This window comes from Streptomyces sp. A012304 (assembly GCF_026008495.1).
Classification (GTDB): domain Bacteria; phylum Actinomycetota; class Actinomycetes; order Streptomycetales; family Streptomycetaceae; genus Streptomyces.
The window spans coordinates 90,717-148,387 of record NZ_BQUN01000034.1 but is presented as its reverse complement, the minus strand read 5'-3'; the positions used below and the strand labels follow the sequence as shown (position 1 = coordinate 148,387).

50 protein-coding genes (1 of these 50 only partly in view) are annotated in these 57,671 nt (G+C 74.1%); 24 read left to right on the top strand and 26 right to left on the bottom strand.

The genetic code is table 11. The features are described 5' to 3' along the window. Positions 1–262, bottom strand: the 5' end (the start) of a protein-coding gene (locus ALMP_RS07715; protein WP_264925485.1) for a MarR family winged helix-turn-helix transcriptional regulator. 311 nt of this gene lie to the left of the window's left edge; only the first 262 of its 573 coding nucleotides appear in the window; its start codon is at positions 260–262; its stop codon lies off the left edge, out of view. A gap of 199 nt (positions 263–461) precedes the next feature. Here ALMP_RS07715 and ALMP_RS07710 point away from each other — a divergent pair, with 199 nt between their 5' ends. After that, on the top strand, positions 462–1,280 hold the full coding sequence (locus ALMP_RS07710; protein ID WP_264925484.1) for a peptidoglycan-binding protein: 819 nt from the start codon (positions 462–464) through the stop codon (positions 1,278–1,280). Between the two features lie 13 nt (positions 1,281–1,293). Here the strand turns inward: ALMP_RS07710 and ALMP_RS07705 are convergent, their stop codons facing one another. The 5 genes from ALMP_RS07705 to ALMP_RS07685 form a co-directional block, all read right to left on the bottom strand. Then, entirely contained in the window at positions 1,294–3,633 is a 2,340-nt protein-coding gene (locus ALMP_RS07705) for a SpoIIE family protein phosphatase (protein ID WP_264925565.1), read from the bottom strand. 149 nt (positions 3,634–3,782) lie between these two features. Further along, entirely contained in the window at positions 3,783–4,163 is a 381-nt protein-coding gene (locus ALMP_RS07700; protein WP_264925483.1) for a hypothetical protein, read from the bottom strand. Between the two features lie 304 nt (positions 4,164–4,467). Further along, entirely contained in the window at positions 4,468–5,391 is a 924-nt protein-coding gene (locus ALMP_RS07695; protein WP_264925482.1) for a MurR/RpiR family transcriptional regulator, read from the bottom strand. Between the two features lie 496 nt (positions 5,392–5,887). Next, positions 5,888–7,804, bottom strand: a complete 1,917-nt coding sequence (locus ALMP_RS07690; protein WP_264925481.1) for a phosphatase PAP2 family protein — start codon at positions 7,802–7,804, stop codon at positions 5,888–5,890. A gap of 235 nt (positions 7,805–8,039) precedes the next feature. After that, entirely contained in the window at positions 8,040–8,939 is a 900-nt protein-coding gene (locus tag ALMP_RS07685) for an N-acetylglucosamine kinase (protein ID WP_264925480.1), read from the bottom strand. Between the two features lie 315 nt (positions 8,940–9,254). Here ALMP_RS07685 and ALMP_RS07680 point away from each other — a divergent pair, with 315 nt between their 5' ends. The 5 genes from ALMP_RS07680 to ALMP_RS07660 all read left to right on the top strand — a co-directional run bounded on the left by ALMP_RS07680 (position 9,255) and on the right by ALMP_RS07660 (position 15,761). Further along, positions 9,255–10,388, top strand: coding sequence for an ROK family protein (locus ALMP_RS07680; RefSeq protein WP_264925479.1), 1,134 nt, complete (start codon positions 9,255–9,257; stop codon positions 10,386–10,388). Between the two features lie 275 nt (positions 10,389–10,663). Beyond that, complete coding sequence (locus tag ALMP_RS07675; RefSeq protein WP_264925478.1) at positions 10,664–11,995, top strand: ABC transporter substrate-binding protein; 1,332 nt, start codon at positions 10,664–10,666, stop codon at positions 11,993–11,995. Between the two features lie 46 nt (positions 11,996–12,041). Further along, on the top strand, positions 12,042–13,019 hold the full coding sequence (locus tag ALMP_RS07670; protein ID WP_264925477.1) for a carbohydrate ABC transporter permease: 978 nt from the start codon (positions 12,042–12,044) through the stop codon (positions 13,017–13,019). 24 nt (positions 13,020–13,043) lie between these two features. Further along, positions 13,044–13,922 carry a carbohydrate ABC transporter permease gene (locus ALMP_RS07665; protein ID WP_264925476.1) on the top strand — a complete coding sequence of 293 codons (879 nt, stop codon included), beginning with the start codon at positions 13,044–13,046 and terminating at the stop codon, positions 13,920–13,922. 6 nt (positions 13,923–13,928) lie between these two features. Further along, complete coding sequence (locus ALMP_RS07660; protein ID WP_264925475.1) at positions 13,929–15,761, top strand: hypothetical protein; 1,833 nt, start codon at positions 13,929–13,931, stop codon at positions 15,759–15,761. On the opposite strand, the gene ALMP_RS07655 is transcribed toward ALMP_RS07660, so the two are convergent. Genes ALMP_RS07655 through ALMP_RS07645 form a run of 3 tightly spaced genes read right to left on the bottom strand, consistent with a single transcriptional unit; the run spans position 15,751 to position 17,674 of the window. Then, positions 15,751–16,386: a DUF6461 domain-containing protein gene (locus ALMP_RS07655; protein WP_264925474.1), complete on the bottom strand. Its 636-nt coding sequence runs from the start codon at positions 16,384–16,386 to the stop codon at positions 15,751–15,753. The two genes, ALMP_RS07660 and ALMP_RS07655, sit on opposite strands and share 11 nt — an antisense overlap. A 45-nt stretch (positions 16,387–16,431) precedes the next feature. Continuing rightward, positions 16,432–17,028, bottom strand: a complete 597-nt coding sequence (locus ALMP_RS07650; RefSeq protein ID WP_264925473.1) for a hypothetical protein — start codon at positions 17,026–17,028, stop codon at positions 16,432–16,434. Next, complete coding sequence (locus ALMP_RS07645) at positions 16,964–17,674, bottom strand: nucleoside/nucleotide kinase family protein (RefSeq protein WP_264925472.1); 711 nt, start codon at positions 17,672–17,674, stop codon at positions 16,964–16,966. The genes ALMP_RS07650 and ALMP_RS07645 overlap by 65 nt, the downstream gene beginning before the upstream one ends. A 55-nt stretch (positions 17,675–17,729) precedes the next feature. Here ALMP_RS07645 and ALMP_RS07640 point away from each other — a divergent pair, with 55 nt between their 5' ends. The 7 genes from ALMP_RS07640 to ALMP_RS07610 all read left to right on the top strand — a co-directional run bounded on the left by ALMP_RS07640 (position 17,730) and on the right by ALMP_RS07610 (position 26,046). Continuing rightward, a complete protein-coding gene (locus tag ALMP_RS07640; RefSeq protein WP_264925471.1) occupies positions 17,730–18,125 on the top strand; it encodes an SgcJ/EcaC family oxidoreductase in 396 nt (131 codons plus the stop codon). Positions 18,126–18,188: 63 nt separating this feature from the next. Next, complete coding sequence (locus ALMP_RS07635) at positions 18,189–18,932, top strand: HAD family phosphatase (RefSeq protein WP_264925470.1); 744 nt, start codon at positions 18,189–18,191, stop codon at positions 18,930–18,932. Then, positions 18,929–21,271, top strand: coding sequence for a glycoside hydrolase family 65 protein (locus tag ALMP_RS07630; RefSeq protein WP_264925469.1), 2,343 nt, complete (start codon positions 18,929–18,931; stop codon positions 21,269–21,271). Before ALMP_RS07635 ends, ALMP_RS07630 begins: the two co-directional genes overlap by 4 nt. Positions 21,272–21,397: 126 nt before the next feature. After that, positions 21,398–22,894, top strand: a complete 1,497-nt coding sequence (locus ALMP_RS07625) for a hypothetical protein (RefSeq protein ID WP_264925468.1) — start codon at positions 21,398–21,400, stop codon at positions 22,892–22,894. Then, the gene (locus ALMP_RS07620) at positions 22,891–23,832 is read left to right on the top strand and encodes a lysylphosphatidylglycerol synthase domain-containing protein (protein ID WP_264925467.1); all 942 of its coding nucleotides are present in this window, start codon (positions 22,891–22,893) and stop codon (positions 23,830–23,832) included. Before ALMP_RS07625 ends, ALMP_RS07620 begins: the two co-directional genes overlap by 4 nt. A 74-nt stretch (positions 23,833–23,906) precedes the next feature. Then, positions 23,907–24,761: a proteasome subunit beta gene (prcB, locus tag ALMP_RS07615; RefSeq protein ID WP_264925466.1), complete on the top strand. Its 855-nt coding sequence runs from the start codon at positions 23,907–23,909 to the stop codon at positions 24,759–24,761. Between the two features lie 127 nt (positions 24,762–24,888). Next, entirely contained in the window at positions 24,889–26,046 is a 1,158-nt protein-coding gene (locus tag ALMP_RS07610) for a HoxN/HupN/NixA family nickel/cobalt transporter (RefSeq protein ID WP_264925465.1), read from the top strand. A gap of 10 nt (positions 26,047–26,056) precedes the next feature. On the opposite strand, the gene ALMP_RS07605 is transcribed toward ALMP_RS07610, so the two are convergent. Continuing rightward, complete coding sequence (locus tag ALMP_RS07605) at positions 26,057–27,013, bottom strand: hypothetical protein (RefSeq protein ID WP_264925464.1); 957 nt, start codon at positions 27,011–27,013, stop codon at positions 26,057–26,059. Positions 27,014–27,025: 12 nt separating this feature from the next. After that, entirely contained in the window at positions 27,026–28,495 is a 1,470-nt protein-coding gene (locus ALMP_RS07600) for an APC family permease (RefSeq protein ID WP_264925463.1), read from the bottom strand. 333 nt (positions 28,496–28,828) lie between these two features. Here ALMP_RS07600 and ALMP_RS07595 point away from each other — a divergent pair, with 333 nt between their 5' ends. Next, positions 28,829–29,302 (top strand): DUF5709 domain-containing protein, encoded by a 474-nt coding sequence (locus ALMP_RS07595; RefSeq protein ID WP_264925462.1) that lies wholly within the window; start codon positions 28,829–28,831, stop codon positions 29,300–29,302. A 9-nt stretch (positions 29,303–29,311) separates the two neighbouring features. Here ALMP_RS07595 and sthA read toward each other — a convergent pair whose 3' ends face one another. Both sthA and ALMP_RS07585 read right to left on the bottom strand, forming a co-directional pair. Continuing rightward, positions 29,312–30,715, bottom strand: a complete 1,404-nt coding sequence (sthA, locus tag ALMP_RS07590) for a Si-specific NAD(P)(+) transhydrogenase (protein ID WP_264925461.1) — start codon at positions 30,713–30,715, stop codon at positions 29,312–29,314. Between the two features lie 66 nt (positions 30,716–30,781). Continuing rightward, on the bottom strand, positions 30,782–30,988 hold the full coding sequence (locus ALMP_RS07585; protein WP_264925460.1) for a hypothetical protein: 207 nt from the start codon (positions 30,986–30,988) through the stop codon (positions 30,782–30,784). A 245-nt stretch (positions 30,989–31,233) separates the two neighbouring features. On the opposite strand from ALMP_RS07585, the gene ALMP_RS07580 reads away from it, so the two are divergent. From ALMP_RS07580 to ALMP_RS07570, 3 genes are all read left to right on the top strand, one after another. Further along, positions 31,234–33,522, top strand: a complete 2,289-nt coding sequence (locus tag ALMP_RS07580; RefSeq protein WP_264925459.1) for an MMPL family transporter — start codon at positions 31,234–31,236, stop codon at positions 33,520–33,522. Between the two features lie 146 nt (positions 33,523–33,668). Then, positions 33,669–34,556 (top strand): GNAT family N-acetyltransferase, encoded by an 888-nt coding sequence (locus tag ALMP_RS07575; RefSeq protein ID WP_264925458.1) that lies wholly within the window; start codon positions 33,669–33,671, stop codon positions 34,554–34,556. Between the two features lie 181 nt (positions 34,557–34,737). Then, positions 34,738–35,022, top strand: a complete 285-nt coding sequence (locus ALMP_RS07570; protein ID WP_264925457.1) for a GlsB/YeaQ/YmgE family stress response membrane protein — start codon at positions 34,738–34,740, stop codon at positions 35,020–35,022. 18 nt (positions 35,023–35,040) lie between these two features. Here ALMP_RS07570 and ALMP_RS07565 read toward each other — a convergent pair whose 3' ends face one another. From ALMP_RS07565 to ALMP_RS07550, 4 genes are all read right to left on the bottom strand, one after another. Next, entirely contained in the window at positions 35,041–35,931 is an 891-nt protein-coding gene (locus tag ALMP_RS07565; RefSeq protein ID WP_264925456.1) for a Gfo/Idh/MocA family protein, read from the bottom strand. 108 nt (positions 35,932–36,039) lie between these two features. Then, positions 36,040–36,246 (bottom strand): hypothetical protein, encoded by a 207-nt coding sequence (locus ALMP_RS07560; protein WP_264925455.1) that lies wholly within the window; start codon positions 36,244–36,246, stop codon positions 36,040–36,042. 70 nt (positions 36,247–36,316) lie between these two features. Then, a complete protein-coding gene (locus tag ALMP_RS07555) occupies positions 36,317–37,675 on the bottom strand; it encodes a diaminopimelate decarboxylase (protein WP_264925454.1) in 1,359 nt (452 codons plus the stop codon). Positions 37,676–37,832: 157 nt separating this feature from the next. Next, positions 37,833–39,482 (bottom strand): CdaR family transcriptional regulator, encoded by a 1,650-nt coding sequence (locus ALMP_RS07550; RefSeq protein WP_264925453.1) that lies wholly within the window; start codon positions 39,480–39,482, stop codon positions 37,833–37,835. Between the two features lie 603 nt (positions 39,483–40,085). Between ALMP_RS07550 and ALMP_RS07545 the strand changes: the two genes are divergently transcribed. From ALMP_RS07545 to ALMP_RS07525, 5 genes are all read left to right on the top strand, one after another. After that, positions 40,086–41,018: an alpha/beta hydrolase gene (locus ALMP_RS07545; protein WP_375803456.1), complete on the top strand. Its 933-nt coding sequence runs from the start codon at positions 40,086–40,088 to the stop codon at positions 41,016–41,018. Between the two features lie 179 nt (positions 41,019–41,197). Then, positions 41,198–43,936 (top strand): LuxR C-terminal-related transcriptional regulator, encoded by a 2,739-nt coding sequence (locus ALMP_RS07540; protein WP_264925452.1) that lies wholly within the window; start codon positions 41,198–41,200, stop codon positions 43,934–43,936. Between the two features lie 139 nt (positions 43,937–44,075). Continuing rightward, the gene (locus ALMP_RS07535; RefSeq protein WP_264925451.1) at positions 44,076–45,413 is read left to right on the top strand and encodes a CdaR family transcriptional regulator; all 1,338 of its coding nucleotides are present in this window, start codon (positions 44,076–44,078) and stop codon (positions 45,411–45,413) included. A gap of 165 nt (positions 45,414–45,578) precedes the next feature. Beyond that, a complete protein-coding gene (locus tag ALMP_RS07530) occupies positions 45,579–46,436 on the top strand; it encodes an aldo/keto reductase (RefSeq protein ID WP_264925450.1) in 858 nt (285 codons plus the stop codon). Positions 46,437–46,551: 115 nt separating this feature from the next. Beyond that, complete coding sequence (locus ALMP_RS07525) at positions 46,552–46,872, top strand: DUF5133 domain-containing protein (protein WP_264925449.1); 321 nt, start codon at positions 46,552–46,554, stop codon at positions 46,870–46,872. 33 nt (positions 46,873–46,905) lie between these two features. Here ALMP_RS07525 and tgmB read toward each other — a convergent pair whose 3' ends face one another. The 6 genes from tgmB to ALMP_RS07495 all read right to left on the bottom strand — a co-directional run bounded on the left by tgmB (position 46,906) and on the right by ALMP_RS07495 (position 52,517). After that, positions 46,906–47,901: an ATP-grasp ribosomal peptide maturase gene (gene tgmB / locus ALMP_RS07520; RefSeq protein WP_264925448.1), complete on the bottom strand. Its 996-nt coding sequence runs from the start codon at positions 47,899–47,901 to the stop codon at positions 46,906–46,908. A gap of 17 nt (positions 47,902–47,918) precedes the next feature. Next, positions 47,919–48,110 carry a putative ATP-grasp-modified RiPP gene (gene tgmA / locus ALMP_RS07515; protein ID WP_264925447.1) on the bottom strand — a complete coding sequence of 64 codons (192 nt, stop codon included), beginning with the start codon at positions 48,108–48,110 and terminating at the stop codon, positions 47,919–47,921. A 258-nt stretch (positions 48,111–48,368) separates the two neighbouring features. Beyond that, positions 48,369–48,650, bottom strand: coding sequence for a DUF1232 domain-containing protein (locus tag ALMP_RS07510; protein WP_264925446.1), 282 nt, complete (start codon positions 48,648–48,650; stop codon positions 48,369–48,371). 230 nt (positions 48,651–48,880) lie between these two features. Beyond that, entirely contained in the window at positions 48,881–50,998 is a 2,118-nt protein-coding gene (locus tag ALMP_RS07505; RefSeq protein ID WP_264925445.1) for a xanthine dehydrogenase family protein molybdopterin-binding subunit, read from the bottom strand. Next, entirely contained in the window at positions 50,995–51,990 is a 996-nt protein-coding gene (locus tag ALMP_RS07500; RefSeq protein ID WP_264925444.1) for a xanthine dehydrogenase family protein subunit M, read from the bottom strand. The genes ALMP_RS07505 and ALMP_RS07500 overlap by 4 nt, the downstream gene beginning before the upstream one ends. Then, complete coding sequence (locus ALMP_RS07495) at positions 51,987–52,517, bottom strand: (2Fe-2S)-binding protein (RefSeq protein WP_264925442.1); 531 nt, start codon at positions 52,515–52,517, stop codon at positions 51,987–51,989. Before ALMP_RS07495 ends, ALMP_RS07500 begins: the two co-directional genes overlap by 4 nt. 104 nt (positions 52,518–52,621) lie before the next feature. On the opposite strand from ALMP_RS07495, the gene ALMP_RS07490 reads away from it, so the two are divergent. Beyond that, positions 52,622–53,317, top strand: coding sequence for a maleylpyruvate isomerase N-terminal domain-containing protein (locus tag ALMP_RS07490; RefSeq protein WP_264925441.1), 696 nt, complete (start codon positions 52,622–52,624; stop codon positions 53,315–53,317). A gap of 15 nt (positions 53,318–53,332) precedes the next feature. On the opposite strand, the gene ALMP_RS07485 is transcribed toward ALMP_RS07490, so the two are convergent. Beyond that, the gene (locus ALMP_RS07485) at positions 53,333–54,547 is read right to left on the bottom strand and encodes a hypothetical protein (protein ID WP_264925440.1); all 1,215 of its coding nucleotides are present in this window, start codon (positions 54,545–54,547) and stop codon (positions 53,333–53,335) included. A gap of 280 nt (positions 54,548–54,827) precedes the next feature. Here ALMP_RS07485 and ALMP_RS07480 point away from each other — a divergent pair, with 280 nt between their 5' ends. After that, positions 54,828–55,622 carry an SDR family NAD(P)-dependent oxidoreductase gene (locus ALMP_RS07480; protein WP_264925439.1) on the top strand — a complete coding sequence of 265 codons (795 nt, stop codon included), beginning with the start codon at positions 54,828–54,830 and terminating at the stop codon, positions 55,620–55,622. Positions 55,623–55,909: 287 nt separating this feature from the next. On the opposite strand, the gene ALMP_RS07475 is transcribed toward ALMP_RS07480, so the two are convergent. Further along, positions 55,910–56,521 (bottom strand): hypothetical protein, encoded by a 612-nt coding sequence (locus ALMP_RS07475; RefSeq protein ID WP_375803455.1) that lies wholly within the window; start codon positions 56,519–56,521, stop codon positions 55,910–55,912. A 212-nt stretch (positions 56,522–56,733) separates the two neighbouring features. Continuing rightward, positions 56,734–57,671 (bottom strand): DUF1152 domain-containing protein (locus tag ALMP_RS07470; RefSeq protein ID WP_264925437.1); only part of this gene is annotated, 938 nt, incomplete at its 5' end.

The following is a 57,671-nucleotide window of genomic DNA, read 5'->3' as shown; positions in this document are numbered from 1 at the left end:
GCGTGCCCTTGGAGATGCCGGCCTCCTCCGCCACGTGCCGTGTCTCCGACTCGCCCCACACCCAGACGACCCACAGCACGACGAACGCCGTCCAGGTCAGGTCCGAGCCGCGCAGGACGGAGTTCTCCACGTGCTGGCGCACCGCCGACGCGGCGCGGTGGATGTTCGCCACGGCCGCCATCTGCTCCCGGCGGATCGGAGTCCCGCCGAGCTTCGCCGAGGCGAGCCTCTCGGCTTCGGTGATGGAACGCTGGCCGGGCACGGGCGGCTCCTTCGTCTGGCTTCCCCGGGAGCCGTCGTCCGGGCCCCCACGGTCGTTCGGCCTCAAATTGTACGAAGCGCCGACACCTGGGCGGCGCCCGGACGACCTCCGGGACGTCTTCCACCTCCTCGCCGGCTGAACCCCGCCGCCCCCGCGCGCGTATCTCTTCGCGGGGACCACGGGACGGAGGGAGACACGCGTGCCGACACCGGCCGAACCAGGGCAGCCGCACGACCGACCGGTACTGGAGCCCATCCGGGTCCTCAGGCCGCGCAACACCGACGCCCTCGCGGAGCTGTTCCGCGAGATGACCGAGGACACCGGACCGTACGACGCCGTCCGGCTGCCGGACCGACGGACCGACGGCGAGACGCGCACCGGCGGCGGGCCGAGGGCCGGCGGTGGGCCGAGGGCCGGCGGTGAGGCGCGCACCGGCGGTGGTGCGAGGACCGGCGCTGGTGCGAGGGCCGGCGGTGAGGCGAGGACCGAGCGGCTGCCGCCGGCGGCGAGACGCGAACCGGCCCGGGAGACCGGGGCGCGGACCCGGCGTCCGGCGCCCACGGCGGGACGCCGGCCGCCCCGGGAGACCGGCGGAGGACCGCACCGCGTCGCCGTCGCCTCGGTCGCCGTCCTCACGGCGGCGCTCGTCGGCTTCGCCTGCGCCCTGCTGCTGCCCGGCCGCGGCCAGCAGACGGCCGCCGGGACACCCCCGGCCACACCCGCCCCGGCCACCTCCGCGCCGGCCGCCGCCGCCCCCGCGACCACCCCACCCGCCGCCACCGATCCCGACGGCGCCGGCACCCTGCGCGAGGGGGACACCGGCCCCGAGGTCACCGACCTCCAGCAGCGCCTGCGACGCGTCCCGAACGTCTACGACAACGGCCCCACCGACGGCCGCTACGACCCCGTCCTCACCGAGGCCGTGGCCCGCTTCCAGCTCTGGTACGGCATCCGCGGCGACGAGAGCGGCGTCTACGGCGACGACACCCGCCGCGACCTGGAGTCCCGCACCGGCTGACCCCGACGCGCCCCTACCGGTGCTCCGGCTCCTCGTCGTCGCCCGGAACCCGGATGTCGAGCACGCACACGTCGTCCCGCCGTTCGGGTTCCAGCAGCGCGCCGAGCAACTGGTCCAGCGGCGCCGGGCCGGAGGGGCCGCGCTGGGCGGCGGCGCGGGCGAGCCGTTCCAGGCCCCGGTCGATGCTCTCCGAGGGCCGCTCCACCAGGCCGTCGGTGTACAGCACCAGCCGGTCGCCGGGTTCCAGGCGGCACTCCGCCTCCGCATAGGACGGGGTGTCGCTCGCGCCGAGCAGCATCCCGAGGGGCCGCGTGAGATAGCGGGCCTCGCCGTCGCGCAGCAGAAGCGGCGGGGGATGGCCGGCCTGCGCCCACTTCAGCCGCCGTTCGCCGGGGGAGTAGCGGGCGAGGATCATGGTGGCGGTGCCGTGCGGGTCGCGCGAGTGCAGCAGCAGGGCGTTGAGCCGGGTGAGCGCGCCGGTCAGCGACGAGCCGGTGATGATCATGCCCTTGGCGGTGAAGCGCAGCAGGGCCATCGCGGCGACGGCGTCCATGCCGTGCCCGGCCACGTCGCCCACCACGAACAGGGCGTCGCCCTCGGGGAGTTGGATGGCGCTGAACCAGTCGCCGCCGACGTTCAGCCCCGACTGGGCGGGCAGATAGGCGATGTCGACGCGCAGCCCGGCCAGCCGGACCGGCTGCTTCGGCAGGGGCAGCAGCGCCTCCTGGAGCCGGTTGGCCACCGTGCGCTCGGCCTGGAGCACGCCGTGCTGGGTGAGGATGGCACGCTCGGTGGCGACGAGGGCGAGTTCGGCACTGCGCTGCGCGGTGAGGTCCTGGACGAAGCCGTGCACCTCGACGGGCGTGCCGTGGGCGTCCGGCACCGCCTCGGCGACCGCCCGCAGATGCCGTACCCCCTGGCGGGTGACGATCCGGAAGGGCACGTCGCACGGCAGGCCGTGGCGGACCAGCGCGCCCATGGCCCGGGCCAGCGTCGGCATGTCCTCCGGCAGAGCCAGGCCCGGCAGCCGGGCGAGGGAGACGGCGCCCTGCGCGGGGTCGCGGTCGAGGATGGTGAAGACCTGGGAGGACCAGTTCACCTCGCCCGTGACCAGGTTCCAGTTGGCCCAGCCGAGGTTGCCCAGCCGCTGCACGTCCGCCAGCCGCTGCTCCTGCCGGTCGGAGGGGTCGTGCCGGACCCAGCTGACGACCAGTCCGTCGCCCAGCCGCGCCACCCGCGCCGAGTAGGTGGACAGCTCGCTCACCCCGGCCACGACCTGCTGACGGGCGAACGGCTCGCTCTCGTACGGATGTCCCTCGGCCAGCGCGGCCAGGCAGCCCTGCCACAGGGGGTCCCCGGCCGCGGCCGGCCAGCACTCCAGGAAGCGCAGGCCGATCAGTTCGCGGCCGCTGCGGCCGACCGCGTCGGAGGTGCCGGCGGTCGCGGCGTCGATACGGAAGTCCTCGACGTGGCCCGCCGCTCCGCGTATCGGGGTGAGCAGGACGGCGGCGACGGGAAGCCGGTCGAAGACGGTCTGCACGGCGTCGGCGGCCTCGCCGACGGCGGGGTCGTCCTGCCGGGGGCCGAAGGTGCGCAGCGGACCCGCGCACAACCGGGCGACGGCCAGCAGCAGTTCACGCTCCCGGGCGGAGAAGCGGCCCGCCCGGTGGCGGAATATGCCGATGGCGACGTCGGTCGACTGCCCGGTGGCCACCGGCAGCCAGGCACAACTCGGCCACCGCTCGGGCGGATCCCCGATCAGCAGGTACCGCTTGCGGTCCCGGGCCGGGTCCTCCAGCCAGCGCGGTTGTCCGGCGTCGAGGGTGTCCAGCGCGGCGATCCCGGTGAGCGGGGGGACCCGGTGCCACTGGCCGGCGAGGGTGTCGTCGATGCCGGCGTGCCCGACGAGTTCGAGTCCGCCGGTGGGGAGCCGTACGAAGATCATGACCGCGTCGGCGCCGACGTCCGGCGCGAGACGCTCCAGCAGGCACCGGGCGAGGTCCTGCGGGCCGCCGACGCGGAGCAGGGCCTGGGCGAGGCGGCCGAGGGCCTCGGCGTCGGCCGGGGGTGTGGACGGCGCGCGGTCCGGGGCGGTGTCGGCGGGCACCGACCGGGAGCCCGTACCGCCCGGCGCGGCCAGGGCGCCGAGGGTGAGCCAGCACTGCTCCAGCACCGTCCGCCGCCCGGCCTTCGCCCGGCGTTGCAGCTCCTCCTGAGCGGCCTCCGGGGAGCACCCGGTCTGCGCCATCACGGCGCCTTTGGCCCGCTCCAGCACGGCCGAGGCGGCCGCCAGGTCCTGCAACCGGTCCAGCTCGGCGCGCTGGCGCGCCACGACCCTGGTCAGGGCGGCCATGTCGGGCGCGGCACCGGACTCGGCGGGCCGGGCTGGTTCGCTCGTCACGGCACGAGCATGGCACACCCGGCGGCTTTCGATCGTGGTCTTGTGGCAACCCTCTTGCCAGCGACGATGCCCATGGCGGGCGGCGGAGCGGAACGTACCGCTCAGCGTCCCGCGCCGCGGTCGACGAGTGCGTCGGTGACGGCGCGGACGCTGCGGGCGATGTGCTGGAGCTGCAGGACCTCGGCGGCGTACAGCTTGATCGTGTGCTCGATGACGGATTCGGGCATCCCGAGACGTGGCAGGTCGGCGCGCGCGGTCTGCAGGGCGGTGCGGGCCACCCGTATCTCGTGCTGGACCTGGATCTGCGCATGGCGGGCGAGCAGCACCGGGTGGCGCAGTAGCGCCGGGTAGCTGGCGTAGCGCGCGGGCACCAGCTCACGCAGCCACTTGGCCGCGGAGCGCTCCCAGTCGTAGGTGCCGGGGGTCTTGACCTGGCACGGCCAGTCCGGGCTGATGCGCGTCGTCGTCAGGGGCATGATCATCGCTTCCGGGTATGTGGCGTCGTGACGGGTGGTCCGACGTTGTGGGGCGGCCCCGGTCTAGGGGATGACCGGGGCCGCCACGGGCGCTCGCTCCGGCGAGGCCCCGAGCACCGTGGGCGCCGACGCGGGTAGGGGACGGCGGTTTCCGGTGCTCGTTCTGGTGCCCTTGGCGGGCGGGTGCGGCCGTGAGCAGTATTTATATATGCCGTCGCCTTTGCAAGGCGTATGAAAACATTCATGCGCGATTTGCCCGGAATGATCCGCTTGCGTATTTCTGTACCGGGGGGGGCTCTGGGGGAAGGGTTCAGTCCCGGAGGAAGAACTGATGCTGCTCGGCGATCTGCTCGTACTCCTCCAGCCGCGCCTGGGTGCGTTCGGGACCCGCGTCCGTCATGGCCTGGAGCAGCGCGGCGGCCATCATCCCCGGGGCGGCGTAGGAGTCGAAGACCAGGCGGGAGCCGGTCCCGGTGGCGAAGGTGACGTCGGCCTCGTCGGCCACCGGCCCCAACGCCAGGTCGGTGACCAGCGCGACCTGGAGGCCCGCGCTGCGCGCGACACGCACCGCGGTGAGCGTCTCCTGCGCGTGCCGTGGCATGGAGAACGCCAGCACCCAGGTGCCCCCCGCCTCCCGGGACTGCAACAGCGCGTCGTAGGCGACGCTGCCGCCCCGGGTCACCAGCCGCACGTCCGGATGGATGCGGCGGGCGGCGTAGGCGAAGTACTCGGCGAGCGAGGCCGAGATGCGCAGGCCCAGGATGGTCAGCGGCGTCGACGCCGACAGCTGCCGGCCCACGTCGATGACCTGGTCCGGGTCGGCGAAGTCGCGCCGCAGGTTCTCCAGGTTCTCGATCTCCGCGTCGACCGCCGCCTGGAGCTCGTTGCTCCGGTTCACCTCGGCCGCGGCGGGACCGCCGGCCAGGGCGCCCAGCGCGATCGACTGGAGTTTCTCCCGCAGCGCCGGGTAACCGCTGAAACCCACCGCGGCCGCGAACCGGGTCACCGAGGGCTGGCTGACGCCGACGCGGTCGGCGAGATCGGTGATCGACAGGAACGCCGCCTCGGTGATGTTCTCGATCAGGTACTGGGCGATGCGCCGCTGGCCCGGGGACAGATGGGGTCCGTCGAACAGGGCCCTGAGCCGGGAGGTGGGGGACACCTCCGCCTCCGGAGCGGTTTTGCCCGAGGTGATCGTGGTCGCCTGTGCGCGTGCCTGCTGAGGCGATGGCACCGGTCCTCCTCCTTTGTCTCCCACGGGGCTCAACATAGCCCACGGCCTGCTCCGGCCCCCCGGAGCACGAGCACCGGGCACGGACGCGACACGCGAGCACCTACGAAGTGGGATACGACCAGCCGCGCAGGGCTGGCGGGCGGGGGGTGCGCCTCAGGGGCGCGGGGAACTGCGCGACCAGCCACGACGGGCCCGCGGGCGGCGATGGCGGGTGCCCCGCAGGGCCCCGGCCGGGGTTTCGGGCGGTGCAGCGGGGCGCCGCCGTGTGGGCTGGTGCGCTTTAGACGGCGTCTTAGGGGCGCGAGGAACTGCGCGACCAGCCACGACGAGCCCGAGGGCGGCGGTGGCGGGTGCCCCGCAGGGCCCCGGCCGGGCCCGGGTGGATCGACGGGACGGGGAAACCGAGCCCACCGTCATCCACCCAGCACCCGGGCAGAGCCCTGCGGCGTAGCCAGAGGCGGCCCCGAGACGGAGCCGACGCCCCCGAAACGGAGTGCTACCGCTTGACGATGCGTACCGACAGACCGTCCGCCGTGTACACCGGCACCGCCCGCAGCGTGTCGGAGGCCAGCTCCACGCGGTCGAACCGCCCGCGCAGCGCCTGCGCGCCGATCACCGGGACGACACCGCCCACGACCGGCGGCCGCTCGCCGTCCAGCCGCAGCGACAGCACGCTGCCCTGGGCGAGGACCACCCGCCCGGCCACCGACAGGACGGCGCCGTGGTTCTTGCGCAGCGTCAGGTCCAGCACCGTCCCGGACTCCTGGGCGTACAGCCCGCGCACCCGCACCGGACCGATCGCCCGCAGCGTGCCGCCCTGGACCCGGACCTCCCCGTGGCCCAGCGCCTTCGCCGAGCCGGCGACCAGCGTGCCCGCCTCGACCACGGTGCCGCCCTGGTAGTGGTTGGCGCCGGTCAGCGTGAGCGTGCCCGAGCCGCGCTTGGTCAGACCGCCCCGGCCGTCGATGTCGTTGCGCCAGGCGTCGGCCGCGTGGAAGCCGCCCGCGGCCGCGTCCAGGGTGACCGTGACGTCGGAGTCGAAGGCGCCGTAGCCGTCGGCCGCGGCGAACAGGTTGAGCCGGCCCCACTGCTCGAAGCCGTCCAGCAGCACGTACCCGGCGCGCAGCGCGGTCGTACGCAGCACCTCGCGGCGCTGGGCCGCGTCCAGGTACGGCAGCCGCGTCTCCAGCAGCACCTCCGCGCCCTTCGGCACGGTCAGGTCCCGGTCGCGGCCCTCCCGGGTGAGCACGTAGGTCAGCTTGGGCTCGACCAGACGGGCGTTGGCGCGCCGGTCGGCGTAGCGGTCACCGGCGTCCGAGTGGGCGTACGCGAACAGGGTGTCGGCGGTCGTGCCCGTCTTCTCGGTGAAGTAGGCGAGGGCCTGCGCGCGGGCGGCGGCCTTGAGCGCGGCGTTCGCCGGATCGGCCAGCGCGGCCGCGGCGAGGGCGGTGGCCATGACGCGCCCGCCGATGACGTCGACGGTGGAGTGCATGCCGGAGACGATCCTGGTGTGGCTCAGCTCGAAGGCGCGGGTCACCAGCTCCTGGAACCGTTCCGGCACCGCGTACGCGAAGGCCAGGGCGGCCAGGTGGATGGCGTTGGTGTGCCCGCTGGGGTAGCCGCCGTCATCGGCGGGGGAGGTGCCGCGCTGGCGCAGCAGCTGCGGGGCGACGATCACCTGGGAGTCGTAGACCGGGAAGCCGAACGCGTCGGTCTTCCCGGTGTCGACGACCTGGCTGTCCTCGTTCAAGCGCCACGGACGCGGGTACTGGTAGGCGAACTTGCCGGGGTTGCTGGAGGCGAAGGGGCCGCGCACGGTGTCGACCAGCTTGGCGACCTGCCCGAGGTCCGAGGTGTGCGAACCGGCGCCGACCGCGGAACCGGCCGGGGCGTCGGCGGGCACGGCGTCGCTGATCGTGGTCGGGGGCGTGGTGTCCGGGGCGCTGGTGATCGACGTGACCGCCTTGGCGCCCGCCTTGTACAGCTCCGCGAGCGGACCGAGGCCGCCGATCACCGAGTAGCTCTGGTGCTGGCGGTCGTAGACGAACGCCTCCTTGGCCTGCTCCGGTGTGCGGGTGGCGGTGACACGGGCGCAGTAGCGCATGTTGGCACGGAGCACCTCGGGCCGCAGCGCCGTCCCGGTGTTCCAGGCCGAGCCGGTCTTCCAGACCTCGGCCATGCCGCCGAGGATCCGCACCACGGCGTTGGTCTCGGGCGTGAAGTTCGTCAGGACGTTGGTCTTGTAGTCGTCGACGAACGCGGCGGGCGCCGTGGCGGCCTTGGCGTCGGCGGCGCCCAGCCAGGAGACGAGCGTGGGCGCGGCGACCAGGGCGGCCGAGCCGCCCAGCGAGGCCTTCAGGAAGCCTCGTCTGTTCACGGCCGAAGGTGCGCGGTGCCCGGCGGTTGACGGCATGGATGTGCCTCTCTGCAGTTCTTCGGCCGTGCGGCCGGGGGAAAGGACGTGCGATCAGGAGCGACTCTGTCGGATTTTGACGGACCGTGAGTCGAAGATGTGCGTACGCGCGAAGATCTACGGCCGAGTTGTGTCCCCTCGGGGAGCCCCCGGCGACCGTGGCATGTCCTTCGGGTGAACGCGGCCGACCGGCATCCGGGGCTCCTCATGACCCGTCGTCACCGTCGCGCCGCGCTCACAGCAGCGCCCGTGCCAGCGCCACCGCCCCGGTCACGGGGGCGACGCGCAACGGCCGGGCCCGTGCCCCGGGCACGGCCCCGGCGAGCGCGGCGGTGAACGCCTCGTACAGCGCGGGCTGGGCGAGCACGGTGCCGCCCGCGACGACGACGTCGTCCACCGGCACCCCACGGACGGCGAGCCGGGCGACGAGCGCGGCCAGCGCCTCGCCCGCCTCCGCGATCACGGCCCGGGCGAGCGGCGAGCCCTCGGCGGCGGCCGCGAAGACGGCGGGGGCGTGCCGGCCCCACTCGGCGGAGACGTCCGAGGCGCTCTCCAGGGCCGCGCCGAGCGCCGGCACCTCGGACACACCGAGCGAGCCGATCAGTCCGCGCGCGAGGGCGTCGGGCTCCTCCCCGCGGTCGTGCGCGGCCCACACGGCGCGTGCCGCCTCCCGGACCAGACCGGCGGCGCCGCCCTCGTCGCCGAGGACCGCGCCCCAGCCGCCCACCTGGACCGGGGTGCCGTCGGGCAGCCGGCCCACGGCCACCGAGCCGGTGCCGGCGACCAGGCCGACCCCCTTGTCCAGTCCGGCGGCGGGCACGAGGAGTTCGGCGTCGCCGACGACCAGCGCGGGGGTGTCGAAGTGGAGTCGCAGCGCGGTGCGCAGTTGCGCGCACTGGCGCGGGGTCTCGCAGGCGTGGCCGCCCACGGCCACCGCGGACGGGCGGGCGCGCGCCGGGAGGGCGTCGGAGACCAGGGTGGCCAGCCACGAGGCGGCGGCCACCGGGTCGTGCGGCCGCCAGCCGCTGCTCGTGCGGACGTGGTCGGCCACCGGGGTGTCACCCGCGAGCGCGCGCAGATGCGTCTTGGTGCCGCCCACGTCGATACCGACCACGAGGGGCGCGGAGTCCTGCACAGGTCCTCTTTCGTCGTTGCGTGTGCCGCGACGGCGGGCGAACCGTGCTGGTGGGAGGGGCGATCGAGGAACTAGGGAAGCCCCGGGACGGGCTTCTGGCGGAGTACGGCAGGCGAGTACCGTGATGTTCGTTAGGAAGTTAACTAACGAAGTACAGTGCGTCAAGAGTCGTCGCGCACTCGACCACCGGGGGCCCATCCGGGCCGCCGCGGGGCGGGGACGCGTGAGCCGTGCATCCCATCGCCGCATTCCGCAGAGACGATCGCCTCGGGGAGTGCGGTCCGTGACCTTGAGTGGGGAACCGTGGAACACGTCGTGGCAAGAGCCCCCCGCCTGACCGAGAGCGCGAGTGCGGTGTTCGCCGTGCTGGCCGGCGCCGGCAGTGCGACCCGGCCGCAGCTGGCGAGCCTGGCGGGCCTGTCCAAACCGACGGTGTCCTCAGCCGTCGCGGAACTGGAGAGCGTCCGGCTCGCCGCCCACTCCGGCACCGCCTCCAGCGGCACGGGCCGCTCCGCCGCCGTCTACCGGCTCGGGCCGGCCGCCGGGGCGGTGCTCGCCGTCGATCTCGGGCCCGCCCTCACCCGGGTGCGCGGCTGCGCGCTGGACGGCACGCTGCTGGCCGAGGCCACCGGCTCCCGGGCGGACGCCGCCGACGTGGTGCGCGAGGCGCTCGCCGCGCTGCCCCCCGATGCCCCGCTGTGGACCATCGTGGTCGCCGTCGGTGACGTCACCGCGCCGGACGCGGGGGAGGGCGGCATGCGTCCGGCGACCGCCAAGGCCGGTCCGGTCTTCGACGCCGTGGCCGTCGCACTGCCCCCGGGCGTCCCCGTCCACCTCGAGAACAACGTCAACTGCGCCGCGCTGGCGGAGCTGCACGAGGGCGCGGCGCGCGGCCGGCACACCTTCGGCTACCTGCGGATCGGCGTGGGCATCGGTCTGGGCATCGTGGTCGGCGGACAGGTACTGCGCGGGGCGAACGGCGCGGCCGGCGAGCTGGCCCGGCTGCCCTACCCGTGGGCCGACGACCAACGGCCCCGGCACGAGGCGCTGGAGGAGTACATCGGCGCCCGCTCCCTGCTGCGCCGGGCCGCCGAGGCCTGGCAGGACACCGACGGCCCGTGCCCGCGCACCATGGAGCGGCTGCTCGACCTCGCCGGGGAGGGCCGGGCCGCGGCGCGCACCGTCGTGGACCGCCACGCCGCGGACGTGGGGCGGCTCGCCGCCGCCGTGACCGCCGTACTGGACCCGGGGCTGATCGTGCTGGGGGGCAGCACCGGCGCGGACCCGCGGCTGCTGCCCGGGGTGCGGGCCGAGGTGGAGCGGCTGAGCTGGCCCACCGAGGTGGTCAGCAGTACGGTCGGGGACTTCGGCACCGTCGTGGGCGCCGCCCGGCTGGCCGTGGCCCGGGGAGTCCAAACCGTGACCCAGGCGGCGCGGACGAAGGATTGACGCCCTCCGACTTGGTCTGCCAATGTCCGGACAAGCGCTTTCTAAGCCGGTCGGGACACCGGCTTGGGGTGGGCGTCCCGCCCGTACCCGAGGTACGGCAGCCACGCGAGGGCGTGCTCGCGTGACGACGGCCATGGCGGCCGGGGATCCGCACCCGTCAGGATGGGCGAGGCCGGGCGAGGCCGCAGCCCCGGAAGGCGCCTTCCGAGCAAGAACCAACCCGTGCCGCCAGCGACCGGCCGGGAAATCCGTCACGCACATCCAGGGAGGACCCGGTGGGTCACGAGATCTCGCGCAGAAGCCTGTTCCGCGCCGCGAGCGGCGTCACCGTCGCGGCGGCACTGGGCACTTCGCTCAGCGCCTGTGCCGGCGGCACCGGCGCCGGCACCACCAACGACAAGCTGACGATGATCTGGTGGGGCAGCGACCAGCGTCACGCCGCGTACAAGAAAGCGCTTGCCACCTTCCAGAAGGACAACCCGAAGATCAAGATCCAGGAGACCTACTCCGGATACGACGGGTACTTCGACAAGTTCAACACCAACGTCGCCGGCGGCAGCGCCCCCGACCTGATGCAGATGGACACCGCGCTGGTCGCCCAGTACGCCCGCAAGGGTGTCCTCGCCCCGCTCGACGCCTATGTCGGCAAGACCCTCGACCTGACCGGCTTCTCCAAGACGCTCCTGGCCGCCGGCACCGTCGACGGCAAGCTCTACGGTGTCCCCTCCGGCATCGGCGTCAACCAGCTCACCGTTAACCGCAGCGGCCTGGAGAAGCTCGGCCTGAAGCTGCCGGACCGCGAGTGGACCTGGACCGACCTGAAGAAGGTCTCCCAGGACGTCTACAAGAAGAGCGGCGGCAAGATCCACGGCGTCGACGACGGCGGCGGCTCCACCCTTCAGTGCTTCGAGATCTTCGCCCGTGAGAAGGGCCAGACCTTCTTCTCCGAGGACGGCAAGAAGCTCGGCTTCACCGCCGACACCCTCCAGGAGTGGTGGGAGTACTGGGCCGAGATGCGCAAGACCAACGCCTCCCCGCCGCCGGCCATCACCTCCGCCGCCCACAACGACCTCACCAAGAACGCGGTCGTCATCGGCAAGGCGCTGTTCACCTTCGACTCCGGCGTCTACGGCGCGGGCGGCTCCGTCACCGACGCCCAGCTGGACTTCCTGCCCACCCCGCAGGGCGACTGGTCGGGCGCCCGCGAGGGCAACTTCGTCAACGGCGGTGTGCTGCTCAGCGCCACCAAGGCGAGCAAGAAGGTCCCCGACTCGGTCAAGATCATGTCGTTCTTCGCGCAGAACGAGACGGCGATCAAGACCATGCAGCTCTTCCGTGGCATCCCGCCGACCGAGAAGGCCCGCAACCTGATCGCCTCCGGTCTGAGCGAGACCGACAAGCTGAACATGGCGAACGCCGACTACATCTCCCAGCGCGTCTCCAAGGCGACCAACGCCCTGCCCGCCCCGGTGCCGCCGCCGCAGGGCGCCGACCGGATCTGGGACCTGCTGTTCCAGTCGAACCTCGCCATCGCCTTCGGCAAGGCGACGATCAAGGCCCAGCTCGGCAAGTTCTTCGACCAGGCCGCCGGAATCCTCGCCGAGTAACGCGCGCCGCACGTCCGACCACCGGGAGAGGTCCAGGGAGATGAGTATGACCACCGCCAAGACCGACGAGGTCGTGAAGGAGCCGCCGGCTCCGGCGACCCCGTCCGACCAGCGGGAGCGCGATCGTATGCGCCGCCGCCTCGCCAGACGGCGGGGTGGCGGGTGGTGGCCGTACGTCTTCCTGGCCCCCTGGTTCGTCGGCCTGTTCGGGCTGACGATCTACCCGATGCTCGACTCGCTGTACCTGTCCTTCACCAAGTTCGACCTGCTGACGCCCCCGGAGTGGGTCGGTGGCGCGAACTACGACCGGATGTTCACCGAGGACCCGGTCTTCTGGGACTCGGTGCACGCCACCCTCCTGTACGTCCTGGTCTCCGTCCCGCTGAAGCTCGGGCTCGCGCTCGGCGTGGCGATGCTGCTCAACCGCGACCTCAAGGGCATCGGCCTGTACCGGGCCGCCTTCTACCTGCCGTCGCTGCTCGGCGGCGCGGTGGCCGTGGCGATCGTGTGGCGGCAGGTCTTCGGCGGCGACGGCCTGTTCAACGACTTCCTGAGCTGGTTCGGCATCAAGGGCCAGGACTGGATCTCCAGCCCCGACACCGCGATCTACACCCTCGTGCTGCTGGCCGTCTGGCAGTTCGGCACCCCGATGGTCATCTTCCTCGCCGGCCTCAAGCAGCTGCCGAAGGACGTCTACGAGGCCGCCGCCCTCGACGGCGCCAGCGCCTTCACCCGCTTCTTCAAGATCACCCTGCCGCTGCTGACCCCGATCGTCTTCTTCAACGTCGTCCTGCAGATCATCGACGCGTTCAAGACGTTCACCCCCGCCTTCGTCGTCAGCAACGGCACCGGCGGACCGCTCAACTCGACGATGCTGTACTCCCTCTACCTGTACAAGAAGGGCTTCACCGACCTCCAGATGGGATACGCCTCCGCGCTGGCGTGGGTGCTGTTCCTGGTCATCGCAGGCTTCACGGCGGTCAACTTCATCGCCAGCCGTTACTGGGTCCACTACGACGACTGACGTCTGAGCGAGGAGTCCTTCACCATGTCCGCCATCACCCCGTCGCCGTCGCCGCTGCGGAAGCTGCGCTCGCTCACCGGCAGCCGCCGCATCTTCGTGCACACCCTGCTCATCGGCGTCGCGATCGTCATGCTCTACCCGCTGCTGTGGATGCTCAGCAGCTCCCTGAAGCCCGACACCGAGATCTTCACCCACCCCGGGCTCATCCCGAACGCGCTGCACCCGGAGAACTACTCCACGGGCTGGAACGGCTCCGGCAACTCCTTCTCCCTCTACATCACCAACTCGCTGATCGTCTCGATCGGCGCGGTCGTCGGCAACGTCATCTCCTGCTCGCTGGCCGCCTACGCCTTCGCGCGCTTCGAGTTCCGCGGCAAGAAGATCTGGTTCGGCGTCATGCTCGGCACGCTGATGCTGCCGATGCAGGCCACCCTCATCCCGCAGTACACGATCTTCTACAACCTGACCTGGATCAACACCTTCCTGCCCCTGATCGTGCCGAAGTTCCTGGCCACGGACGCCTTCTTCATCTTCCTGATGGTCCAGTTCATCCGCTCCATACCGCGCGAGCTGGACCAGGCGGCCATGATGGACGGCGCCAACCCCTGGCAGATCTACTGGAAGATCATCCTGCCGCTGATGCGGCCCGCCCTGATCACCACCACGATCTTCTCGTTCATCTGGACCTACGACGACTTCCTCAGCCAGCTCGTCTACCTCCAGCAGAACGACCGCTTCACCGTGCCCCTCGGCCTGACCCTGTTCCTGGACAAGACCAGCGGCTCCTCCTACGGCGCGATGTTCGCCATGTCGACCCTCGCCCTGCTGCCGACGCTCATCTGCTTCCTCATCTTCCAGAAGCGGCTGGTCGAAGGTCTGGCGACCTCCGGCATGAAGGGCTGATCCCCGGTGCACCTCCTCCACCAGCGCGGCCCCCTGCACGACCTCCCGGACACTCCGGAGGCGTACGACGCCGTCCTCGCCGACATCGTCGAGCAGGCCCTCGCCCGGCTGACCCCCGAGGGCAGCCTCGAACACCCCGACTGCGTCGACGACATCGGAGACACCTCCCTCGGTGTCACCTCCCTGCTGGCCCTGGCCTGGCAGCGCACCAAGGACCCGCGGCTGCCGGGGGCGGTGCGCCGCAGCCTCGGCTTCCATCTGCGCGAGCGGGTCTACCGGGAGGACAACCCCGGCTACCCCAACCTCCGGGTCCGTAACTCCGGCCTGCCGTACGCCCGTTACGTCCTGGAGGCCGGCGCCCACCCCATCGGTGACTGGCCGAGCACGGTGTGGGCGCTGCTCCAGGCGGTGAACGTCCTCGACACGGCCGACGGCCTGGTCGTGGACGAGCAGCGCGCGGAGCTGCTGGAGGTGGCGCGCGGTTACTGGTGCTGGCTGACCGAGGCGACGTACTTCAACCCGCAGGAGGCGGGCAACCAGGCGATCGGCTGTGTGGTCGGCGGACTGATGCTGGCCCGCCATCTGCCGCCCGCCGAGGCGAAGCCGGTGCGCGTGAAGGCGCTGAAGCTGTACGCCGACGAGATCCGCGCCCACCGGGTCCGCGACCGCGGCGCGCTGCTGCCGCCCGAGCACGGCGGCGCCTACGACAACAACTACGGCCCGATCTCCCTGTCCTTCCTCGCCCAGGCCCACCGGGTCAGCGGCGAGGAGGTCTTCGCGCAGGACGGCGACGCTCTCGCCCGCTACATCGACGCCCGCCTGACCGGCGGCGGCTTCGACAACGGCGGCCCCCGCTACAGCGAGCAGCACTCCGGCTTCGAGTCGGTCCTCGGACTGCGCTACTTCAGCCGCCGCGTCGGCTCCGACCTCGGCCGCTACCGGGGCGACAGCCGCTGGGGCCGGCACGCGGTGAAGGCGGACGGCGGGATCGACGGCCACTTCGCGTGGATGCTGGTGTGGCAGATCCAGGACGCCACCCGCTGGCACCGGGAGCCCTCGGCCGTCCCCGCCCGCCACCAACTGCGCGCCGGGACCGTCTCGGTGGCCTTCGACGACCGCATGACCCCCTCCCTGGTGGAGGCCGGCGGCACCTACTACCTGCCCGCCGCCGTCGGCCGGCAGCACGGCTTCGGCCCGGTCACCGACGGGTTCCTGCTGTGCCGCCCCATGGGCGAGGTCCGCGTCCGCGACGTCCGCGCCGACGGCCTGAGCGCCAAGCTGGTCACCAAGCCGGTCGTCGGCCGCGACCACGTCCTGCGGCATGTGCGGTCCCTCTACGTCACCGACGGCACCAGCCTGTGGACGACCGTCGCCGTGGAACGCCTCGACGGTGAGCCGTACCTGCTGGCCGGCCTGCCCTACGCCGAGGACGACGGCGACCGGGTGCGGCGCACGGCCGAGGGGGCGGTGGCCTCCGCGGGCACGCTGCGGCTGACGCACCCCGAGGCCGAGGGCGCGGACCACTTCGACGCCCGGGCGGAGATCACCCAGGAACAGGCCGCCTTCGCCCTCGCCGCCGACCCGCGCGGCTACGGCAACCCCGACGAGGGCTGGCGGCACCTGGTCAGCTCCACCGCCCTGGAAGCGGGCCCCGTCCCGGACGCCCCCGACGACCTGCACGTCTTCGCCGTCCGCTACGGCTCCCGGGAGCCGTTCACGGTGGCCGTGGAGCGGGGCGAGGAGGGGCTGACCGTACGGACGGCCGCCTTCACCGCCGTGCTCGGCGCGGACGACGTGCACGGCGAGCCGCAGCTGACCCTGTCCGCCGTCACCGTCTGAGCGTCATCCGCGGGGTGCCGCGCACCGCGTAGGCGGGCAGCCGGGCGTCGTCCAGCACGGCGGGGGAGAGGGACAGCCCGAACCTCCGCTCGACGGCGCCCAGCGTGCGCCGGTAAGCCGTCTTGTAGTCCCCGTCCTCCGGCGGGAGGTACGTCTTCCCGTCGGGGGTGAGGACACCGGCGGCGACGAGGTCGGGCAGCAGCAGATCGGGCTCCTGCCCCCAGCGCCAGATCTCCTCCGCCAGCCCGAACCCGCACAGGAACACGCCGTCGCGGGCGTAGTCCACCATGGCGGGCGGATGCTCCTGCATCGGCACGTACCGCACGACCTCCACCCCGTCCCGGGAGATCTCCTCCAGCAGGTCACCGCCCGTGGCGTCCCCGTACTCCACGGCGAAGGACCAGATGCCGCTCGTGCCGACCCGCACCACTCCGTCCCCGTCGGCGTCCGGGCGCCACCACTCGACCCCGAGGTCGTGCACCTCCCGGTCGGTGACCGGCTCCGTCGCTCCGTCCGAGGCGCCTCCCATGCGCACGGCGAGTTCCTCCGGGGAGACACCGCGCGCGAACACGACGCTGGACATCCAGCCCTCGAGATCGACCAGCCACACGATTCCGTCAGTCATGCCGCGAAGGTAACGGACGCCACCGACAACGCCGGCCGGCGGACGTCACAGGGGCAGCCCGAGCAGGCCCCAGCCTCGCCGTGCCGTCTCGTCGACGGCCACGGCCCATTCACGCACCAGCGCGGAGAAGGCGTCGAAGTCCGCGATCCAGCCGCCGGGGCGCGCCGCGTGCCGGTCGTACTCCTCGCGCAGCCCCTGCAACAGGGGCTCCGCGCGGGCCCAGTGGGCGGCGACGGCGGACACGACGGAGGGCGGGCAGACGAGCAGGAGACGCGGCCGCCAGGGCGTGGCGTCCGCCGGGAAGAGACCCGACTCCGGTACGGCGTCCTCCTCCCCCAGCAGAGGAAGGAGGAAGCCGTCCAGGGACCGCCGCAGCGCCGGAGCGGCGAACTCCCGCGCGGTGTCCCAGCCCTCGTACGCCCAGAAGTGCGGTTTGTAGGACCCGGTGGTGCCGCGGAACTCGTAGCGGCCGCACCACGGCACCCTCGGTGACGCGGGGAACACCCAGCCCGTCAGGGGTTCCGCGTCCCAGTCGGTGTCGTCCGGGCAGACCGCCTCGTACAGCAGGCCCATCCGCTCACTCGGCGCGGTCCGCTCCAACTCGGCCCAGTCCAGCCCCAGCACGGTGATGTCCAGCCCCACGCGGCCACCCTACGACGCCCCGCACCACCAGGTCCGCGCGCTCCCGGGTCGTCGCGACGAGGTCCGCGTTGCGCTGGTCGGTGCCCCGCGCCCAGGCCACCGCCTCCCGGTGCGCCTTGCCGAACTCCTCGTGCCGGGCGACCAGTCGGCGCACCCGCTCGTCCTCGTCCACCTCGCAGAACCACACCTCGTCCAGCGCGGGACGCACCCGCGCCCACGGGCCCGTGTCCAGCAGCAGGTAGTTGCCCTCCGTCACCACCAGCCGGGCCGACCGCGGTACCGGGATCGCGCCCGCGAGCGGCTGCTCCAGGACCCGTTCGAAGCCGGGCGCGTACACGGTGTCGGGACCGTCCGCCTCCTCCCGCAGCCGCCGCAGCAGCGCCGCGTACCCGGCCGCGTCGAACGTGTCCGGCGCGCCCTTGCGGTCGCGGCGCCCGAGCCGGTCGAGTTCGACGTCGGCGAGGTGGAAGCCGTCCATCGGGACGTGCGCGACCCACGGCTCACCGCCCGCGTTCAGCTCCCGGACCAGGTGCTCGGCGAGGGTCGTCTTGCCGGCGCCGGGACCGCCGGCGACGCCGAGGAGCGCGCGGCGGCCGTCGCGGACGAGGGAACGGGCACGCGCCAGCAGGTCGTCGAAAGTCAGCACACAGCAGAGTGTCGCAGTCTGGAAGGGAGCCCGGAGCGACGGGGAGGAGGAGAACGTGTCGGAGGACGAGAGGCGGATCCGCGCCCTGATCACCCGCTGGGCCGACGCCGTCCACCGCGGCGACCTCGGCGCCGTGCTCGCCGAGCACGCCGAGGACCTGGTGATGTACAACGTGCCGCCGCCCCACGCGGGCATCCGGGGCCTGGCCGCCTACCGGGCGATCTGGCCGCCGTTCTTCGCCTGGCAGGCGCAAGGGGGCCTGTTCGAGATCGACTCCCTCGACGTCACCGCCGGCCACGACGTGGCCTACGCCCACGCCCTGGTGCGCTGCGCCACGCCCGGGGAGCTGGCCGCGCGCCCCGCCGACCGGCTGCGGCTGACGTTCGGCCTGCGCAAGGAGTCCGGCCGGTGGGTGATCGCGCACGAGCACCACTCGTTCCCCCACCACTGACCGCCGCCCCGGTGTGGCGTGCGCCACTCGGTGGGCGGGCCCGGAACGGGGAACGGGACCCTTATGACGACGACGCTCGGACTCCCGGACACCATCCAGGCCTGCCTCTTCGACCTCGACGGGGTCGTCACCCGGACGGCCGTGGTGCACGCGGCGGCCTGGAAGGAGACGTTCGACGCGTTCCTGCGCGAGCGGGACGGCGAGGGCTTCCGGCCGTTCGACCCGGCCGACGACTACGACGAGTACGTCGACGGACGCCCACGCGCCGACGGCGTGCGCACCTTCCTCGCCTCGCGCGGCATCCGGCTGCCCGAGGGCGAGCCCGACGACCCACCGGACGCGCCGACCGTGCACGGGCTCGGCAACCGCAAGAACGAGCTGCTGCTGGAGAAGATCCGCACCCAGGGCGTCCAGGCCTACGACGGCACCCTGCGCTACCTCCAGGCCGTCCGCGCGCACGGCCTGCGCACGGCCATCGTCTCCTCCAGCGCCAACACCCGCGACGTGCTGCGCTCGATCGACGCCGAGGACCTCTTCGAGGTGCGCATCGACGGGGTGGTCGCCGCCGAGCGGAAGCTGCCGGGCAAACCACGCCCCGACACCTTCCTCGCCGCCGCCCGCGACCTCGGCGTCGAGCCGTCCCGGGCCGCCGTCTTCGAGGACGCGCTGGCCGGCATGGACGCGGGCCGCGCCGGGCACTTCGGATACGTCGTCGGTGTCGACCGGGTGGGACAGACCGACGCCCTGTACGCGCACGGCGCGGACGTCGTCGTGACGGACCTCGCCGAACTCGGAGGGAGCGCGTGATCACCGACCGGTCCTACGCCGTCGAGCCCTGGTGCGTGCGCGAGACCCGCCTCGACCTCGACGTCCTCGCCCAGAGCGAGTCCGTGTTCGCCCTGTCCAACGGGCACGTCGGCTGGCGCGGCAACCTCGACGAGGGCGAACCCCACGGCCTTCCCGGCTCCTACCTCAACGGCGTCCACGAACTGCACCCGCTGCCCTACGCCGAGGCCGGCTACGGCTACCCCGAGTCCGGGCAGACCGTCATCAACGTCACCAACGGCAAGATCCTGCGGCTGCTCGTCGACGACGAGCCGTTCGACCTGCGCTACGGGCGGCTCGTCTCCCACGAACGCGCCCTGGACCTGCGCCGGGGCGTGCTGGAGCGCACCTGCGAGTGGACCTCGCCGGCCGGCTCCACGGTCCGGGTGCGCTCCACCCGGCTGGTCTCCCTCACCCAGCGGGCCGTCGCCGCCGTCGCCTACGAGGTGGAGGCCGTCGGCAGCCGCTCACGGGTCGTCATCCAGTCCGAGCTGGTCGCCAACGAGAGCCTGCCCGAACCCAATGGCGACCCGCGCGCGGCCCGGGCCCTGAAGTCGCCGCTGGAACCGGAGGAGGACGTCGCCGTCGGCCGTCGGCTGCGCCTGGTGCACCGTACGAAACGCAGCGGTCTGCGCGTCGCCGTCGCCGCCGACCACGACGTCACCGGGCCCGAACGCACCACCGTCAGCAGCGAGAGCAACGTCGACGTGGCCCGGCTGACCGTCACCTCCGTGCTGGAGCCCGGCGAGACGCTGCGCGTGGAGAAACTCGTCGCGCACGGCTGGTCCGGCGCCCGCTCCCGGCCCGCGATGAGCGACCAGGTGGAGGCGGCCCTCGCGGCGGCCGGGCACAGCGGCTGGCAGGGCCTGCTCGACGACCAGAAGGCCTACCTCGACGACTTCTGGGCGCGCGCCGACGTCGAGGTCGACGGCGACGAGGAGATCCAGCAGGCCGTCCGCTTCGCCCTGTTCCACGTGTTGCAGGCCGGTGCCCGCGCGGAGGGCCGGGCGATCCCCGCCAAGGGCCTGACCGGCTCGGGCTACGACGGCCACGCCTTCTGGGACACCGAGACCTTCGTGCTGCCGCTGCTCACCTACACCGCGCCCGAGGCCGTCTGTGAGGCGCTGCGCTGGCGACAGAACACCCTGCCCGCCGCCCGCGAGCGCGCCGCCCAGCTCGGACTGAGCGGCGCCGCTTTCCCCTGGCGCACCATCGAGGGCTCGGAGGGCTCCGCGTACTGGCCGGCCGGCACCGCCGCCTTCCACGTCAACGCCGACATAGCCGACGCGGTGGTGCGGTACGTCGAGGCGACCGGGGACGGCGACTTCGAACGCGACACCGGGGTGGAGCTGCTGGTGGAGACCGCCCGTCTGTGGCGCTCGCTCGGCCACCACGACGCGCACGGCGTCTTCCACATCGACGGCGTCACCGGCCCCGACGAGTACAGCGCGGTCGCCGACGACAACACGTACACCAATCTCATGGCCCGGGCGAACCTGCTGGCCGCCGCCGACGTCGTCGAACGGCATCCCGGACAGGCCGCCGCGCTGGGCGTCGACGCGGAGGAGAGCGCGTCCTGGCGGGACGCCGCCCAGGCCGTGCACATCCCGTACAACGACGAACTCGGCGTCCACGAGCAGCACGCGGGCTTCACCCGCTACCAGCGCTGGGACTTCGAGGCCACCCGCCCCGACCAGTACCCGCTGCTGCTGCACTTCCCCTACTTCGACCTGTACCGCAAACAGGTCGTCAAACAGGCGGACGTGGTGCTGGCGATGTACACCTGCGGCAGCTTCTTCGACGAGGAGCAGGTCGCCCGCAACTTCGCCTACTACGAGCCGCTGACCGTGCGGGACTCCTCGCTGTCGGCGTGCTGCCAGGCCGTCGTCGCCGCCCAGGCTGGCCACCCGGGCCTGGCCTACGACTACACGGCCGAGGCCGCGCTGATGGACCTCGCGGACCTGGAGCACAACACCCGCGACGGGCTGCACATCGCGTCCCTGGCCGGCACCTGGACGGCCCTGGTCGCCGGCTTCGGCGGGCTGCGCCGTGACGCCGACAGCCTGCGCTTCGCGCCCCGACTGCCGGAGAAGTTCAGCCGTCTGGCCTTCTCCCTCCAGTTCCGCGGCCGGCGGCTGCACGTCGAGGTCGGCCCCGACAAGGCCACCTACACCCTGCTGTCCGGACCGCCCCTGACCATCCGCCACCACGACACGCCGATGACCCTGAACGGTGACGGTCCGGCCGTACGGATCATTCCCCCGGCGCCCGTCCGCCCCACCCCGCAGCAGCCCGCGCACCGCGCCCCCCACGGCCGCTGAACGGGCCCCCTCACCGGAACACCGGAAGAACACCGGTCGCGCACTTGGCCGTATCCCACCCTGCCCGCCCGGGCGATACGGGTTACTTTGGGGATGTTTTTCCGATCATCGGTGAGGGGTGAAGCGATGGCGCACGGCACGAACGCCCTGCTCGTCGGGGCGCGACGCGGCACACCGGCGGCCGTGCCGGGCGGGTCCTGGCACCCGCGCGGCGCGTGGCTGCTCGCGGCCGTGGCCGGCGCCTTCACCCTGGCACAGCTCCTCCTCGTCCGCCCCGGCCTGGGCATCGGCTGGGACGAGGCCGTGTACATCAGCCAGAACAGCGCCCAGGCGCCCCCGGCCTTCTTCAGCGCGCCACGCGCCCGGGGCGTCTCGCTGCTCGTGGCGCCGATCACCACCTGGTCGACCTCCGGCGAGCTGCTGCGGGTCTACCTCGCGCTGCTGTCCGGTCTCGCCCTGTACCTGGCCCTGCGCGTGTGGCGCGGACTCTTCCCCGCCCGGGTCCTGGCCGCCGCCGGCGCCCTTTTCGCCACCCTGTGGATCACCCTCTTCTACGGCCCGGCGGCCATGCCCAACTACTGGGTCGCGATCGGCGCCCTGACCTGCGTCGGCTGCTGCCTGCGGGCCTACGCCGACCACCGCGACCGGGCCGCCCTGTGGGGCGTGGCGGCGGGCGGCGCGCTCATGGCCTGGATGCGGCCGACCGACGCCGTGTGGACGAGCCTGCCGCTGCTCGTCCTGGTGGCGGCGGGCCGACGGCTGCGCCTCGCGCTCGTGTTCCTGGCCGGGCTCGCCACCGGCATCGGGCAGTGGGTGATCGAAGCCTTCCTCTCCCACGGCGGCCCGCTGGAGCGGCTGGCCGAGGGCTCCCGCATCCAGGGCGGCCTCGGCTGGCACTTCGCCGTCGACGACCAGCTGCGCAGCCTCGCCGGCCGGGGCCTGTGCCGCCCGTGCACCGGCTCACTGCCCCATCCGGCCGTCATGACCTGGTGGTTCGTCCTCCCGGTGCTCGCCGCCGTCGGCCTGGTGATCGCGATCCGGGCCGGGCGCACCCTCCCGACCCTGCTCCTGCTCGCCTGTGCCACGACGGCGGCCCTGCCCTACCTGTTCCTGATCGGCTACGCGGCGCCCCGCTTCCTCCAGCCCGCCTACCTCCTGCTCGCCATCCCCGTCGCCGACGCCCTCTTCCACCTGGTGACCGGGACGAACGGCCGATGGCGTCCGGCCGCCGCCGCGCTCGTCGCGCTGGGCCTGGCCGGGCATCTGGCGGTGCAGTACGCCGTCCTGGACCGGCTGGTGGACCGCACCGCCGCCGGCCGCGGCGACTGGAGCCGCGTCGCCGCGGACCTGCACCGGCAGGGCGTCCGCCCACCCTGCCGGCTCACCGGGGTCGACGCCGTCCCCATCGCCTTCTACACCGGCTGCCGCTCCGTCAACCCGCGTGGCCACAACGCCAACACCACCGTCGAGGGCATCGTGGACACCGCCCGCCGGATCCCGACCGCGGTGCTGACCCGGCCGGGCGTCGCCCCGCCCGCGTACGCCCGCGGCTGGGAGCGCCACCCGTCCGCGCGCCTCGATCTGCATGTCGCGCCCCTGGCCCCCGGGAACGGGCCGGCATGACGTCCGAGCGGGTCGCCGTCGCGGCGGCACGCAGAGGCGCCTACTGGCAGACCGTCCTCACCCTGGCCGTCCTGGTGGCCGCCGGGTACCTGGCCCACCGGCACTGGCCGGTGCTGGAGACCGGCGCCCTGCGGCTCGCGGTCGCCCACCAGGGCTGGCTGCTGGCGGCCGCGGCGGCCGCGGCCGGGACCTGGCTGTGCGCGTCCCTCGCCCAGCAGGGCGCCGTACTGCGGCGGCTGCCGCCGGGGCGGCTCGTGGCCGCGCAGTTCGCCGCCTGCGCCGCCAACCACGTACTGCCCGCCGGGCTCGGCGCGGGCGCCGTGAACCTCCGCTTCCTCATGCGCTGCGGACTGCCGGCCGGCCGGGCGGCGACCGCCGTCGCGGTCAAGGCCACCGCGGGCGGCGCGGCGCGCGGCGCCCTGATCGTCGCCCTCGCCGCCGCCTGCCCGGGGGTGCTGCGGACGCCGCCCGACTCCGGGGCATGGGCGGCCGTGGTCGTCGTGGCGGTCGGCGGGACCGTCCTGCTGGGCCGGCGGCTGTGGCCGCGCTGCCGACGGGTGCTGGCCGCCGTGGTCGCGGACGTGCGGGCCGTCCACGCCTGCCCGCGCCGCGCGGCCGCCCTGTGGGGCGGTTCGGCGGGGTTCGCCCTGCTGCACGCGCTCGTGCTGGTCGCCGTCAGCCGGGCGGTCGCCCTGCCGCTGGCACCGGTCCGGGTGGCGCTGCTCTACCTCGCGGCGAGCAGCGCCGCCGCGCTGCTGCCCACCCCGGGCGGTCTCGGCTCCCTGGACGCCGCCCTCGGACTCGCCCTCGCCGTGGCCGGCGCACCGGCCGCCGCGGCCGCCTCCGCCGTGCTCGGCTACCGCCTGCTGACCGTGTGGCTGCCGCTGCTGCCGGGCCTGCTGGTGCTGGGGCTGCTCGTGCGGCGCGGGGCACTGTGAGTCCTGCCCGCGTTTCCCGGCGGTCCGCCTCTGGTAGGAGTCCGTTGGCCGGACCGGAGACGAGGGGGAGCACGATGACGTGGAACGAGAACGGCGGGCGGCTGGGGGAGGAGTTCTTCACTCCGGGCAGTTCGTCCTTCACCGAGTTCCTGGCGGCGCACCGCCCGGAACTGCTCAGCACCCGCCGGATCCTCCCGGACGGCGTGCGGGCCGCGGACGACCAGGTGCCGCACGGCACCACCGTGCTGGCCCTCACCTACCGCGACGGCGTGCTGATCGCCGGCGACCGCAGGGCCACCATGGGCAACCTGATCGCCCAGCGCGACCTGGAGAAGGTGCACCCCGCGGACGATTACACGGCCGTCGCCTTCGCCGGGACCGTCGGCCTCGCCGTGGACATGGTGAAGCTCTACCAGGTGGAGCTGGCGCACTTCGAGAAGATCGAGGGCACCGCCATGACGCTCGACGGGAAGGCGCGACGCCTGGCCACCATGCTTCGGCAGAACCTCGGCCAGGCCATGCAGGGCCTCGCCGTCGTGCCGCTGCTCACCGGCTACGACCCGTCGGCGCCCGAGGGCGGCCGCGGCCGCATCTTCAGCTTCGACGTCGTCGGCGGCCTGTACGAGAAGACGGACTTCCACGCCGAGGGCTCCGGATCGCCGTACGCCCGGGGCGCGTTGAAGAAGCTGTTCCGCACGGGCATGGACCGGCGGGAGGCCGCCCTCGCGGCGTTGCAGGCCTTGTACGACGCGGCGGACGACGACTCCGCGACCGGCGGCCCGGACCTCCACCGCCGGATCTATCCCATCGTGTCGGTCATCACCGAGGACGGTTTCGAGCGGCTGCCGGAGCCGGAGACGGAGCGGCTGAGCCGCGAGATGGTCGAACAGCGCCGCGCCAGGCCGGACGGACCGAACGCGGCGCCCTAGCCGGGACTTTCCGCAGTCGTGGTGAAGACCTGTCACGGGCTTTACTGCACATGACTTGCAGGTGCTGGAGGATGGCGCGAGGCTGCTGAACGCGGCCGTTCGTCCCGCCGGAAGGATCCTCCCGCCCATGACGGCCGCCCCTGACTCCGCTCCACCCCTCCTCCCCGCCACCACGGCGTGGCGCCGCGTCCGAGGCTCCCTGACGCGGCAGGAGTGGATCAGGGTGGGCGGGATGGCCGCCGTGGTCGTGGGGCTGCACGTGATCGGCTGGGTCACGCTCGTCGCGGTCGTCGTGCCGCACCACTACGCCATCGGTGAGAAGACCTTCGGCATCGGCATCGGCGTGACCGCGTACACGCTCGGCCTGCGGCACGCCTTCGACGCCGACCACATCGCGGCGATCGACAACACCACCCGCAAGCTGATGGGGGAGGGCGAGCGCCCGCTGTCGGTCGGGTTCTGGTTCTCCCTCGGCCACTCCAGCGTCGTCTTCGCGCTGGCCCTGCTGCTCTCGCTCGGCGTGAAGTCCCTCGCCGGACCGGTCCGCGACGACGGCTCCCGCCTCCACGACGCCGGCCTGATCGGTACGACGGTCTCCGGGGCGTTCCTCTACCTCATCGCGGCGATCAACCTGGTCGTCCTGGCGGGCATCTGGAAGGTCTTCCGGCAGATGCGCTCGGGCCGCTACGACGAGGCCGCGCTGGAGGAACAGCTCAACAACCGCGGCTTCCTCAACCGCCTCCTCGGCCGGGTCATGGCCTCGGTGACCAGGCCGGCGCAGATGTACCCGCTCGGACTGCTGTTCGGCCTGGGCTTCGACACCGCCACCGAGGTCGCCCTGCTGGTCCTGGCCGGTTCGGGGGCCGCCTCCGGGCTGCCCTGGTACGCGATCCTGTGCCTGCCCGTCCTCTTCGCCGCCGGCATGTCCCTCCTGGACACCGTCGACGGCACCTTCATGAACTTCGCCTACGGCTGGGCCTTCTCCCGGCCGGTCCGCAAGGTCTACTACAACCTCACCGTCACCGGCCTGTCCGTCGCCGTCGCCCTGCTCATCGGCACCGTCGAACTCCTCGGCCTGCTCGCGGAAGAGCTCGACCTGCGCGGCCCGTTCTGGGACTGGATCAGCGCGCTCGACCTGAACACCCTCGGCTTCGTCATCGTCGGCCTGTTCGGCGTCACCTGGATCGCCGCCCTGGTGGTGTGGCGGAGGGCCCGCGTGGAGGAGAAGTGGACGGCGGGCCCGGCCCGCCCGCGGCCGGGCGGACCAGGCGAGGAGGGCCCGTGACCGCGGCGCCTCAGGCGCGTACCTCCCACTCCTTGCGCCACCGCTGGATCTGCTGGACGGGATCGCCGGTGTAGGACCACGGGGTCCGGGTGGCGCGACGGCCGAGCAGCCGGAGCAGGGGGGCCGCGAGGTCCGCCGCGCCCGCCGAACAGGCCGCGTGGGTGAGGTGGTTGAGGTCGCGCAGTTCGGCGGGGGCGATCTCGTCGGAGGTGCGGCCCATGATCCAGCGGTCCCAGGTGCGGCGGACGTCGCCCACGGCGCCGTCGTTGGACCAGTGCTGGGCGAGGCCCACCGCCGTCCGGCCCCGCGCCACGTCGAGGGCGTAGCGGTACTCCTCGACGCGGGCGTACTGCACCAGCACCGGCAGCGGACAGCCCGGCGGGGCCACGCCGGCCGCGTCCCGCGCGAAGTCGTACATCAGGCCGTGCGTGCCGTGCCAGCGCGCCGAGTAGTAGTGCAGCACCTGGAGGTGGCCCTCCATGCTGTACGGATCCCGGCGGTGCAACTCGTCCCACCAGCGCGCCAGTTCACGCCGACGCACCCCGGACGGGTACAGCCGGGCGACCGAGATCAGCGAGATCCACGGCGTCGGGTCCTCGGGGTAGGCGTCGGCCGCCGTGAGGCAGGCCAGCACCGCCGAGTCGACGCGGTTCCGGTCGATCGGCACGCCCCGGCCCGCGGCGATCGCCAGGTTGAACGCCCGGGTGGTCTCCGTGGCCGCCCGCAGCACCAGCGCGTCGGCGCTGTGCGGCTCGGCCGCGAGCCACGTCTCCACCGTCGAACTGCCCGCGCAGTCCTGGGCGAGCAGCCGGATCCGGTGGCCCCGGGCGCCCCAGTCCTCGCCGGTCGCCCGCAGCAGCTCCCTCGGCCCCTGCCAGCGGCCGATGACGATGTCGTGGCGGACCAGGGAGAGCGCGGTGTCCCCGCAGTCCACGTCGAAGTCGGGAACGAAACGGCCCCGAGCCATCCGGTTCCCTCTCTAGAAGTCGGTGGGGAGACCCTCGTGGGCGGGAGACAGCGCCGGCGCGCGCCCCTCGGGCACATAGGCGGCGGTCACGGTCCGCGAGGCGTCGAGCCGGGCCGGCCGGTAGTAGTCGCTGCCCTGCCGCCAGTACCAGACCATCGGCACCAGCCCCACCGCGAGCCCGCCCAGACCGATCGCGACGGCCGCGGAACTCAGCCGGCCCAGCGACTCCGCGAACACCCAGAACATGAACAGGGCACCGCCCAGCGGCCACACCCCGCCCAGCAGGAAGTGCCCCGGGGACCTGAACAGCATCCGGCGGTAGGCGACGACCGCCGCGAGACCCGCGAGCCCGTAGTACACGGCGATCTGCAGACCGATCGCCGAGATCGCCTCGCTGAGGATGTCACCCACCGAGCCCAGCGCGTTGGCGGCGACGAGCATCACCAGCGCCACCGCGCCGACCGCGCCGACGGCGACGTACGGCGTGTTCCACGTGCGGTGCACCCGGCCCAGCGCCGACGGCATCGTGCGGTCGCGGCCCATCGCGAACAGCGAGCGGCTGACCTGGACGAGAGTCGTCTCCAGCGTGGCGACGGTGGACAGCAGCACGGCGACGATCAGCAGCTTCCCGCCCCAGCCCGGCCACACCTCCTCGCCGAGCACGGCCAGCACGTTCGCGCCGTTCTCCTGGATCTGCCGCCCGCTGAGGACGATGTTCACCGCGATGGTGAAGACCTCGAAGAGCAGGAAGACGACGACCACGCCGAGCACACCGGCGAGCCCGGTCGTACGGCGGCTGTTCCGGGTCTCCTCGCTGAGGTTGCTGGTGACGTCCCAGCCCCAGTAGTAGAACGCCGCGACCAGCGCTCCCGCCGCGAACCCGGACACCCCGTCGAACTGGTCGAAGCCCAGCCAGGACCAGTCGAACACCCGGGCGTTGTCCGTGTGCAGGAACGCCAGCACCGCGAACAGCGCCAGCACGGCCAGCTCCACGCCCGTCATCACGATCTGCGCCCGCACGGTGAGCCGGGCGCCGCCCAGCACCACCCCCAGCATCACCAGGAACCAGGCGGCGCCCACCAGGGTCGACAGCGCCGTGTCGTCGGCCAGGCCCTCGTCGAACAGGGCGAGCGTCATCGACCCGGCCGGCAGCGAACCCGCCACCATGAAGATCGTCGTCGACACCACCAGCGCCCAGCCGCTGACGAACCCCAGGAACGGATGGAGCGTCCGCCCCACCCACGAGTAGCTCGCGCCCGCGTTGACGTCGATCCGGCTCAGCCGGCTGAACGCCACCGCGATGCCCAGCATCGGGATCGCGCAGTACAGCAGCGCCGCCGGGCCGGCCAGGCCCACCGCGCCCGCGAGGACGGCGGTGGTGGCGGCGATCGAGTACGCGGGCGCGCTGCCCGCGACGGCCATCACCACCGTGTCGAACGTGCCGAGGGCGTTCGACCGCAGCCCTCTGCTGTTGTTGCCCATGGTCGCGCTGCTTTCCGTCGTGCACACCGCCGGGGCAGGGAACGGTCCGGCGGCGCCAATGGGGGGTGGCGGGTGGTGCGCCGCCGCGGGCCGCCGGGGGATGACCTCGGGGCACGGGCGGGGAAGGGCGCGGTGGGCACCGTCCACCCTGCGTCGAGGGACGGTCACACCGAGTGTGCGAGTGATGATAGCCAAGACGATTGAGCTTTCAAGATTGACGGACGGGTAACGTCCGCGCCCGCCCGTGCTGTTGGCATGTGCCGTGGTTGGGGCCCGCGTGACGGGATACGCGAACGGGGACAACGCAGCCCCGACACCAGCAGGGAGGCCTCGATGGGTACGGAACCCGAGACGACCGGCGACGACGCCTACCAGCCCACCGGCACCAACGAGGAGCAGGAGGACGCCGCCCCGCTCGACCTCCAGGACGCCCTCGACGAACGCACCTACGACGACACCCTGGACGAGGGCTACTCCCCGCCGGAGAAGCCGCTCGGCGTCACCAAGCACGGCACCACCGCGGCCGAACAGCACGACGGCGAGAGCCTCGACCAGCGCCTCGCCCAGGAGGTCCCGGACGTGCAGGCGCCCGTCGGTGACGGGATCGGCGACCTCCCCGGGGGCGAGGGCGAGCCCGTCGACCCCGAGGCGGGCCGGGACCGTGCCGGCCGCCTGGTCGCCCCCGACGAGGGCGCCCGCACCGACGCCACCAAGGAGGAGGTCGCCACCGACGTCGGAGTGGACGGCGGCGCCGCGGGCGCGGAGGAGGCCGCCGTCCACGTGGTCGACGAGGACGACCTGCCGTAGTCCGGGCCGTCAGTCCCCGATCCGGTCCAACTGCCGCAGCCGGTTGGTGGCGTCGAGGGCGGCGACCTTGTAGGACTCCGCGAGCGTCGGGTAGTTGAACACCGCGTCGACGAGGTAGTCGACCGTGCCGCCCAGGCCCATCACCGACTGACCGATGTGGATCAGCTCGGTCGCGCCGCTGCCGAAGCAGTGCACCCCGAGCAGGGTCCGGTCCTCGGGGGAGACCAGCAGCTTGAGCACGCCGTGCGCGTCGCCGATGATCTGCCCGCGGGCCAGCTCGCGGTAGCGGGCGACGCCCACCTCGAACGGCACCCGGTCCTCGGTGAGCCGGTCCTCCGTCCGGCCGACGAAGCTGATCTCCGGAATGGTGTAGATGCCGATCGGCTGGAGCCGGTGCATCCGCCCGACGGGCTCGCCGCAGGCGTGGTAGGCCGCCGCGCGGCCCTGCTCCATCGCCGTCGCGGCCAGCGCCGGGTAGCCGATGACATCCCCGACCGCGTAGATGTGCGGCACCCGGGTGCGGTAGTGCTCGTCGACCGCGATCCGCCCGCGCGCGTCCGCCACCAGCCCCGCCCTGTCCAGGTCGAGCCCCTCGGTCAGGCCCTGGCGGCCCGCCGAGTACATCACCACGTCCGCCGGGATCTTCTTGCCGCTCTCCAGCACGGTGAGCGCGCCCCGCGGATGCCGCTCGACGGCCGCCACCGTCTCCCCGAAGCGGAACGTCACCGCCAGGTCCCGCAGGTGGTACTTGAGCGACTCGACGACCTCGACGTCACACATGTCGAGCATCCCGGACCGCTTCTCCACCACCGTCACCTTGCTGCCCAGGGCGGCGAACATCGACGCGTACTCCATGCCGACCACCCCGGCGCCCACGATCACCAGGGACCGCGGCACCCGCTCCAGCGTCAGCACGTTGTCGGAGTCGAGGATCGTGCGCCCGTCGAACTCCACGCTCGGCGGCCGCGCGGGCCGGGTGCCGGTCGCGATCACGATGTGCTCGGCGCTGAGCCGCCGCTCCCGCCCGCCCGTCTCGCTCAGGGCGACCGTGCGGTCGTCCACGAACCGGCCGGTGCCGGCGAACAGGGCGACGTGGTTGCGGGACAACTGGCTGCGGATGACGTCGACTTCACGGCCGACCACATGCTGGGTGCGCGCGGTCAGGTCGGCGACGGTGATGTCCTCCTTCAGGCGGTAGCTCTGCCCGTAGAGGTCGCGCTGGGTGAGGCCGGTCAGGTACAGGACCGCCTCACGCAAGGTCTTCGAAGGGATGGTGCCGGTGTGGAGGGAGACCCCGCCGACCATGTCGGGGCGGTCGACGACGGCGACTCGGCGGCCCAGTTTGGCCGCGGCGATGGCGGCCTTCTGACCGCCCGGACCGGATCCGAGGACGAGCATGTCGAAGTCGGGCACCCTCCGCAGTCTGACAGCCCGAAGGCGCCCTTCGGAAGGGTGACCCCGTGGCGGCCCGTCACCGGGTCACGGCAGCAGCTTCTCGATCGCCTCCGGCCCCTCCTTCTCGAGCTTGCGCCGGGCCCATTCGAGGTTGCGCGGAGTGAGGTCCCGGCCCGAGCCGAGGACCATGTCCTCCGGCGACACATCGGTGCCGGTGCGCGTGTGGAGCAGGTTGTCCGGGGTGGCGCGGTCGGGGTTCGGCCGGGAGGCGTCGGGCTGTGACGTCGTCATGGTCTGCTCCTCGGTCCGGAGGGCTGCTTCGGCCCGGTGCAGTCACCGGGTCCACTAACACCATTCAACGCGGGAGCGCACCCTGCATCCGGAGGCGGACGCTCCCTCGGCCCAGGAGTACCGCCCGCAGCCGCGACGTAACCCCCGCGAGGGCCGTTCTCCGGGATGCCGGGATCCTCCCCACAGCGTCTAATGGTCCTTATCGGAAGATCCCGAACCATCCGGCGGTAGTAAAGGCCCAGGTCATGGACACCAGCGACGCCGACGAAGGGGGAGCGGGGGCGGCAGCGGGGGAACGCGGGGGCGGGGGGCTGCGGCGGCTCGGCGCGTGGTGCGCCCGCCACTGCGTGATCGTCGTCGTCGCCTGGCTGGTCGTCCTCGCGGCGCTCCAGACACTGAACCACCTGCACGGCGGGACCTACTCCGACGACTTCTCCCTGCCGGGCACACAGTCCGAGCGGGGTCTCGACGTACTGAAGGAGCACGACCCGCAGGCCGGCGGCTACAGCAGCCAGATCGTCCTGCACGACGCCGACGAGTCCCTCGCCGCGCTCGGCACACAGATGTCCACCACCGTCGGCGACCTGGAGAAACTCCCGCATGTGCTGGCCGTCCAGAATCCGCTGACGCAGACCTCGTCGAAGGTCGGCCCGCTCTCCGGCGACGGGAGGACCGGCTACATCACCGTCCGCTTCGACGTCCAGCCCTCCACCCTCGGCGACGGCTACCTCGACGGCGTCGACGACGCCGTCCAACCGCTGCGCGCGGCCGGCGCCGACGTCGAGTACGGCGGGCCCCTCGGCGAACTGGCCCGGCCCGCGCCCGACGACCGGGTCAGCGAACTGATCGGCTTCGCCGTCGCGATCGTCGTCCTGCTCGTCGGCTTCGGCAGTGTCATCGCCGCCGGACTGCCCCTGCTGACCGCGCTGCTCGGCGTCGTCGGCGGCCTCGCCTGCCTCGGTCTGCTCGCCGCCGCCTTCACCTTCGCGACCGTCTCACCGACCCTCGCCACCATGATCGGACTGGGCGTCGGCATCGACTACGCCCTGTTCCTGATCACCCGCCACCGGCAGGGCCTCATGGACGGCGCCGACCCGGCGGACGCCGCCGGGCACGCCACCGCCACCAGCGGACGGGCCGTCCTCGTCTCCGGCTGCACGGTGATCATCGCGCTGGCCGGTCTGTACGCGTCCGGCGTGAGCTTCATCGGCAAGCTGGGGCTCGCCGCCGCCGTCACCGTCGTCTCGGCCGTGCTCGGCGCCCTCACCCTCGTGCCCGCGCTGCTCGGGCTCGTCGGCCGGCGCATCGACCGCTACCGGGTGCGCCGCCCCGTCGCCGAGGGCGACACCGAGCCCGGCGCCGCACCACGGGGCACCTGGCACCGCTACGCACAGCGCGTGGAACGGCATCCGCTGCGCTACCTGGCCGCGGGCGTCGCCACCGTCGCCGTCCTCGCCGTTCCCGTCCTCTCCATCCAGCTCGGGCACATCGGCGACGGCGCCGACCCGACGTCCTTCACCGACCGGCGCGCCTACGACCTGATGACCGACGCATTCGGCCCCGGCTCCAACGGGCCCCTCACCGTCGTCATCGACCAGAGCGACGTCCCCGCCGACCAGCGCGACGACCTCTCCTCGAAGGCGCAGCAGACCCTGAACGCCGTACAGGACGCGGCCACCGTCACCCCGCTCACACCGACCCAGGACGGCGACGTCCTGACCGCCACCGTCTACTCCACCGAGTCCCCGCAGAGCGCCACCACCACCGACCTCACCAACCGCCTGGTCGACGACACCCTGCCCGACGCGCTGTCCGGCTACGACGCCGAGGGCTACGTCACCGGCACCACCGCCGCCCAGGTCGACTTCCGGGACATCGTCGCCGGCCGGCTGCCGCTGATCATCGGTGTCGTCGTCGCCCTCGCCTTCCTGATCATCCTCGCCGTCTTCCGCGGCCTCCTCGTCGCCGTCAAGGCGGCCGTCCTCAACGTCCTGTCGATCACCGCCTCCTACGGCGTCGTCGTCGCCGTCTTCCAGTGGGGCTGGGGCGGGCCGGCGCTGGGCGTCTCGGGCGAGGTGCCCATCGAGAGCTATGTGCCGATGATGATGTTCGCGATCATCTTCGGCCTGAGCATGGACTACGAGATCTTCCTGCTCTCCCGCGTCCACGAGGCCTGGCTGCGCACCGGCGACGCCAAGGCCTCGGTCGCCCACGCCCTGGAGATCACCGCCCGGGTCATCACCTGCGCGGCGCTGATCATGGTGAGCGTCTTCGCGGCGTTCGTCGTCAGCGACAACATCGTCGTCAAGATGCTCGGTCTCGGCCTCGCGGTCAGCGTCCTCATCGACGCCACCGTCGTCCGGCTGCTGATGGTGCCGGCCGTGATGACACTGCTCGGCCGGCACGCCTGGTGGACGCCCCGGTGGCTGGACAGGCTGCTGCCGCGCATCGACGCGGAAGGGGAGGGGAAGGCCGCTGGAGCGGCCGCCGGGAAAACCGGTGGACGCTCCGGCGACGGCACCGCTACGGTCTGACGGCACGCCCGAGACTCACGGAAGGAGGTGAGCGCCATGCAGTCGCCCTGTCCCTCGCGCTCCCTCACCGTGACCCCGGCGTGCCGCGTCTGACCTCGCGTCCGACCGCCCGGGAGCGCCACCGCTTTCGCGTCCCGGAGGAATCCGTGACCGATCTGGTCGTCCGCGCGCTCGACGAGAGCGACGCCCACCTGTTCGACACCCTGCCCGACCCGCTGGACGCCGCCGAGGCGTTCAAGAACGCCACCTACCGCCCCGACTGGAAGCGGGTCGCCCTGCGCGACGGCCGGGTCGTCGCCCGCGCCGCCTGGTGGGGCGGACCCGACGACACCGAACCGCTCAGCGCCGAGTGGTTCGACTTCGCCGACGGCGAGGAGGAGGCCGGCGCCGAACTCCTGCGCACCGCGCCCTGGAAGACCGGCCTCCAGCTGGTCCTGCCCGCCGGCTGGCGCGAGGACCCCGTCCGGCACGCCGCCGCCGAGGCCCGCTTCGCCGCCGCCCGCGCCGCCGGCCAACGGCTGTGGGTGGAGCGCCTGGTCTACCGCTGGACCCCCGAGTGCGGTCTGCCGGAACGGCCCGGCCGCCTCACCTTCGCCGCCGAACCGGACGACGCGGTGTTCTTCGACGCGCTGCGCCGCATCCACTCCGTGACCCTCGACGCCCACGCGCGCAAGGCCATCGGGAAGGGCGGCCTCGACCTGGCCGCCCAGGAGGAGCTGGACTTCTTCCGCTGGTGCCCGTCGCCCCGCGAGTGGTGGCAGATCGCCCGCACCCCGGACGGCGACCTCGCCGGCATCCACATCCCGGCCCACAACCCCTCCGGCCCGTGCGTCGGCTTCATCGGCGTCCTGCCCGAACACCGCGGCCACGGCTACGCCTACGACCTCCTCGCCGAGTGCACCCACTTCCTGGTCGAACGGGGCGCCGAGTTCATCGCCGCCGCCACGGACCGGGGCAACTTCCCGATGGCCGCCCACTTCACCGAGGCGGGGTACCCCGTCGTGCGGGAAAGGGCCCATTTCGAGTTCGAGTGACCTGCTGAACCCGCCCCGCGGGAGGGCGACCTGGACGCGCACCGGACGAGCGGGAGGCGGTGCGGCCCGGAATCCGTCAGCCGCGTCGCGCACTTCGGTGGTTTGCGGACGCCGTGTGCGTGCATTCGGAAGGCGTACCGGATTTTCCGACACCGGATTTCCGACGGAGAGAGGAGGAATCGTGGGCATCATCGCCTGGATTCTGATAGGCCTGCTCGCCGGTGCCATCGCCAAGCTGCTGCTGCCGGGGAAGGACCCGGGAGGCGCCCTCGTCACCATGCTCATCGGCATCGCCGGGGGGCTGCTCGGCGGCTTCCTGGGCAAGGTGATCTTCGGGGTGGACTCGATCGACGGCTTCTTCGATCTGTCCACCTGGGTCGCCGCGGTCGTCGGCTCGCTGATCCTGCTCGTGCTCTACCGGGCCGTCACCGGCAACCGGCGCACGCACCGGCACCGGCACGCCTGAGCCGGCGCGCGCCCGTACTCAGCCGGTGCCGGCGGCCAACAGGCCCTCGGCCTCGGCGAGTATCTCGGTGACGCGCAGGCCGAAGGCGGCGTCGCAGGCGTGCGGAGAGCCGTCCCGGGCCGCGGCGCGCAACGCGTCCGCGGCCCGGGCCAGGGCGTCGGCGGCGTTCGAGGCGCTCTCCGGCAGCCGCGTCACCCCCGCCCCGCCCCGGAACTCGACGGCCGCGCCGGCCGCCGAGGACGGGGCCGTCAGACTGAGCGTCAGGGTGCTGGAGGCACCCCCGACATGGTCCAGCACCAGGTGCGAGGTGTCGCCCGGCCCCCGCACCGCGGCCGCGACCCGGCGTACGTCGCCCAGGACCGGCAGCAGCACCGACAGCGCGTGCGGGCCCACGTCCCACAGCGCGCCCTTCTCCCGCCGCCACGGGGTCGCGAACGGGCTGTCGCCGTCGTCCGAGAAGACCGCCCCCAGCCACTGCGCGTGGCCCGTGAACCACTTTCCCGCACCCGCCTGTTCGGCGATCCACGCGTCGGGCTCCGGCAGGAAGCGGGTGGTGAAGAAGACCACCGACGCCACGCCCGCATCCCGGACCGCCCGCGCCACCTCCCGCGCCCCCGCCACCGTCGCGGCGAGCGGCTTGTCCAGCAGCAGATGACAGCCGGCCGCGGCGGCCCGCACCGCCAGCTCCGCCTGCACGTCCGGCGGCAGCGCCACGGCGACCGCGTCCACCTCCGCCAGCAGGGCGTCGACGTCGTCGTAGGACCGGGTGCCGTGACGGTCGGCCAGTTCCTTGGCGGCGGCGGGGCGACGGCCCCACACCCCCGCGAAGTCCAGATCATCGTGCGTGGCCAGGACGGGCGCGTGGACCATCCGCGCCCACGGGCCGGTGCCGAGCAGACCGATGCGCATGTCGCTGACTCTCCCTTGGCCGGTCGGGGTGACGGCCGACGCCGTGAGCGGCGCCGTCCGTGAGCGAGCCTCGCACACGGACGGCGCCAAGGGGGAGCCAGGGGCCGGTCAGGCCGCCCGGGGCCGAGACCGGCCCTCGTCGGGGACCGGCTCCCCGCTCTCGGCGCCACCGCGCACCAGACGCAGATGCCGCCTGCGCACGGCGGCGTGCCGGCGCCTGGCCGGGGCGGGACCGAACAACAGGTCCTCCACGCGGTCCAGGACCACGAGCAGGACGGACAACGCCGGCAACAGGAGTACGGCGACCCAGAGCACGGAAACTCTCCTCGTCAGACGACGGGTTCCGGGTGCTCCGATTCGCGCCGTTGATGCCTGGCGAACGCCGTCAGGGCACGGACGGGACCGCGAACCCGGTCAGCAGCGCGTCCGCCCGGGCCAGTCCGCTCTCCACGGAGATCTCCCGCACCGTCTGCGCCGGCCGCACGGTGGCGAACAGCACGCGCCCGTCGCGCGGCAGACAGCCGTACACGGCGGGCCGGGGCAGGCTGTTGTACGACCAGGGCGCCGAGAAGTAGTAGGCGCCCGTGTCGTGGAGGACGACCCAGTCGCCCTCGGCGAGTTCGGGCAGCGCCCGGTCGTGCGCCACGACGTCTCCGGAGAAGCAGCAGGGCCCGGCGACGTCCTGCCGCAGGAGGGCCGCCTGCTTGGGCGTGCCGTCGGGGCCGTACGCGCTCACCCGCAGGGGCCAGGCCTGCGGCATGAACACCGTGCGGGTGGCGACGTTCGCGCCGGCGTGGGTGACCGCGACGCGCCGGCCGCCGGCGTCCTTGACGTACTCGACGCGCGCCGCGAGGAAGCCGTTCTTGGCGAGCAGGGAGCGGCCGAACTCGGTGACCAGCCGGTAGCGGCCGTCCAGCAGGGCCGGCTCGGCGGCGGTGAGCGCGGCGACGTAGTCGGCGTACGTCGGGCTGACCGTGTCGTCGGCGAAGTTCACCGGCAGCCCGCCTCCCAGGTCGAGGCTGGTGACCTGGCGGTGGCCGACGCGTGCGTTGATCTCCTCGGCCAGCGTGTGCAGGGCCGCGAGCCCCTCGGCGATCAGGGGGAGGGGGCAGCCCTGGGAGCCGACGTGCCCGTGCAGCCGGGTCAGCCACGGCCGCCGTACGAAGGCCTCGACGACGCGCTCGCGGGCGCCGGGGTCGCGCAGCGCCACGCCGAACTTGGAGTGCGCGGTGGCGGTGCTCATCGCCTCGATCGCCCCGGCGCCGACCTGCGGGTTGACCCGCAGCCCGAGGACCGACGCGCAGCCGGCCGGGCGCAGGGCGTCGATCCGCTCCAGCTCGTCGAGGTTGTCGGCGTTGACCGCCACACCGAGGGCCAGGGCCTCGCGGATCTCCTGCCGGGTCTTGGCCGGCGAGTCCAGCACGATGCGCGCCGGGTCGAACCCGGCGTCCAGCGCGAGCCACAGCTCGCCGGGGCTCGCCACCTCGCAGCCCATCCCGGCGTCGCGGAGCAGCCGCAGCACCGGCACGAGCGGGCAGGCCTTGGCGGCGAAGGCGTGCAGCACGTCCGGGACATCGGCGAAAGCCGCGTGCAGCGCGGCGACGCTCTCGCGCACGCCCGGCACGTCGACGAACCCGGCCAGCGGCCGGTCCTCGCTCAGCAGGCCCTCCGCGACGGCCTGGCGGACGGCGGGTGCGACACGGGAGGCGGCGGCCGGGGTCGGTTTCTCGGTGGGAAGCAACACGTCCTGGTCTCCTTCGTGAGCTGCGTCAGGGCACCGCCGGGCCCGGGCGGTGACTCCAGCGTCACCCGGAGCCGGTCCCTCCGTCTTTGGAGTCCCCCACAAAATCCACCGCACTCTTCGTACCCACGCACAGTCCTCGCGGGAAGGCGGACGGTTCTCACAGCGCCGGGGGAAGGACGAGCCGGGTCGCGAGGGTCAGCAGCAGGCGTGTGTCGGGGTCGTCCGGGTCCACGCCGTGGCGGTCGCGGACGCGGGCGAGCCGGTAGCGCAGGGTGTTGGGGTGCACGGTGAGACGCCGGGCCGCCGCCGGTACGTCGCCCCCGGCGTCGAGGTACGCCGCGAGCGTCCGCACGAGGTCGCCGCCGGCGGCGAGGTCGGCGCGGATCAGGTCGTGGACCGGGCCGGCGCCGGACTCCCAGAGCGGACGCACCGCGTCCAGGATCCGCAGCACCTCCACCGACGCGCCCACCCCGGCGGAGTCCGCCCACCGCGGCGGCCGGGAGTCGCCCCCGGCGAGCGCCCGCGCCTCCCGCTCCCGCAGCGCCCTGACGACCAGCGCGGCCCGCTCGTGCGACCGCGCCGCCCGCTCCGGCGGGACGACCGGCCCGACGCCCAGCCACACCGGCCCACCGTCGGGCAGCGACGACACCGCCGCGTCCAGGTCGCGGACCACGGCCCGCACGGCGGCCTCGTGGGCCGCGGCCGACGCCGCACCGGTGAGCAGCAGCGTCAGCCGGTCGCCGTCCCGCAGCACGCCGGTGCCGGGCCGGTGCGCCGCCAGCTCCAGCACCAGCACGTCCAGAGAGCGGTCGCCGTCCCGGGCCCCGGCCGCCCGTTCGGCCACGACCACCGCGCACGGCGCGTCCGGCGACAGACCCAGCGACCAGGCGTGGGTGCGCAGGTCCCCGAGTCCGTGCAGCAGACCGCGCAGCGCGGCCTCCCGGCGGTGCGCCGTACCGCTCTCGCGCAGCCGCTCGCGCACCAGGAGCGGGGCGGCCAGTCCGGCGGCCGTGCGCAGATGGCGGGCCGCGTCCGGGGCCAGTGCGGCGCCGTCGGCGGCGGCCCAGATCGACCCGAGGACCTCCGTCCCGCTGCGCACCGCGACGACCAGCCGTTCGGGTGTGTCGCCGTCGGCGGGCCGGTAGATGACGTCCCGTGAGGTCCACAGGGCGCGCAGGAGGCCGCTGCGGCGCAGCTCGGCGACGCGCCACTCGGGCACCCGGCCGCCGAGGATGACGGCCCGGCGCAGCGGATCGGCGCCGGGGCCGGTCGCGGAGTGGGCCAGCACCCGCAACCGCGTGTCCTCGATGGTGATCGACCCCCTCACCTGTCCGGCGACCCGGGCCGCCAGCACGGCCAGGGACGGGATCGCCTCGGGATGGCGCGACGCGTCGGCGTGATCGGCGTGACCCGCGCCGAGAAAGGACAGGGCCGACCTGAGCAGCGCGGCCGTCTGCGCCCAGTCGGTGCCCTCGGCGCGGGCGAGCAGCGCCACCCCGGTCTCCCGGGCCGCCGCCACCACGTCCGCGCCGGCCGGACCCGCGTCGCCCAGGACCACGGCGCACGCGCCCTGCCGGGCCGCCTCCCGCACGGTCGCCGCGTCGGGGGCCGCCCCCACCGCCAGCAACAGGGTGCCGTCCTGGCGGGGTGTCAGGTCGTCCGCCCCGACGGCGACCCGGCGCACGACGACGTCGGGGGACGCGGGCGCGCACAGCAGGCGCAGCGCGTCGCCGTCCTCGAAGGCCAGCAACGACCGCAGCGTCGCGGCCGGCGTGCCGCCCGCCGGCGGTTCGGGCTCCTCGGTCACCGGCCTGCTCCCCGCTGTCGGGCGGCGCGACAGCTGTCGCGTGGTCGCGGCCGAGGATAGGCGCCCGCCCACTCCGCCCGCAGGAGAGCGACCCCTCTCAAGGCGCTCGCTCGCCCGGGAGGTGGGAGGCCGGTTGCGTCTAGGCGCTCGCCCGTTCCGGCCGTGGGAGGCGTCCCTCTCAGGGCGCTCGCCTGCTCGGTCGTGGGAGGGCGGCCCCTCTCAAGGCGCTCGCTTGCCCGGGAGGTGGGAGGCCGGTTGCGTCTAGGCGCTCGCCCGCGCGGGTCGTGGGAGGGCGGTTGGTGTCATGGCGCTCGTCCGGTCGGGTGGTGGGAGGGCCGTCCCTCTCAAGGCGCTCGCGCGCTCCGGCCGTGGTGCGGCGATCCCTCCCAGGCGGCCAGGCCGGTCCGCTCGTGGGGACGGCGGTCCTTCTCAGGCCACCTGCCGGACAGGGCGACTTCGCGGGCCGTCGGTCCCGTCGGCTTTCGGGGAGACCGGTGACTTTGCCGGTCCCCGCGCGCCGGACGACCCCCGACAGTGGCACCGCCAGCCCGTCGACGGGCCCGCCGGCCGGGCGGGCCGTCGCGACAGAGAGGACGCCTCGTCGTGCAGCAGCAAGCGCGCACCGGTGCCGCCCCCGGCGTGTCCACCGGTTCCCCCCACCGCAGGCCCGGACGGATCGCCGCCGCGGCGGCGGCCGTCGCCGCGGTCGTCGGCCTCACCACCCTCGGCGGCCCCGGGGCGCACGCCGCGGACAACCCCTACGAGCGCGGCCCGGCGCCGACCACCGCGAGCATCGAGGCGGCGCGCGGCCCCTACGCCGTCTCGCAGACCACCGTCTCCTCCCTGGCCGTCACCGGTTTCGGCGGCGGCACGATCTACTACCCGACGAGCACCGCCGACGGCACCTTCGGCGCGGTCGCCGTCTCGCCCGGCTTCACGGGCACCCAGGCGTCCATCGCCTGGCTGGGGCCGCGCCTGGCCTCCCAGGGCTTCGTCGTCTTCACCATCGACACCCTCACCACCCTGGACCAGCCCGACTCGCGCGGACGCCAGTTGCTCGCCGCTCTCGACTACCTCACCGGGACCAGCTCCGTGCGCTCCCGCGTCGACGCCACCCGGCTCGGCGTCATGGGGCACTCGATGGGCGGTGGCGGAAGCCTGGCGGCCGCGAAGAGCCGGCCCGCGCTCCAGGCCGCGATCCCGCTGACGCCGTGGCACCTCGACAAGACCTGGCCCGAGGTGGCCACCCCCACCCTGATCGTCGGTGCCGACGGCGACACCATCGCCCCCGTGGCCGACCACGCCGAGCCGTTCTACGGCAGTCTGCCGTCCGCGCTGGACCGTGCCTACCTGGAGCTGAACGGCGCCGGCCACCTCGCCCCGAACACGCCGAACACGACGATCGCGAAGTACAGCGTGTCCTGGCTGAAGCGGTTCATCGACAACGACACCCGCTACGAGCAGTTCCTGTGCCCGCTGCCGGGCCCGAGCACCACCATCGAGGAGTACCGGGGCAACTGCCCGCACACCTCCTGACCCCGCACCCCGGCGCGGTTGTGCCGGTGCCCGGCGCGTGCCGCCGCGCGTTGGGCACCGGCACAAGCCGCGCCCGGCCCCGTCACCCGTGAACCCGCAGGTGGCGGGGCGAAAGCGCGCCCCGGACCGCGTGGACGCACGGCTTCCGCCCCGCCCCGCGCGTGCGTAACGTCGCGGGAATGAGCGGACAGACGACCACACGTCCCGTCCCGCCACCGCCCCGCCCGGACGGCCCGCGGCACCGTGCGACGCCGGACCGGTTCGGGGCCGGGGCCCGGGTGGTGACCGGCGAACCCGGCTGCGGCCGCACCCGCTTCCTCGACCGGGCCGCCCGCACCTTCACCGCCGGGCCGGTGGCGCACGTACGGGCCGACCCGGCGCGGTCCGCCGTCCCCTACTCCGGTCTGCGCAGCCTGCTGCACACCCTCGGCGACCCCACCGCGGGCATGCGGCGTGGACTGCTGGAAACCCTCCGGGCCGTCGCCGCCCGCGCACCGCTGCTGGTGTGCGTCGACGACGCGCACCTGTGGGACGCCCCCTCCCGCGCCGCGCTCGGCCGGGCCGCCGCCCAACTGTGCGCGAGCACGGACGTGCGCCTGCTCCTCACCGTCCCCGGACACCGGCCGCTCGGACGGGAGTTCGCCCGGCTGCCGGTGAGACAACTGGATCCACTCTCCCCGGCCGAGGCGGCCGACCTGCTCGACGAGGTGACCCGCGGGGACGTCGACGGGGGCGTCCGGGACGACCTGGTCGACGCGGCCGAGGGCAACCCGGCACTGCTCTTCGCCCTCGTCCGGCGGCTCTCGCCCGCCCAGGTGCGCGGCGACCGCCCGCTGCCCCGGCCGCTGGCCGACGCCGGGGTCCTGACCGGCCTGGTGGGCCGACACCTGTCCGGGCTCACGCCCGAGCAGCACGACGTCCTGCTCACGGTGGCGGCCGCCGCACGGGACGACGAGGACGCGCCGGCCGACGTGGACACCGTCCTGCGCGCCGTCGGCCGGCTGCGTGACGGCGGCTCCCCGTCACTGCCCGATCTGCTCATGTCCGCCGACGGCGCGGTCCGGTTCCGCAGCGAACTGCTGCGCAGGGCCGTGTACGCCGGGGCCCCGCACGAGCGGCGCCGGGCCGTGCACCGCGCGCTGGCCCACGCCCTGGAGGACGAGGGCGGGCCGGCCCTGCGCGTGCTGCTGCACCGCTCCTGGTCCCGGGCCGAGCCGGGGCCCGGCCCGGCGGCCGAACTCGCCCTGGCCGCGGCCGAGGCGGGCGGTCCCGCCCGGCGGTGCGCGGCGTACACCCGGGCCGCCGAACTGGCCGACGGCGCACGGGAACGCGCCGAGCACCGCACGGCCGCCGCCGAGCAGGCGCTGCTCGCCGGCCGCGCGCACCGGGCCCGGCGGCTGCTGGACGCGGCACGCGCCGGCTCCGCACCCCCCGACGTGAGGGGCCGCGCCGAACTGCTGCGCGGGACGGTGGCGCTGCACGACGGTCCCGTCGACGAGGCCCAGGCCTCCCTGCTGCTCGCCGCCTCCCTGCTGGCCGGCCGGGACCCCGCGGCGGCCGGCGCCGCGGCGCTCGGCGCCTTCGACGCGGCCTGGGCCGGCGGCGACCCGGCGGGCTGTCGCGGGGCGCTCGACCGGTGCGGTGAGGTGGCCGGGCCCCGGCCCCGGACCGTGCACGACTACCGGCTCGGCGCCCACGCCCTGCTCGCCGGGCACGTCGCACGCGCCGCGCGGTCGCTGCGGCATGTGATCGAGCCCGCCGCGGAGGCCGACGCACCCGAGGAGGCCCTGCGCGCCGCCACCGCCGCCCTGATGCTGGGCGACGTCGACGCCGCCCGCCACTCGGCCGCGCGGGCCCTGGCCGCCGCCCGCACCCACGCCGCCGCCACGATCGTTCCCCGGGCCCGCGAGTACCTCGCCTACGCCGAACTGCGCGCCGGGCGGCACGCCGTCGCCCGCGCCCACGCCGAGGAAGGGCTGCGCGCCGCGCACCGGGCCGGGCAGCGCAACACCGCCGCCCACCACCACGCCGTGCTGGCGCTGGCCGCGTCGATCGAGGGGGAGAGCGGACTGGTCGCCGCCCACGCGGACGCCGCGCTGAGAACCGCCCGGCGGCACGGCCTGGCCCAGGCCGCGACGCTGGCGGAGTGGGCGGCCGCCCGTGCCGACCTGGCCCACGGCCGCCCCCGGGAGGCCGCCGAGCGGCTCGGCCCACTGGTGGGCCCGGGCCCACGACGGGGGCACTTCGCGGTGTGGATGCTCGCCGTGCCGTGCTTCGTCGAGGCCGCCGTCCGCGCCGGCCGCCCCGACGGCGCCCGCACCGCCGTCGCCGACCTCGCCCGCTGGGCCGGACTCGGCGCCGACCCGCACGCCCCCGCCCAACTGCTGCGCTGCCAGGCCCTGCTGGCCCCGCCGGACCGGGCCGACGCGCTCTACCGGCGGGCCCTCGACCGGCACGACAGCGCGGGCGGCGACTTCGAACGGGCCCGCACCGAACTCCTGCACGGCCGGTGGCTGCGCCGCCGACGCCGGCTCAGTGAGGCCCGCGACCGCCTCGGCGCCGCCCTGGTCGGCTTCGAACGCTGCGGCGCCCGCCCCTGGGCCGACCAGGCGCGGGACGAGCTGCGGGCGAACGGGGTGTCGGCGGCCGGACCGCGAGGACGGGCGGCGGCCGCCCACCATGTCCCCTTCGGCCTGACCGCCCCGCCGGCCCTGTCGGTCCTGACACCGCAGCAACTGCGGATCGCCCGGTGCGTCGCCGAGGGCGCCACCAACCGGGAGGTGGCCCTCACCCTGTCCGTCAGCACTCGCACCGTCGACTACCACCTGCGGAAGGTCTTCGCCACGCTCGGTGTGCGCTCCCGCGTCGAACTGGCACGCCTGGTCCAGCAGGCGGAAAGGACCGGTGCACACCCCTAGGGACCGACCGGACGGTATGTCATCCTTCGAGGCAGGACGAGCCAGCCGGCGGGGACCGCGCGGACTCCACGGCCGACCCCGGGCCACGAGGAGCCCCGCCGCACAGCCGCCGGGACACCGACCCTGGGGGAGGACCGCGATGCCCCACGCCCCACGGCCCCGCACCGTGTCGCACCCGGTACCGACCGCGACGGCACCGACCGCCACGACACCACGCCCGCGCCCGCGCCCACGGCGCGTGCGGTCGCTGACCGACGCCGACGCCCTGCGCGTGCTGCACCGCTCCGCACGCGTCCTGCTGGACGAACTGCCCGACCTCACCGACCGGCTGGTCGCCGTACTCCAGGACCAGGAACCCGCCTACCGCGCGGCCATGGAGAGCGACCCCGGCGCCACCTGGCAGGAGGTGCACCGCTCGCTGCGGCACAGTGTGTCCTCACTGCTCGACCCGCGCGGCAACCGGGACGCGGCGCGCCGCTGCTCCTGGCGGACCGGCGCCACCCGCGCCGAACAGGGGCTGCCGCTGGACGCGTTGCTGCACGCCTTCCGGCTGGGCGGGGCGCTGGTGTGGCAGGGCCTGGTCGAGGAGACCTCCCGCACCGCCCCCGAGGACGTGCGCCTGCTCGTGCACGTCGCCGCCGACGTGTGGAACTTCGTCGACGAGCACTGCACCCTCGTCGCGGACGCCTACCGTCAGGTCGAACGGCAGCTGGCCTGGCGGCGCGAGAACCGGCTGCGGCTGCTGACCGCCGCCCTCCTCGACGGCACCAGCCGCATCGCCGACCTGCCGGAGACCGCGCACGCCCTGGGCCTGCCCGAGCAGGGCCGCTACGCGGTGGTGGCGGTGGCCGGCGGCTCCCCGTCCGAGGCCGCGGCCGCGCGCGCCGCCGCCGGGCGGGAGGCACGGGGACGGGTCCACTGGCACACCGGAGTGGAGGTGGACTACGGCATCGTGCTCCTCGACGGATCCGAGGAGAGGCCGGGGGACGGTGAGGGCGGCAGCGGTGGCGACGGCGCCGGCGTCGATGCCGACGACCCCACCCGGTGCCCTCCGTCCGCCGCCCGCGTGGGCGTCAGCACGGCCGTGTCGGGACTGGCCGCCGTCGGGGACGCCCGCCGGCTCGCCGACACCGCGCTGCGGATGTGCCCGCGGACCGGCGGCACCCTGCGGCTCACCGAGCATCTGCCCGCCGCCCTGGTGGTCTCCGCACCCGACCTCGGCGCCGCCCTCGCCGAACGCGCGCTCGGTCCGCTCCGCGCCCTGGAACCCGCCGACGCGACCGTCCTCCTGGACACGCTCGCCACCTGGCTGGCCTGCGACGGCTCCGCGCAACGGGCGGCGGAGCGGCTGTACTGCCACCGCAACACCGTCCTGAACCGTCTGCGCCGCTACGAACACCTCACCGGCCGCTCCCTGTCCCGTCCGGTCGACGTGGTGGAGATCAGCCTGGCCCTGGTGGCGGCGGACCGAGCCTGACCCGGCGGCATTCAGCGCCCCCGCTGCTGAATGCGTTCGCTTTCTCGCGTTGGACCTCGGACGACGGCCGGGCCAGGCTGGAGCGAGTGCTTCCGGTGCGCCGCGATCCCCTTGGGGCGCACCGGACTTGCCTCCACGCGACAGCCGGAAAGAGGTCACCAGCCCATGCACACCCGCCGCATCGGTGACGTCGAGGTCAGCGCCGTCGGCCTGGGCGCGATGCCCATGTCGATCGAGGGCCGTCCCGACGAGACCCGCTCCCTCGCCACCCTGCACGCCGCCCTCGACGCCGGCGTCACACTGATCGACACCGCCGACGCCTACCACCGCGACGCCGACGAGGTCGGCCACAACGAGACCCTGATCGCCAAGGCCCTCGCCACCCACGATCGGGGCGGTGACGTCCTGGTCGCCACCAAGGGCGGTCATCTGCGCCCGGGCGACGGCAGCTGGACCCTCGACGGCAGCCCCGAGCACCTCAAGGCGGCCTGCGAGGCGTCCCTGCGGCGGCTCGGCGTGGAGGCGATCGGCCTCTACCAGTTCCACCGCCCCGACCCGCGCGTCCCCTACGCCGAGTCCGTCGGCGCGCTGCGCGACCTGCTCGACGAGGGCAAGATCCTGCGCGCCGGCGTCTCCAACGCCGACCCCGAGCAGATCAGGCAGGCCGACGACATCCTGGGCGGCCGACTGGTGTCCGTGCAGAACCAGTTCTCCCCGGCGTTCCGCTCCAGCGAGGCCGAGCTGCGGCTGTGCGACGAACTCGGCATCGCCTTCCTGCCGTGGAGTCCGCTCGGCGGCATCTCCCGCGCCGGCGAACTGGGCTCCGCCCACGCGCCGTTCGCCCGGATCGCCGCGGCGCACGGGGTGAGCCCGCAGCGCGTCTGCCTGGCCTGGATGCTCGCCAAGTCGCCGGTGGTCGTGCCGATCCCGGGCGCAAGCCGCCCGGAGACGACCCGTGACTCGGTGGCCGCGACCGAGCTGGTCCTCACCGCGGAGGAACTGGCCGAGCTGGACGCCGCCTGACCTGTGGGCCGTGTGGCGAAAACCGTGCCCCCGGCGGGTGAGATGTGCCTCCCACGTGCATGAAACGCCCGGGTCCGGGCACACGCTGCGCACACACCTGGAGAGAGGGGCGCTCGTGATCGTTCCGGACCCGAAGACCGTCAGGACCTTGCTGACCCGGTTCGCGTCGCTGAAGATCGATCAGGCGGAGAGGGCGAGGCCGGCGACGGCCCGCGAACTGGAGGACGTCACGTACACGCTGTGCGTCCTCATGGGCACCTCCGACGTCCGGGAAGCGATCGCCGCGGCCGACGCCCTGCTGGCCGCGGCGGTCAGGCCCCCGGCCGGGCGCGCGCCGGGGAAGACCCCGGCTCCGCGCACGGCGGCCGCCGACACCGCCCCGGCATCGGCGGCGGAAGCCGAGAAGGACGAGGACGGGCTGTTCCTGACCGTCTGAGCGCATGTCCTCCCCGGCCCCCGCCGCCCCGGCTCAGGACACCGCGGAGCCGCAGCGGTTGGCGGGCCGGGGAGCCCGGTCCGCCGTCCGCGCGGGCGGCCCGGCGAGCCACTCGGCGATGGTCCGGGCGATCGGCTGGCCGGTGTCCACCTCGACGAAGCCGAACTGACCCGACTGGTTGCACTCCAGGAACCACCAGGTCCCATCCGCGTCCTCCGCGAAGTCGAAGGCCCCGTAGGCCAGTTCGGCATCGCGCAGATACGTCCGCACGGCCTCGCCGAGGCGGTGCGGCACCTCGACCGGCGACCACGGCTCGGTGGAGGGCGCGAACCGCACGTCCACCACCTCCGGGTCGCCGTCCGGGGACGTCGCCTTGCGGGCGGCCAGCAGCCGGTCGCCCACCGCCGTCAGCCGTATGTCGGCCCGCTTGGCCACCCGGCGCTGGAGCAGGGTGGGCCCGTAGGCGACGGCGGCGAAGTCCGTGCCGGGTGGGACCCGGGTGGTCGGCACCGCCCGCGGCGGATCCTGCGGATGCGCCCCGGACACCGGCTTGACCACCAGGTCCGGGTAGCGTTCCGCGAAGTCGCGCGCGGCCTGCGGGAACGTCGTGATGAGCGTCGCCGGCACCGGCAGCCCGCTGCGCTGGGCGAGCCGCAGCTGCCAGGGCTTGTGCCGGGCGCGCAGGGCCGCGTCCGGATGGTTCATCCAGCGTGCCCCGCTGCCGCGGAGCATGCCGTACAGCGCTTGTGAGGCCTCCTCCGTGAGCCAGGCGGACGGTTGGGGTGCCCGGGCCGCCGCCGCCCCGGGCCGGCGGACCCACACGGACCGCAGCGAGTCGAGGCTGACCAGCCGTCCGGCGGACGACAGATGGGCCCGGAAGGCACCGTGCACGTACTCCCCGGAGAGTGCGACGGTGCCGGTGAGGTCGGCGGGATCGAGCCGTACGACGGGGACGCCCGCGGCGTTCAGGTGGACGACCACCATGTCCGCCGTGACGTCCTCCTCGCAGGTCAGGATGAGCACGGTCATCTTGCGTCGGCCCGCGCTCAGTCGTCGAAGTGCGTCTTGGAACCCGCCGTCGAGGTCGTCGTCCCGAGCTCTCTCAACAAGGCGTGGTCGCGGGCGGCGATCCGGCCGTCGAGGAGCACGTTCAACTGCATTCCGGGGTCATAGGCGTATGGAGTGGCGAACTCCAACTCCGCCGCAGGGCGTGCGTAGTTGAGCGCGAACGGTTGCATCGTCTCTCCCTCGTCGGTACTGCCTCGATCAAGCGGTGCCGCTGTGCGACGTCACTCGGGCCCGCTGCATTGGTGCGACCTTCAGTCACTTATACGAATCGAACGGGTGGTTGGTTTCCTTACTCTCCGTGATCATCACGGGGAGGGGACGCGGCGCAGGGAGCTGAGCAGGGGCGATAGGCCTGGTGCAGGGGTGAAACAGATGTGAAACAGGCGTGAAAACGTCTTCCCGGACGGTCAGAACGTCTTCCCGCGCGGTCAGTTGACCGTGCCCGCGCGGTCGGGAGCGCGGCGCAGGGAGCGCAGGGCGAGCAGCAGGACACCGATGTCGTCGAGGTAGACCGGGTCGGGCATCACGTCGGCCGGCAGCACGAAGTACGCGATCGCGCCCCAGAACACCCAGCGCGGCCCGGTGGGAAGGCCCGCCCGCCGCAGGCCCCGCCGGGCCCGGACCAGGCGTACCAGCACCCAGGCGGCCACGGCGAACAGCGCCGCCGCCAGCACCGCGGCGACGGTGACGAGCGTGGTGGTCGCATCCACGGGCCCTCCCTGTGCGCGGTCCGCCGCGCGGTGTCCGGTTGTTCCCCCGGTTCTCGATTTCCCCGTTTCCGATCCCCGAATTCCCCGTTTCCGGCGTGAATATCGCACCGGCGGCACGGGAGTTCCCCCGGACGGCGCACGCGCTCAGGGTCACGATCGCGTCGCGTGTCGCCTCCCGGGGGCACGGATGCGGGAGACCGACCGGGGGGCCGGCCCGCCGGCCCTCCCGGTCAGTCCCCGCGTCCGCTCTCCGACAACCCCAGCAACCCCGTCAGCACCCGGTCCGGCGTGAGGGGCAGGGCGTGCAGCCGGACGCCCGTCGCGTGGTGGACGGCGTTGCCGAGGGCGGCCGCCGTGCCCACGACGCCGATCTCCCCGATGCCCTTGCCGCCCAAGGGGTTGAGATGCGGATCGTCCTCCTCCACCCAGTGCGCCTCGATGTCCGGCACGTCGGCGTGGGCGGGGACGTGGTAGGACGCCAGGTCGGACTCGGTGAAGTCGCCGAAGGCGGCGTCCATGGTGCTGCCCTCGGTCAGCGCCATGCCCAGGCCCATCGTCATGCCCCCGATGAACTGGGAACGGGCGGTGCGGGCGTTGAGGATGCGGCCCGCCGCGTACACCCCCAGCAGTCGGCGCGCCCGTACCTCACCGGTGACCGTGTCCACGGCGACCTCCGCGAAGTGCGCCCCGAACGCGTGCCGCGCGTAAGGGGATTCGGCGTCCGCCGTGCCGGTGGTGTCGGCGTGGGCGACCAGCCCCCGCTCCGGGACCGGGCCGGGGAAGCCGGTCAGGCGCTCCGCGAGCCGCACACAGGCGTCGTGGACCGACCAGCCCCAGGAGGCGGTGCCGGAGGAGCCGCCGGCCAGCGGCGCCGACGGCAGGTCGCTGCTGCCCACCCGGATCCGCACCCGCTCCGGCGGGACGCCCAGCGCGTCCGCCGCGATCTGCGCGAGCACGGTACGGGCGCCGGTGCCGATGTCCGTCGCGTTGACCTCGACGAGGAAGGAGCCGTCGGGCAGGGCGCGCGCCGCCGCCGTCGACGGCTGCACCATCACCGGGTAGGTCGCGGCGGCCACGCCCGTCCCGATCAGCAGCGGGCCCTCGGAGCGGGACCGCGGGCGCGGATCGCGTCCGGCCCAGCCGAACCGGCGCGCTCCCTCACGCAGGCACTCGACGAGATGCCGGCTGCTGAACGGCCGGCCGCTGTCCGGCTCGGTCTCCGGCTCGTTGCGGATCCGCAGCTCGACCGGGTCCATGCCCAGCTCCACGGCGAGTTCGTCCATGGCCGACTCCAGGGCGTACATCCCCGGAGCCTCCCCGGGCGCGCGCATCCAGGACGGCGTGGGCACGTCGAGCGGCACCACCCGGTGCAGGGTGCGGCTGTGCGGGACGGCGTACATCACGCGCGCCGGGGTCGCCGCCTGCTCCACGAACTCCGTCAGCCGGGAGGTGTGCGTGGTGACCTCGTGGACGAGGGACGTCAGCCGCCCGTCCGGGTCCGCGCCGAGACGCAGCCGGTGCAGCGTGGGTGCCCGGTGACCGACGACCGAGGGCAGGAAGCGGCGCGGCAGGACGACGGTGACCGCGCGCCCGGTGTGCCGCGCGGCCATCACCGCGAGCACGACGTCCGGCCGCGGCGTCCCCTTCGATCCGAAACCGCCCCCGACGTGCTCGGCGACGACCGTGATCCGCTCCTCGTCCAGCCCGAACAGCCCGGCGAGCACGGCGCGTACGGTCGTGGTGCCCTGGCTGGAGGTGTGCACCGTCAGCCGCTCACCGTCCCAGTGCGCGGTGCTGGCGTGCGGCTCCATGGGGTGGTTGTGCAGCGGCGGCACCCGGTAACCGGCGTCGACCCGGACGGCCGCGTCCGCGAACGCCCCCTCCGGGTCGCCGTGTTCCCGCACGGCCGGGTATCCGCCGTTCGCCTCCTCGGGGACGTACGCGTGCGGGTGCGTGGCCGACAGCGTGACGTCGTGGGGCTCCTCGGCGCACTCGACGCGTACGGCGGCGGCGCCGGCCCGGGCGGCCTCCGCACTGTCGGCCACCACCAGGGCGACGAACCAGCCCCGGTGCGGCACCTCGGGCCCTTGCAGCACGGCGAGGGTGGGATCGTCCGGCTCGGCGAGGCGCGGGGCGTTCTCGTGGGACAGCACGGCGACGACCCCCGGCTGGGCCAGCGCCCGCGTCGCGTCGACGCCCGTCACCCGCCCGCGCGCCACCTCCGCCGGCACCGGGCGGGCGAACAGCCGCCCCGGGGAGGGGAATTCAGCGGCGTACCGGGCGGTCCCGGTGACCTTCTCCCGGCCTTCGCGGCGCTCGGCGGGAGCGCCCACCGCGGTGGCGGTCATCCATCCTCCCGGTGGCGTACGAGACCCGTCAGGACGTCCAGGGCGAGATTGCGGGCGAGGGGCACCTTGTAGGCGTTGTCGCGCAGCGGCCGGGCGGCGGACAGCTCGAGGTCGACGGCGTGCTCGAAGGCCGCCGCGGTGGGCGCCGCCCCGACCAGCGCCTCCTCGGCCCGCCACGCCCGCCAGGGCCGGTGCGCCAGCGCCCCGAAGGCGATCCCGGCCCGCGCCACGACACCGTCCGCCACCTCCAGCACCGCCGCCACGGAGGCGAGCGCGAAGGCGTACGACGCCCGGTCGCGGGCCTTGCGGTAGGCCGACGGCAGCCCGGCCGTCGCGGCCGGCAGCAGCACGCCGGTGACCAGCTCACCGGGCTCCACCACGGTGTCCCGCTCCGGGTGGTCGCCGGGCAGCCGGTGGAATTCGGCGGCGTGCACCCGGCGCACCCCCGCGAGGCCGTACAGCTCGACCTGCGCGTCCAGCGCGGCCAGCGCCACCGCCAGATCCGACGGGTGCGTCGCGACGCACCGCTCGGAGTACCCGAGGACCGCGTGGTCGCGGTGGACGCCGTCCAGGGCGCCGCAGCCGCTGCCCGGCTCGCGCTTGTTGCACGGCTTGGACACGTCCTGGAAGTAGGGGCAGCGGGTGCGCTGGAGCAGGTTGCCGCCCGTGGTGGCGGCGTTGCGCAGCTGACCCGAGGCGCCCGCGAGGACCGCCTGCGACAGCACGGGGTGGCGCTCGCGCACGAGCCGGTGCGCCGCGAGGTCGCTGTTGCGCACCAGGGCACCGATCCGCAGCGTGCCGTCCGGCAGCTCGGTCACCTCGTCCAGCGGCAGCCGGGTGACGTCGATGAGGGCGGTCGGCTGTTCGACGCCCAGCTTCATCAGGTCGACGAGATTGGTGCCGCCGCCCAGGTAACGGGCGCCGGGGTGGGAGGCGTAGGCGTCGGCGGCCTCGGCGAGGCTCGCCGCCCGCACATAGGCGAAAGGTTTCACCGGATCACGTCCTCGACCGCGTCGACGATGCGGGGATACGCGCCGCACCGGCACAGGTTGCCGCTGAGCCGCTCACGGATCTCCTCCCGGCCGAGCGGCACCGGCCCGTACGGCGCCCGGGCGTCGGTGACCTGCGAGGGATGGCCCGCCTCCGCCTCCGCGATCGCCCCGACCGCCGAGCAGATCTGCCCCGGGGTGCAGTAGCCGCACTGGAAGGCGTCGCGCTCCAGGAACGCCCGCTGGAGCGGGTGCGGCTCCTCGCCGTCCCCGGACAGACCCTCGACGGTGGTGACGTCACAGCCGTCCAGGGCGACCGCGAGCAGCAGACAGCTGTTGACGCGCCGCCCGTCGACGAGGACCGTGCACGCCCCGCACTGCCCGTGGTCGCAGCCCTTCTTGGCGCCGGTGAGGCCGAGGTCCTCCCGCAGTACGTCCAGCAGGACCCGGCGGTGGTCGACGGTGAGGGTGTGCGGCTTGCCGTTGACGCGCAGGGTCGTCCCGGAGCGGTGGTCGTGCTCGCTGCCCATGTCGTCGAGCCCTTCGATCCGTGGTGCCGTGGCACCCGCGTATCCACGTCGCGCCGGACGACACCTGTGGTCCGCCCGGAATCCCGCTTTCCTAAGCTGCCGTCATGACCCGACCCGACCCCCACCACCCCCAGGACCCGCACCCGGCGGCCGTGCTGCGCGCGACCTACCGCGCGCTCGCCTCGGTCGTGCGGGACCTGGGCGACGAGGAGTCCTGGCTGCCCACCGGCTGCACCGGATGGGCGGTGCGCGACCTGGTCTTCCACTGCCTCGCCGACGCCCAGCGCGCCCTGGTGGCCCTGCACACGCCCGCCTCCGCCGCGCCCGACCGCGACGCCGTGACCTACTGGCGGGACTGGCGGCCCGACCCGGCCGGAGCGGCCCACCGACGGCGCTGGTCACGCGTGGGCGCGAGCATGTTCCTCGACTTCGGCCCGCTGCGCGGCCTGTACCTGGAGACCGCGGCGGCGACCGTCACGGCGGCGGCCGCGGCCGACCCCGCACGACCGGTGGCCACCCAGGGCCACGTCCTGACCGCGGGCGACCTGGTCACCACCCTCACCGTCGAGGCGGCCGTCCACCACCTGGACCTGGTGCGGGAGCTGCCCGACGCGCCCCGTCCCGCCCCCGCCGGGCTGACCGCCGTACGGCGGACCCTGGACGGTCTGCTGGGGCGGCCGGTGCCGGTGGACTGGAGCGACGAGCACTACGCGCGGGCGGCCACCGGCCGGACACCGCTCACCCCCGAGGAGCGGCGCGCGCTCGGGGCGGACGCCGGCCGGCTGCCGCTGTTCTGCTGAGCCGGGCCCGGCCGGTCAGCGGCCGGCCGGCCCGGAGCCCTCGCCGCCGCCGTCCCGCCCCCGCTCCGGGACCTCCCCGGCGTCCGGGGCGTCGGGAACGTCCAGAACCTCCGGGGCGGACGGCGGGGACGGCGGTGTGGGACGCAGGGCCTTGGCCGACTCCCGCAGCCGTTCCAGGGTGCGGCCGAGCTGCTGGAAGGGGGAGCCGCCCGGCTTGGCCTGCGGCTGCGGACGCTCGCCGGCCTCGGCCGCCTCCCGGTAGGCGGCCAGCGCCTCGTGGGCCTGCTCGGCCGCCTCCCGGTACAGGTCCCGGGACTGTGTCATCGCCTCCAGCGCCTCGCGGTACATCGCCACGAGCCGACGCTCGCGGGCCAGTTCCTCCTCCAGCGTCAGCAGCTGCCACTCCTCGCGCAGCGCGGTCAGCGCGGCCTCGCCGCCGTCCGGCAGCGGCTTCGGCAGCGCGGCGAACCGGCGCACCGCGTGCAGCAGCTCGGTCGGGTGCGATCCGTCGAGGAACACACTGCGCACCGAGTGGTCGGCGGCGTCGTACGCGGGCGGCGCGGGCGTCCCCGGCAGCACCAGGGCGCCGCCGCGCGGCAGCTCCACCCCGGACTCGCGCAGCGCCCAGTTGACCGTGCGCAGCTGCTGCGGTGCCGCCCGGTGCTCCACCACGCGGTGGTGCAGGCCGACGGGCAGCAGCGGGACCATCGACCGGCGGCCCCGCTCGTCGGGCGTCATCGCCTCGTGCACCACGACATGGACCGTCCAGGTGTCGCGCAGCGCGTTGCGCAGGGCGCGACGCAGCTCCTTGTCGTCCTCCGGAAGCGGGTTGGCCTCCAGGTAGCGCTGTCCGGTGACGGTCTCATGGCCCCACGGCGTGTCCGCCTCCCAGGGCCAGAACATCGCGGCCGGCGACGGCCACCGCAGGTCCCAGGGCCGCTCCGCCTCCGCGACCAGCGTCCACTCCTGCCCCCGCCCCGACCACTGCGCGAGCGTCAGCCGGGCGCGCACGGTCACCTTCTCGGGCACCTGCCACCGCGCCTCGAAGGCCAGCTCGCCCTCGGCGGTGTCGGTGTCGGGGACTTCCAGGAAGTCCTGGAGGGTCGCGTCGTCCTTGAGCGACCGGAGGTGCTTGCGCAGGACGTCCGGCGCGGCGGGCCCGGTGTGACGGCCGCGCGCCAGCCACACGGTGGACGGGGTCGTGGGCGGGACGGTCGGGGAGGTGAGCATGAGTCCATTCGGCAGGGCGGGGGACGACGTGCGACTGCCAGTATCGTCGCCGCGGCGGGCAGGTGATCGAGCGGGGGGCCGCGCAAACCGGTGAATCCCGCTCGAGGTGCGCCTTCCCCCGCGCGGGAGGCGTCACGCGCGCGCATCGGGGCACCTGTACGGCGCGCCCGCGCGCCGCCGCGCGTCCCCGTGGCGGAGCAGTCGTCCTGCGCACACGTGCCGGGTCGGCGAGGGTGGCTGGCAGGACCGCAGCCGACCGCACCGCACGAGGAGCGAACCGATGAAGCTGGACCTCGAAGGACGAATCGCGCTGGTGACCGGGTCCTCGCAGGGCATCGGCGCGGCGATCGCGGCCGGTCTGGCCCGCGCCGGCGCGATGGTCGGCGTCAACGGACGCGACGCCGAACGCCTCGACAAGGGCATCGAGCAGTTGCGGGCCGAGGTGCCCGACGGCCGGTTCGTGGCGATCGCCGCCGACGTCGCCACCGAGGAGGGCGCGGTCCGCGCGGTGGACGCGCTGCCCACCGCCGACATCCTGGTCAACAACCTCGGTGTCTTCGAGCCCCGGCCCGCGCTGGAGATCACCGACGACGAGTGGCGCCGCTACTTCGAGATCAACGTCCTGGCGGCCGTGCGGCTCACCCGGGCCTACCTGCCCCGGATGATGGCCCGGAGCTGGGGGCGCGTGCTCTACATCGCGAGCGACTCCGCCGTCGTCATCCCGCCCGAGATGATCCACTACGGCATGACGAAGACCGCGCTGCTCGCGGTCAGCCGCGGCTTCGCCAAGGAGGCCGCCGGCAGCGGCGTCACCGTGAACTGCGTCATCGCCGGGCCGACGCACACCGAGGGTGTCGAGGAGTTCGTGCGGGAGCTGGTCGGCGCCGATCTGCCCTGGGACGAGGCACAGGGCCTCTTCATGCGCGACCACCGCCCCCAGTCACTGCTCCGGCGGCTCATCGAACCCGAGGAGATCGCCCACCTCGTCGTCTACCTCAGCTCCCCGCTGGCCTCCGCCACCACCGGCGGCGCGCTGCGGGCCGACGGTGGCTACGTCGACTCGGTGCTGCCGTAGCCGTCGCCGGTCGCGGCCCGTCTAGCAAGTGGGCCGTGCGATCGGCGCGCACGGGGTGTGCGGCGTTCACCACGGTCGCCGCCGCGCACCCGTGGTCCCCGCCGGCCCGGGCCCCCACAATCGACCCGGCGGACAGGGCCCGCCCACCATCCGCGTCGGGGCGGGCCCTGCCCGCGTGTCCGGGACGGCCGTCCCGGTCCTCCCGCGCCGAGCCGGACGGTGCTTCCGCCGAGGCCACGGCCATGAGCCGGCGGGGGCGGCGAGCAGGGGGCGAGAGCGGTCCGCGTTCAGCCACCGCCGTTGCCGGCCCCCGCCCGGCCGCCCCGTCTGCCGAGGTCGCGCCGGCGGGACGTGGTCCGCTCGGCGGGTGAGCCGGCGCCCGCCGCGGGGGCGCTGAAGCCGCCCGGCACGAGACGCGGCGGCGCCACGCTCGGGGGCGGTGCGGGCAGGCCGCCCGGCTCGCTGTCCGCGCGCGGGGGACCGCCGGGGTCGGCGGGGCGGGCCGGGCGGCCCACCACACGGGTGTGCGGCATCAGCGGGGCGCAGGCGGAGCACACCTCGCTCAGCGTCCACACCTGGCCGACGGCCGGATCGTGCCGCAGGACGAGCACCACCGTGCCCGCACAGGCGACCCGGGTGCCCTCGTGCAGCGCACACCGCTGGCGGCGGCACGAGCAGGCGGCGTCGGGGCGCACCGCCGCCGCGCGCGCGTGGGCGGCGGCATGGGCCTCGGCGAAGCGGCGCAGGGCCGCGAGGTCGCGGGAGCGCGGCGGCATGGCGCACGCCGAGGAGCAGGTGACCGACGCGGTACGGTCCCGGTGCCCGACCACACGGATCGTCCAGGAACGCCCGGGACGGCGGGCTGATGGAGCGTCAGGGTAGGTGAGAGCCAAGACCACATGTCCTTCGTGGGAGGCGGGCGGGCGGGTCGGCACTTCGGGCCTCCGGGCTGGATCCGGCACGGCCCATCGGAAGTGACCTCGTTCACAGCATGCCCGTGCCCATGCGGACCATTCGTGTGATGCCTCCTCCGGTCGGAGCGGCGGTCGCACGCCGTACACCTGAACGCCCCCGGCCGTCTCCGCGGCCGCCGTCCTCAGTGGGGGGGAGGTCAGTGGGGGAAGGCGCGGGGCTGCCGCAGCCGGGGCAGCTCGTCGCGGAACTCCTCTATCCGGCTGCTGATCTGACGCATCAGGACGGTGTCCCGGAGCCGGTCGAGGTACAGGTTGCGGCGGGCCAGGGCGACGGCGTCCACGCAGAAGTACAGCGCCATGAGCGGGTTGACGAACAGTTCGCCGTCCTTGGTGCGCTCGGTGAACCGCACATCACCGAAGTCGCCGCGCACGGCGGCGGCGACGGAGCCGTTGACGATGCTGGGATGCCCCGGGGTGTGCTCCTGGGCGTGGGCCACCGCGTCCAGGTACAGGGCGCCCTCGCGGCTGTCGCGCGGCACGGAGAACGCGCCGAGGTAGGCGCCCTCGCGGTCCAGCGCGGCCAGGTTCTCCAGCACCAGCGCGTGGTTGACCCCGTGGTAGGCGTCCACGCCGAAGCCGAGGCACACCACCAGCCGGTGTTCGACCCCGTCGAGGTCCGCCACGGCGGCCAGGCTGGCCATGTCCTCCTCGGGTGTGCCCAGCCCGTGCTCGTCGCCCCGCATGAGGATGTCGGTGCCGCCGTCCACCAGCACCACCGCGTCCACCCCGCCCAGACGGTCCAGCAGCGCCCGGTAGGCGTCCCGCAGCGGGGCCACACCGGTCCGCGTGAACGCGTACACCGTTGACGGCAGGCCGTGCCGGTCCAGCCAGCGGGCCAGGGTGCCCTCGGGGAAGTAGTCGCCGCGCACCGGGGTGTCCGGGCGCACCGCGGCGACCTCCGGCTCCAGCCAGACCTCGGTGGGCAGGCCGTACAGGTCGGAGAAGGACAGGTTGGCCAGATGGACGTCCTTGCCCGCCGACCGCAGGGCCAGCGCCAGCGGCAGACCGGCGTAGACGTCGAAGCCGCCGCCGGCGCCGGCGACGAGCACCCGCCGCGCCTCGCGCAGCCGGGTGA

What these genes read in the sequence shown, in the direction of transcription:
- ALMP_RS07665 (WP_264925476.1), top strand. Translation starts at nt 13,044, where the DNA reads ATGTCCGCCATCACCCCGTCGCCGTCGCCGCTGCGGAAGCTGCGCTCG.
- ALMP_RS07480 (WP_264925439.1), top strand. Translation starts at nt 54,828, where the DNA reads ATGAAGCTGGACCTCGAAGGACGAATCGCGCTGGTGACCGGGTCCTCG.
- ALMP_RS07610 (WP_264925465.1), top strand. Translation starts at nt 24,889, where the DNA reads ATGACGGCCGCCCCTGACTCCGCTCCACCCCTCCTCCCCGCCACCACG.
- ALMP_RS07490 (WP_264925441.1), top strand. Translation starts at nt 52,622, where the DNA reads ATGACCCGACCCGACCCCCACCACCCCCAGGACCCGCACCCGGCGGCC.
- ALMP_RS07655 (WP_264925474.1), bottom strand. Translation starts at nt 16,386, where the DNA reads ATGACTGACGGAATCGTGTGGCTGGTCGATCTCGAGGGCTGGATGTCC.
- ALMP_RS07580 (WP_264925459.1), top strand. Translation starts at nt 31,234, where the DNA reads ATGGACACCAGCGACGCCGACGAAGGGGGAGCGGGGGCGGCAGCGGGG.
- ALMP_RS07705 (WP_264925565.1), bottom strand. Translation starts at nt 3,633, where the DNA reads ATGGCCGCCCTGACCAGGGTCGTGGCGCGCCAGCGCGCCGAGCTGGAC.
- ALMP_RS07600 (WP_264925463.1), bottom strand. Translation starts at nt 28,495, where the DNA reads ATGGGCAACAACAGCAGAGGGCTGCGGTCGAACGCCCTCGGCACGTTC.
- ALMP_RS07625 (WP_264925468.1), top strand. Translation starts at nt 21,398, where the DNA reads ATGGCGCACGGCACGAACGCCCTGCTCGTCGGGGCGCGACGCGGCACA.
- ALMP_RS07565 (WP_264925456.1), bottom strand. Translation starts at nt 35,931, where the DNA reads ATGCGCATCGGTCTGCTCGGCACCGGCCCGTGGGCGCGGATGGTCCAC.
- ALMP_RS07605 (WP_264925464.1), bottom strand. Translation starts at nt 27,013, where the DNA reads ATGGCTCGGGGCCGTTTCGTTCCCGACTTCGACGTGGACTGCGGGGAC.
- ALMP_RS07620 (WP_264925467.1), top strand. Translation starts at nt 22,891, where the DNA reads ATGACGTCCGAGCGGGTCGCCGTCGCGGCGGCACGCAGAGGCGCCTAC.
- ALMP_RS07700 (WP_264925483.1), bottom strand. Translation starts at nt 4,163, where the DNA reads ATGATCATGCCCCTGACGACGACGCGCATCAGCCCGGACTGGCCGTGC.
- ALMP_RS07585 (WP_264925460.1), bottom strand. Translation starts at nt 30,988, where the DNA reads ATGACGACGTCACAGCCCGACGCCTCCCGGCCGAACCCCGACCGCGCC.
- ALMP_RS07670 (WP_264925477.1), top strand. Translation starts at nt 12,042, where the DNA reads ATGACCACCGCCAAGACCGACGAGGTCGTGAAGGAGCCGCCGGCTCCG.
- tgmB (WP_264925448.1), bottom strand. Translation starts at nt 47,901, where the DNA reads ATGACCGTGCTCATCCTGACCTGCGAGGAGGACGTCACGGCGGACATG.
- tgmA (WP_264925447.1), bottom strand. Translation starts at nt 48,110, where the DNA reads ATGCAACCGTTCGCGCTCAACTACGCACGCCCTGCGGCGGAGTTGGAG.
- ALMP_RS07485 (WP_264925440.1), bottom strand. Translation starts at nt 54,547, where the DNA reads ATGCTCACCTCCCCGACCGTCCCGCCCACGACCCCGTCCACCGTGTGG.
- ALMP_RS07530 (WP_264925450.1), top strand. Translation starts at nt 45,579, where the DNA reads ATGCACACCCGCCGCATCGGTGACGTCGAGGTCAGCGCCGTCGGCCTG.
- ALMP_RS07635 (WP_264925470.1), top strand. Translation starts at nt 18,189, where the DNA reads ATGACGACGACGCTCGGACTCCCGGACACCATCCAGGCCTGCCTCTTC.
- ALMP_RS07505 (WP_264925445.1), bottom strand. Translation starts at nt 50,998, where the DNA reads ATGACCGCCACCGCGGTGGGCGCTCCCGCCGAGCGCCGCGAAGGCCGG.
- ALMP_RS07540 (WP_264925452.1), top strand. Translation starts at nt 41,198, where the DNA reads ATGAGCGGACAGACGACCACACGTCCCGTCCCGCCACCGCCCCGCCCG.
- ALMP_RS07495 (WP_264925442.1), bottom strand. Translation starts at nt 52,517, where the DNA reads ATGGGCAGCGAGCACGACCACCGCTCCGGGACGACCCTGCGCGTCAAC.
- ALMP_RS07595 (WP_264925462.1), top strand. Translation starts at nt 28,829, where the DNA reads ATGGGTACGGAACCCGAGACGACCGGCGACGACGCCTACCAGCCCACC.
- ALMP_RS07690 (WP_264925481.1), bottom strand. Translation starts at nt 7,804, where the DNA reads ATGCCGTCAACCGCCGGGCACCGCGCACCTTCGGCCGTGAACAGACGA.
- prcB (WP_264925466.1), top strand. Translation starts at nt 23,907, where the DNA reads ATGACGTGGAACGAGAACGGCGGGCGGCTGGGGGAGGAGTTCTTCACT.
- ALMP_RS07535 (WP_264925451.1), top strand. Translation starts at nt 44,076, where the DNA reads ATGCCCCACGCCCCACGGCCCCGCACCGTGTCGCACCCGGTACCGACC.